The 57,671-nt window shown below is 33.5% G+C and carries 50 protein-coding genes, 2 tRNA genes, 1 pseudogene and 1 other annotated feature (1 of these 54 cut by a window edge); of the genes and pseudogenes, 22 read left to right on the top strand and 31 right to left on the bottom strand.

Translation table 11 applies throughout. The features are described 5' to 3' along the window. Positions 1–59 precede the first annotated feature (59 nt). A complete protein-coding gene (locus AD60_RS01980) occupies positions 60–1,205 on the bottom strand; it encodes an RtcB family protein (protein WP_103876217.1) in 1,146 nt (381 codons plus the stop codon). Between the two features lie 226 nt (positions 1,206–1,431). Here AD60_RS01980 and fliD point away from each other — a divergent pair, with 226 nt between their 5' ends. Next, a complete protein-coding gene (gene fliD, locus AD60_RS01985; protein WP_103876218.1) occupies positions 1,432–2,940 on the top strand; it encodes a flagellar filament capping protein FliD in 1,509 nt (502 codons plus the stop codon). Between the two features lie 66 nt (positions 2,941–3,006). Here the strand turns inward: fliD and AD60_RS01990 are convergent, their stop codons facing one another. The 11 genes from AD60_RS01990 to AD60_RS02040 form a co-directional block, all read right to left on the bottom strand. Further along, the gene (locus tag AD60_RS01990; RefSeq protein WP_103876219.1) at positions 3,007–7,938 is read right to left on the bottom strand and encodes a DNA-directed RNA polymerase subunit beta'; all 4,932 of its coding nucleotides are present in this window, start codon (positions 7,936–7,938) and stop codon (positions 3,007–3,009) included. A gap of 73 nt (positions 7,939–8,011) precedes the next feature. Beyond that, the gene (locus AD60_RS01995) at positions 8,012–11,575 is read right to left on the bottom strand and encodes a DNA-directed RNA polymerase subunit beta (protein ID WP_103876220.1); all 3,564 of its coding nucleotides are present in this window, start codon (positions 11,573–11,575) and stop codon (positions 8,012–8,014) included. A gap of 149 nt (positions 11,576–11,724) precedes the next feature. After that, positions 11,725–12,111 carry a 50S ribosomal protein L7/L12 gene (gene rplL, locus AD60_RS02000; protein ID WP_103876221.1) on the bottom strand — a complete coding sequence of 129 codons (387 nt, stop codon included), beginning with the start codon at positions 12,109–12,111 and terminating at the stop codon, positions 11,725–11,727. A gap of 18 nt (positions 12,112–12,129) precedes the next feature. Continuing rightward, positions 12,130–12,666 (bottom strand): 50S ribosomal protein L10, encoded by a 537-nt coding sequence (gene rplJ, locus AD60_RS02005; protein WP_103927234.1) that lies wholly within the window; start codon positions 12,664–12,666, stop codon positions 12,130–12,132. Between the two features lie 12 nt (positions 12,667–12,678). Further along, positions 12,679–12,816, bottom strand: a sequence feature (ribosomal protein L10 leader region). Positions 12,817–12,839: 23 nt separating this feature from the next. Further along, a complete protein-coding gene (gene rplA / locus AD60_RS02010; RefSeq protein ID WP_103876223.1) occupies positions 12,840–13,550 on the bottom strand; it encodes a 50S ribosomal protein L1 in 711 nt (236 codons plus the stop codon). A gap of 17 nt (positions 13,551–13,567) precedes the next feature. After that, positions 13,568–13,993: a 50S ribosomal protein L11 gene (gene rplK, locus AD60_RS02015; RefSeq protein WP_103876224.1), complete on the bottom strand. Its 426-nt coding sequence runs from the start codon at positions 13,991–13,993 to the stop codon at positions 13,568–13,570. A gap of 51 nt (positions 13,994–14,044) precedes the next feature. Then, a complete protein-coding gene (locus AD60_RS02020) occupies positions 14,045–15,109 on the bottom strand; it encodes a transcription termination/antitermination NusG family protein (RefSeq protein ID WP_103927235.1) in 1,065 nt (354 codons plus the stop codon). Between the two features lie 58 nt (positions 15,110–15,167). Next, positions 15,168–15,386, bottom strand: a complete 219-nt coding sequence (secE, locus tag AD60_RS02025) for a preprotein translocase subunit SecE (protein ID WP_103876226.1) — start codon at positions 15,384–15,386, stop codon at positions 15,168–15,170. A gap of 34 nt (positions 15,387–15,420) precedes the next feature. After that, entirely contained in the window at positions 15,421–15,585 is a 165-nt protein-coding gene (rpmG, locus tag AD60_RS02030; protein ID WP_103876227.1) for a 50S ribosomal protein L33, read from the bottom strand. Between the two features lie 38 nt (positions 15,586–15,623). After that, positions 15,624–15,710: transfer RNA gene (locus tag AD60_RS02035), tRNA-Tyr, on the bottom strand. Positions 15,711–15,733: 23 nt separating this feature from the next. Then, positions 15,734–15,809: transfer RNA gene (locus AD60_RS02040), tRNA-Thr, on the bottom strand. Between the two features lie 301 nt (positions 15,810–16,110). Here AD60_RS02040 and AD60_RS02045 point away from each other — a divergent pair. The 7 genes from AD60_RS02045 (at position 16,111) to AD60_RS02075 (ending at position 26,326) form a co-directional block, all read left to right on the top strand. Continuing rightward, positions 16,111–18,603: an ATP-dependent Clp protease ATP-binding subunit gene (locus tag AD60_RS02045; RefSeq protein WP_103876228.1), complete on the top strand. Its 2,493-nt coding sequence runs from the start codon at positions 16,111–16,113 to the stop codon at positions 18,601–18,603. After that, the gene (radA, locus tag AD60_RS02050; protein ID WP_103876229.1) at positions 18,600–19,946 is read left to right on the top strand and encodes a DNA repair protein RadA; all 1,347 of its coding nucleotides are present in this window, start codon (positions 18,600–18,602) and stop codon (positions 19,944–19,946) included. Before AD60_RS02045 ends, radA begins: the two co-directional genes overlap by 4 nt. A gap of 4 nt (positions 19,947–19,950) precedes the next feature. Continuing rightward, positions 19,951–21,060 (top strand): DNA integrity scanning diadenylate cyclase DisA, encoded by a 1,110-nt coding sequence (gene disA, locus AD60_RS02055; RefSeq protein WP_103876230.1) that lies wholly within the window; start codon positions 19,951–19,953, stop codon positions 21,058–21,060. A 66-nt stretch (positions 21,061–21,126) separates the two neighbouring features. Further along, positions 21,127–21,579 (top strand): SsrA-binding protein SmpB, encoded by a 453-nt coding sequence (smpB, locus tag AD60_RS02060; RefSeq protein ID WP_103876231.1) that lies wholly within the window; start codon positions 21,127–21,129, stop codon positions 21,577–21,579. Continuing rightward, complete coding sequence (locus AD60_RS02065) at positions 21,536–22,498, top strand: ABC transporter ATP-binding protein (RefSeq protein ID WP_233186789.1); 963 nt, start codon at positions 21,536–21,538, stop codon at positions 22,496–22,498. The genes smpB and AD60_RS02065 overlap by 44 nt, the downstream gene beginning before the upstream one ends. Before the next feature lie 16 nt (positions 22,499–22,514). Next, positions 22,515–24,344 (top strand): ribosomal protection-like ABC-F family protein, encoded by a 1,830-nt coding sequence (abc-f, locus tag AD60_RS02070; protein ID WP_342351796.1) that lies wholly within the window; start codon positions 22,515–22,517, stop codon positions 24,342–24,344. 2 nt (positions 24,345–24,346) lie between these two features. After that, positions 24,347–26,326 (top strand): glycoside hydrolase family 13 protein, encoded by a 1,980-nt coding sequence (locus tag AD60_RS02075; protein WP_103927236.1) that lies wholly within the window; start codon positions 24,347–24,349, stop codon positions 26,324–26,326. 30 nt (positions 26,327–26,356) lie between these two features. Here AD60_RS02075 and AD60_RS02080 read toward each other — a convergent pair whose 3' ends face one another. From AD60_RS02080 to AD60_RS02105, 6 genes and pseudogenes are all read right to left on the bottom strand, one after another. Further along, complete coding sequence (locus tag AD60_RS02080; RefSeq protein WP_103927237.1) at positions 26,357–26,839, bottom strand: molybdenum cofactor biosynthesis protein B; 483 nt, start codon at positions 26,837–26,839, stop codon at positions 26,357–26,359. An 11-nt stretch (positions 26,840–26,850) separates the two neighbouring features. Further along, complete coding sequence (locus tag AD60_RS02085) at positions 26,851–27,300, bottom strand: MOSC domain-containing protein (RefSeq protein WP_199177819.1); 450 nt, start codon at positions 27,298–27,300, stop codon at positions 26,851–26,853. After that, positions 27,278–27,610, bottom strand: a pseudogene (gene moaC / locus AD60_RS02090) (cyclic pyranopterin monophosphate synthase MoaC); the annotation flags it as partial. The pseudogene moaC and the gene AD60_RS02085, both read right to left, overlap by 23 nt. Positions 27,611–27,810: 200 nt before the next feature. Beyond that, positions 27,811–28,293: a HesA/MoeB/ThiF family protein gene (locus tag AD60_RS02095; protein WP_158248355.1), complete on the bottom strand. Its 483-nt coding sequence runs from the start codon at positions 28,291–28,293 to the stop codon at positions 27,811–27,813. A 12-nt stretch (positions 28,294–28,305) separates the two neighbouring features. Further along, entirely contained in the window at positions 28,306–28,713 is a 408-nt protein-coding gene (locus AD60_RS02100; RefSeq protein WP_233186791.1) for a MoaD family protein, read from the bottom strand. 44 nt (positions 28,714–28,757) lie between these two features. Then, entirely contained in the window at positions 28,758–30,569 is a 1,812-nt protein-coding gene (locus tag AD60_RS02105) for a hypothetical protein (protein ID WP_103927239.1), read from the bottom strand. Between the two features lie 201 nt (positions 30,570–30,770). On the opposite strand from AD60_RS02105, the gene AD60_RS02110 reads away from it, so the two are divergent. Further along, on the top strand, positions 30,771–31,235 hold the full coding sequence (locus tag AD60_RS02110; protein ID WP_103927240.1) for a chemotaxis protein CheW: 465 nt from the start codon (positions 30,771–30,773) through the stop codon (positions 31,233–31,235). 72 nt (positions 31,236–31,307) lie between these two features. On the opposite strand, the gene AD60_RS02115 is transcribed toward AD60_RS02110, so the two are convergent. Genes AD60_RS02115 through AD60_RS02145 form a run of 7 tightly spaced genes read right to left on the bottom strand, consistent with a single transcriptional unit; the run spans position 31,308 to position 36,579 of the window. Then, the gene (locus AD60_RS02115; RefSeq protein WP_103876238.1) at positions 31,308–31,676 is read right to left on the bottom strand and encodes a cupin domain-containing protein; all 369 of its coding nucleotides are present in this window, start codon (positions 31,674–31,676) and stop codon (positions 31,308–31,310) included. A 24-nt stretch (positions 31,677–31,700) separates the two neighbouring features. Then, entirely contained in the window at positions 31,701–31,967 is a 267-nt protein-coding gene (locus AD60_RS02120; protein ID WP_103876239.1) for a carbon storage regulator, read from the bottom strand. Between the two features lie 2 nt (positions 31,968–31,969). After that, positions 31,970–32,443, bottom strand: a complete 474-nt coding sequence (fliW, locus tag AD60_RS02125) for a flagellar assembly protein FliW (protein ID WP_103927241.1) — start codon at positions 32,441–32,443, stop codon at positions 31,970–31,972. Between the two features lie 17 nt (positions 32,444–32,460). Then, the gene (gene flgL, locus AD60_RS02130; protein WP_103927242.1) at positions 32,461–33,357 is read right to left on the bottom strand and encodes a flagellar hook-associated protein FlgL; all 897 of its coding nucleotides are present in this window, start codon (positions 33,355–33,357) and stop codon (positions 32,461–32,463) included. A gap of 42 nt (positions 33,358–33,399) precedes the next feature. Then, a complete protein-coding gene (gene flgK / locus AD60_RS02135; RefSeq protein ID WP_233186798.1) occupies positions 33,400–35,799 on the bottom strand; it encodes a flagellar hook-associated protein FlgK in 2,400 nt (799 codons plus the stop codon). A 10-nt stretch (positions 35,800–35,809) separates the two neighbouring features. Then, entirely contained in the window at positions 35,810–36,304 is a 495-nt protein-coding gene (locus tag AD60_RS02140; protein WP_103876243.1) for a hypothetical protein, read from the bottom strand. A gap of 5 nt (positions 36,305–36,309) precedes the next feature. Continuing rightward, positions 36,310–36,579 carry a flagellar biosynthesis anti-sigma factor FlgM gene (locus AD60_RS02145; protein WP_103876244.1) on the bottom strand — a complete coding sequence of 90 codons (270 nt, stop codon included), beginning with the start codon at positions 36,577–36,579 and terminating at the stop codon, positions 36,310–36,312. A 260-nt stretch (positions 36,580–36,839) separates the two neighbouring features. Here AD60_RS02145 and AD60_RS02150 point away from each other — a divergent pair, with 260 nt between their 5' ends. The 12 genes from AD60_RS02150 to AD60_RS02205 all read left to right on the top strand — a co-directional run bounded on the left by AD60_RS02150 (position 36,840) and on the right by AD60_RS02205 (position 52,363). Next, on the top strand, positions 36,840–37,490 hold the full coding sequence (locus tag AD60_RS02150) for a peroxiredoxin (protein WP_103876245.1): 651 nt from the start codon (positions 36,840–36,842) through the stop codon (positions 37,488–37,490). A 119-nt stretch (positions 37,491–37,609) separates the two neighbouring features. Further along, positions 37,610–38,683: a Xaa-Pro peptidase family protein gene (locus tag AD60_RS02155; protein WP_103927244.1), complete on the top strand. Its 1,074-nt coding sequence runs from the start codon at positions 37,610–37,612 to the stop codon at positions 38,681–38,683. Between the two features lie 220 nt (positions 38,684–38,903). After that, the gene (locus AD60_RS02160) at positions 38,904–39,485 is read left to right on the top strand and encodes a cyclodeaminase/cyclohydrolase family protein (RefSeq protein ID WP_103876247.1); all 582 of its coding nucleotides are present in this window, start codon (positions 38,904–38,906) and stop codon (positions 39,483–39,485) included. Next, positions 39,485–40,621: a tRNA guanosine(34) transglycosylase Tgt gene (gene tgt / locus AD60_RS02165; RefSeq protein ID WP_103876248.1), complete on the top strand. Its 1,137-nt coding sequence runs from the start codon at positions 39,485–39,487 to the stop codon at positions 40,619–40,621. Before AD60_RS02160 ends, tgt begins: the two co-directional genes overlap by 1 nt. A 31-nt stretch (positions 40,622–40,652) precedes the next feature. Further along, complete coding sequence (locus tag AD60_RS02170) at positions 40,653–41,009, top strand: hypothetical protein (RefSeq protein ID WP_103876249.1); 357 nt, start codon at positions 40,653–40,655, stop codon at positions 41,007–41,009. 84 nt (positions 41,010–41,093) lie between these two features. Next, entirely contained in the window at positions 41,094–41,480 is a 387-nt protein-coding gene (locus AD60_RS02175; protein ID WP_103876250.1) for a VanZ family protein, read from the top strand. Positions 41,481–41,520: 40 nt separating this feature from the next. Beyond that, a complete protein-coding gene (locus AD60_RS02180) occupies positions 41,521–43,311 on the top strand; it encodes a tetratricopeptide repeat protein (RefSeq protein WP_103927245.1) in 1,791 nt (596 codons plus the stop codon). 36 nt (positions 43,312–43,347) lie between these two features. Continuing rightward, entirely contained in the window at positions 43,348–46,083 is a 2,736-nt protein-coding gene (locus tag AD60_RS02185) for a hypothetical protein (protein ID WP_103927246.1), read from the top strand. Positions 46,084–46,120: 37 nt separating this feature from the next. Then, positions 46,121–49,288, top strand: coding sequence for a hypothetical protein (locus AD60_RS02190; protein WP_103927247.1), 3,168 nt, complete (start codon positions 46,121–46,123; stop codon positions 49,286–49,288). An 88-nt stretch (positions 49,289–49,376) separates the two neighbouring features. Continuing rightward, positions 49,377–50,645 carry a hypothetical protein gene (locus tag AD60_RS02195; RefSeq protein ID WP_103927248.1) on the top strand — a complete coding sequence of 423 codons (1,269 nt, stop codon included), beginning with the start codon at positions 49,377–49,379 and terminating at the stop codon, positions 50,643–50,645. 114 nt (positions 50,646–50,759) lie between these two features. After that, on the top strand, positions 50,760–51,920 hold the full coding sequence (gene rlmD, locus AD60_RS02200; RefSeq protein WP_103927249.1) for a 23S rRNA (uracil(1939)-C(5))-methyltransferase RlmD: 1,161 nt from the start codon (positions 50,760–50,762) through the stop codon (positions 51,918–51,920). A gap of 206 nt (positions 51,921–52,126) precedes the next feature. Continuing rightward, a complete protein-coding gene (locus AD60_RS02205) occupies positions 52,127–52,363 on the top strand; it encodes a hypothetical protein (RefSeq protein WP_199177820.1) in 237 nt (78 codons plus the stop codon). 23 nt (positions 52,364–52,386) lie between these two features. Here AD60_RS02205 and AD60_RS02210 read toward each other — a convergent pair whose 3' ends face one another. The 4 genes from AD60_RS02210 to AD60_RS02235 form a co-directional block, all read right to left on the bottom strand. Beyond that, the gene (locus AD60_RS02210; protein WP_146048828.1) at positions 52,387–53,628 is read right to left on the bottom strand and encodes a hypothetical protein; all 1,242 of its coding nucleotides are present in this window, start codon (positions 53,626–53,628) and stop codon (positions 52,387–52,389) included. 139 nt (positions 53,629–53,767) lie between these two features. Beyond that, positions 53,768–54,142 carry a hypothetical protein gene (locus AD60_RS02215; protein WP_103876261.1) on the bottom strand — a complete coding sequence of 125 codons (375 nt, stop codon included), beginning with the start codon at positions 54,140–54,142 and terminating at the stop codon, positions 53,768–53,770. A 128-nt stretch (positions 54,143–54,270) separates the two neighbouring features. After that, entirely contained in the window at positions 54,271–55,293 is a 1,023-nt protein-coding gene (gene namA, locus AD60_RS02220; protein ID WP_103876262.1) for an NADPH dehydrogenase NamA, read from the bottom strand. 1,209 nt (positions 55,294–56,502) lie between these two features. Continuing rightward, positions 56,503–57,006 carry a hypothetical protein gene (locus AD60_RS02235; protein WP_103876265.1) on the bottom strand — a complete coding sequence of 168 codons (504 nt, stop codon included), beginning with the start codon at positions 57,004–57,006 and terminating at the stop codon, positions 56,503–56,505. Positions 57,007–57,060: 54 nt separating this feature from the next. Here AD60_RS02235 and AD60_RS02240 point away from each other — a divergent pair, with 54 nt between their 5' ends. After that, complete coding sequence (locus AD60_RS02240; protein WP_103064580.1) at positions 57,061–57,261, top strand: DUF6440 family protein; 201 nt, start codon at positions 57,061–57,063, stop codon at positions 57,259–57,261. A 71-nt stretch (positions 57,262–57,332) separates the two neighbouring features. On the opposite strand, the gene AD60_RS10670 is transcribed toward AD60_RS02240, so the two are convergent. Beyond that, positions 57,333–57,488, bottom strand: coding sequence for a helix-turn-helix domain-containing protein (locus AD60_RS10670; RefSeq protein ID WP_103876266.1), 156 nt, complete (start codon positions 57,486–57,488; stop codon positions 57,333–57,335). A 36-nt stretch (positions 57,489–57,524) separates the two neighbouring features. Continuing rightward, positions 57,525–57,671: the 3' portion of an ACR3 family arsenite efflux transporter gene (gene arsB / locus AD60_RS02250; protein ID WP_103876267.1), read on the bottom strand. The gene runs 918 nt beyond the window's last position; only the last 147 of its 1,065 coding nucleotides appear in the window; the start codon falls outside the window, past its right edge — the gene reads right to left on this strand; its stop codon occupies positions 57,525–57,527.

Here is a 57,671-nt window from a genome sequence, read left to right on the forward strand (position 1 = left end):
TTACCTCCGTTTATCAGATATTTTTTGCTGTTCTTAATTATTATAGCATAGATTTATTGTTAAGGGGCTTTAAAATTATATAAAGGAGTTATTCTTTTTATAATTTCTACGGTATCTTGTATGTTTTCTTCTATTTCTTTTAGAGACTTATACACCATTGGGGCTTCATCTATCGTTTGAGCATTAACAGAAGTAGAATAAATGCCATTCATCGCATTTTTGTACTCTTCAATTGTTATTCTTTTCTTAGCTTGTTTTCTACTCATTACCCTTCCCGCACCATGTGGGGCTGAGAAGTTCCAATCAGGATTTCCTTTACCAACACATATCAAACTACCATCTTTCATATTTATAGGGATTATTAATTTTTCACCAAGTTTGGCAGAAACGGCACCTTTTCTCAAGATCATCTTTTCCAGGTCTATATAGTTATGGATGGTAGTGAACCCTTTACTAACGTTCAATTGCATTTGTTGAATGATTATATCAGTTATAGCTTTTCTGTTGAGTGATGCATAATTTTGTGTTATCTTCATATCCCAAAGGTAATCGTTGAACTCTTCCTTTTCCAAATACGCTAAGTGTTTAGGGATGTCTATATTTTTGATTGATCTATTTTTCTTCTTTTTTCTCTTTGAGAGTGGTTGACCCGTTAACATAGAATAAGCCAAATTCTGATAGTATTCAGCAACCTGTTTCCCTAAATACCTACTTCCAGAATGTACAACAATATACAAATTATTTGATTCATCTCTGTCTACCTCAATGAAATGATTTCCTCCGCCTAAGGTACCTATGCTCAGTATCGCTCGTTCTAAATCTATGAATTCTCTACATTTTAATTCTAATATCTGACTTTTTTCGACGTATGGGTGAGGCTTTTTACGAATATTGAAACCAGATGGGATTTCTTTCCTTATTACTTCATCAAGTTTTTCAAAGTTTATCTGTTTTTCCTCAATTTTAACTACTTCTACTCCACAGCCTATGTCAACTCCAACTAAATTAGGAACTATTTTATCTTTTATGGTCATCGTTGTTCCAATTACACATCCTACCCCCGTATGTGCATCAGGCATTATTCTAATCTTAAGTCCTTTAACGAACTCTTGGTCACACAATTCTTTAATTTGCCTTATCGCTTCTTCTTCCAACTCATTTGTAAAAACCTTTGCCTCGTTAAATTGTCCTTTGATTATCATCATGTGTATCATCCCTTCACACGGTTCAACTCTTTTTATATCGTAACCTTTATTACTAAACTTCCTAATTAAATAATATCACAAAAAATGTAAAACACCTTTAGGATACAACAACCTCAATGTAGAACTAATCAAATGAACCAATTGTACGACTTATTTAGTGGTTAAAGTTTTCTTAAGATAAGTCGATAATAAATAGGTGAGAAAGAATTTAAAGGAAGTGAAGACAATGGCTACTAATCCCTATGTTGGTACCTTCCAATTAACCGGCGCGGTTTCGGGAATGGATACCCAAGCAATGGTCCAAAAATTAATGGAGATTGAGCAACAACCTTTAAATAGAGCTCAAGAAAAATTTGATACTCTTACTTACAAACAAAAACTTTGGATGGAAGTAGACAATAAGTTGGAGGATTTTTATGATTATCTGATCACTTTCAAATTGAAGAGTAATTTGATCCCAAAAAGTGCCACCTCTTCTGACGAAAGTGTATTAACTGCTACAGCTCCTGCAGATGCTGATAATTCAACTTTTTACTTGAAAGTTAATTCTTTGGCTTCTCCTACCGTTCTTTTGGGGGATAATATTGATCCAACAATTAAAAAAAGTTCAAAGATAGTAGATGTTATAGGCACAGCAGGTGATTCTACTTTTACCATCACAAAAGGAGAAGATTCAGATACTATAACCGTTTCAGACAGTGAAACAATTCAAAACCTTATAGACAAAATAAATGCTTCAACCTTAGGAGTACAAGCAAAATTTGATGATGCAAACGGTAAATTTTTCCTAGTTAACAAAGAAAATGGGAACGTTGATATTAGCGTATCTGCCATTTCGGGTTCTAATGGTGAAACCTTAATTTCAAAACTGAATTTAAACGGAACAGCTGCTCTGGGCGATGATAATACAGTTAGAACCTTAGGGAGTTTGGGACAGGTTGAATTGTCTTTTGACGGAAGTACATCAATCACCACTTATGACAACTTAACAGAAAACACGTTGAACGTTTTCGGTACAACAATCGATTTGAAATCGACTTCGAGTAGTTACGTAAAAGTTTCTATAGAACAAGATATAGATAAGAGTGTTGAAAGTATAAAAGAATTTGTCGATAAGTACAATGAAACGATTACTTATGTGTACGATTTATTACATGAAGGCCAAGTTACCGATAAGTCTCCAGAAGAAATGACAGAAGAAGACTATATGAAAGGGATGCTAAAAGGAGATAATAACTTAGAGAAAATCTTTTATAATTTAAGAAATATGGTTTACTCACCTGTAAATATAGAACAGTCTGGTTCTCAATATAATACCCTTTTCGATATCGGCATAACCTCAGGAGATTTTGGAGTCGGTTATGAGAATACAATGAAAGGATTATTGAGCGTAAATGAGGATAAACTTAGAGAGGTTTTGAATACAAATGCTGAAGATGTATGGAAATTGTTCGCAACAAACGATACGACTAATAAAGAATATGGATATGCGCAAGCTATTCAGAATTATCTGTATGAAGCAACTAAGTTCAATGGCTATATCGATCGAATTGCCGGTACCAACGGCACCATAGGTAACGAGATGAGACGACTCGCCAAGGAAATGACCAACCTATTAGACAGGCTTCAAAGAAAAGAAGCACAATATTATGCACAGTTTTCAGCTATGGAACAAGCTATTCAACAAATGACCGCACAAGGAATGTATATGCTAAGCGCTTTTTCTAACCAATAGATAAAACAAAAGCCGGTACTGTTTTTTAAAAACAGTACCGGTTATTTTTATTGAGCCATTTTTATTTTACCCAACAGATTTTTCTTGTGCAACTTCAGCTTCTTTTTCAGGTTGAACAACTTCGTAGTTTTGTTCTGCGTACAATTTCAACCCTGTTCCTGCTGGAATAGGTTGTCCTACTATTACATTTTCTTTTAATCCTTTCAATTTATCTACTTTACCTTCTATAGCTGCCTCTGTTAGTATTTGTACAGTTTGCTGGAATGAAGCCGCAGAAAGCCATCCTTCTTTTTCTAAAGAAGCCTTCGTGATTCTTAACAACCTACGTTCATATTTTATCGTATCTTTAGGATTTATAAGATATTTTTTGGATGTACCTACTAGATGAGCTTTCCCATCTTCGGTTGTGATTTCTTTATATTCTTCGTATACTTCAACCTCTTTAATGTTTGTTTCGATAATTTGGTTTAAAATTTCTTCGGTGATTTCTGTTCCCTGTTCATAGATCTTATCTTCTTCCTCTTCTTCATCTTCGGAAGGGATTATAACCCTCTTTGCCAACTTTTTACCGATAACTAATTCTCTATTTTCACTGATATAGGAGTTTTCTTCCAATATTTCCTCGTTAATTTTCTGCACTTTACCATAACTGACTAAATCTCCGGGCATGAAATCGGTATCTCCACCGTCTATTATTTCCACCTTGTTGATCATCTGTCTAATTATTATCTCAAAGTGTTTATCATGGATGTCCACACCTTGCTCAGCATATATTTTCTTTATTTCACTGAGCAAATAACTTGCCAAAGCGCTTACTCCCAAATCTTTGAGTATTTTTCTGGGTCTTATATTTCCCGTCGTTAACCTTTGACCGGGTAATACTTTATCTCCTACTTCTACAACTGCTTTCGTCCTATAGTCAGCCTCATAACTTTCTAATTCACCATCTGAATTTTCTATTATTATCTTTAATCTTTTTCCTCTTTTGTTCTCAATATCTCTCTCGATAGCTCTTACTATACCTTTTATCGTTGAGAATTCACCTTCAGGCCCTTTGGTCTTTTTTCTTGCTTCAAACAATTCTTCAGCTCTTGGAAGACCTTGGGTTATATCCGAAGTGGTAGCTATACCTCCCGTATGGAAAGTCCTCATAGTTAGCTGCGTACCAGGTTCACCTATAGATTGTGCAGCAATTATTCCTACAGCTTCTCCTATATTGACTAATTTGTAGTTTGAAAGGTCTATCCCATAACATTTTGCACAAATTCCATTTTCAGACTCACATGTAAGAGGAGATCTAATGAAAATATATGGTCTAACAGCAACCTTTTTTATTCCGTGTTTTTCTAGAACTTTGGAAACTTTTAAGTCAATTTTTTCTTGATATTTAAGTAAAGTCACAGTTTTTCCATCAACTTCGACTTTAAGATCTTCCCCAGCGTAAACGTAATCTACTGCATTATATTCTTTCACATTCAGAGATTGTATACCGTGCAGGAGTGCTTCTTCTATGGCTTCTTCTGTAACTTCTTCACCTTTTCTGATTAATACCTTACCTTCTATTTGTACATCTTGTAATGATTCTAAGTATGAATCCTTTAACATATCTTCAATTTTTATCGTTTTTTCCTTCGATACAGGAATTTCTTTTACATAATTTGCCAAGAATTGGGCGTCTTTTTCTTTTAAGATTATCCCTTTTTCATATTTTTTATCTGATTGAGGATTATAAATTATTTCCTTTGTTTCAGGATCCAAAACATCTTTAGCCAAAACTCTACCAAATAAGAAGTCTGATAAGTTCTCAATTTTTGAATCGTCGGCCCAAAGTTCTCTTGCTTCAATACCTTTGTCTGTCCCACAATCATCTTCTGTGATTGTCATACTTTGCGCAACGTCTACGAGTCTTCTAGTTAAGTAACCAGCTGTTGATGTCCTTAAAGCTGTATCAGCTGATCCTTTTCTCGAACCGTGTGTTGAGGTGAAAAATTCTAATTCTGATAATCCGTTTTTAAAGTTTGAAGTGATAGGAACTTCAATTATTTTACCGGATGGATCAGCCATCAATCCTCTCATACCGGCTAATTGTTTCAATTGATCTATGTTACCTCTGGCTCCTGATTCAATCATCATCCAAATTGGATTGAAGGTGTATTTTCGATATGTTTTCGCTGTTTCTAATGTAACTTTGGCAGTAGCGTTTTCCCAAATTTTAATTATTTCCTTGTACCTTTCATTATCCGTAAGATAACCTTCTTCATAAAGTGATTCGATTTTGAGAACTTCGTTCTTAGATTCTTCTATAAGTTCTTCCCTTTTCGGAGAAACTAATACATCACGAATAGATATCGTTAATCCGGATAATGTTGCATAATGAAAACCAAAATCTTTAATACTATCTAAAAGATCCGCAGTTCTATCTATTCCATGTTTTTCAAAAGTGTTAAATATCAACTCTTTTAGGCTTTTTTTATCCATTTTTTGTGAATAATTCCTTAAATCTTCTGGTACTTCTTCGTTAAAAATTATTTTTCCGATAGTTGTTTTAAGGATACTACCGTCTTTATATCTAAACGCAATTGGTTCGTGAAGGGATAAATCAGATTTTTCCCATATCAATTCTCCATCTTGAAGATAAATATCAGAATCCACTATTTTTTTGTACTCGTAAGCATATGTGGCTTCTAAATCTTCAGAGAATATGTGTCTAACATATCCATTCTCTCCAAATTCAGAAACCTTAGTAGGTACCTTAAGATTTTCGAATTCCTCATCTTTATGTAAGGTTAAATAATATGCACCTGCAATTATATCTTTTCCAGGCATAGACAAAGGTTTACCGTTAGCCGGTGAGATAATATTATACCTTGATAACATTAAAAACTTTGACTCCGCTTGGGCTATACTAGAAAGGGGAATGTGTACAGCCATTTGATCACCGTCAAAATCTGCATTAAACGGAGGGCAAACCAACGGATGTAACCTTATCGCATCACCTTCTATTAGTTTTGGAATGAAGGCTTGAATTGATATTCTGTGTAAGGTAGGCGCTCTATTTAAGAGAACAGGATGCCCTTTTATAACCTCTTCTAAAACTTCCCAGGCTTCAGGCATTTCTTTTTCTATTATAGTTTTCTTGAATTTTCTGGCACTTTTACTTGCCACATTTGAATCTTTCAACAATTCGGCTAGAACAAAAGGTTTAAACAGTTCTAAAGCCATCTTTTTTGGTAATCCACATTCATGTATCTTAAGATCAGGTCCGACTGCGATTACAGCTCTACCAGAGTAGTCAACCCTCTTACCCAAAAGGTTTCTTCTAAATCTACCTTTTTTACCTTTCAATAAATCTGTTAGTGATCTTAAAGGTCTTCTATTTCTATCGGTCATTGGTTTACCAACACGTCCATTATAGAAAAGTGAATCCACAGCTTGTTGAAGTATCCTTTTTTCATTCCTTACGATAATTTCCGGCGCTTCCATTTCTAAAAGCTTTTTTAAACGATTGTTCCTATTTATTACCTTTCTATATAAGTCATTTAAATCGGTCGCAGCAAACCTTCCACCATCAATTTGTATCAAAGGCCTTAGATCTGGTGGTATAACGGGTATGATATTTGAAATTACCCATTCAGGTTGATTACCAGATTTGATAAAATCCTTAACTAGTTTCAATCTTCTCAATATTTTTACGCTTTTTTGACTTTTCCGATCCAATTTTTCTAATTCGGATTCTAATCGTGCTTTTAATACTTCAAGATCGATCTTTCTCAACAATTTTTGAATGGCTTCTGCACCATAACCATTTTCAAATTCTTCGTATCTGTTTATTTGAAATATCTTTTCTGTCCCATCTTCTTCCTTTGCAACTAAATCTTTTACCCCAAATTCTTGAAGCTCGTTTAACACATCTTGAGTAATCTTTGTGCCTCTTTCAAATTTCTTTTTGGGAAACTCAATTTCTGAAACCAATTCCTTGCCAATTACTCTTTCTCTTTCTTCTTTAATCTTTGAATTTAGTATCTTCATTACTTCTTCGTAGGCTCTTGCTTCATCTTCTAGTAAGATATCACCTATTCTTTTACCTATCCTCTTTGCAAATCTTTTATCAATATCTGTGATAACTACAATCGGCGTATCACGCTCAATATCTCTTTCAACTTCTATGGAACCCGGATAGTACTCTAAGAACAAGGAATATTCCTTCTGGGTAAGATAATCCTCTTCAAACAAAAATCTATCTGCTAATGGTGTCCCTTTCTCAACTTTCTGTCCCTCTTCCACCATTATTGATGAGCCTTCAAATACGGGATACTTCCTTTCAACTCCCGTATCATCTCTGATTATTATCCAGTTCAATTCTCTTTCGGTGTGTGTTAATTCAGACTTTATTTCTACCGTTCCATCTATATCGGCTATGGGCATACCCTTAACTGAAACTATTTTTACAGCAGGTTCCACTCTTAAATCTAAATATTCAGAGAATATTTCATACTCCCTTTGATACAATATTTCTCCGGGTAGATATCCCAAATCTTCATTTTCAGGTCCGGGAAGCGTTAAATAAGCCCTTTCAATAACTCTTTTTGACCCATAATAAATGATATTTTCTAAATCTTTCACACCAATGTTTAGTATGATAGAAAGAATAGATGGGGAAGACTTTAAATACCAAATGTGAGAAATAGGTGTCGCCAACTCTATATGACCTATCTTTCTTCTCCTAGCTTCTTTGGATTCTACCTTTACTCCACATCTTTCACATACTGTTCCTTCATATTTTTTCCCCTTATACTTGCCACAAGCACATTCATAATCTTTTACCGGACCGAATATTTTTTCGCAGAATAAACCATCCTTTTCAGGTTTACCTGTTCTGTGATTTAAAGTTTCGGGTTTTTTAACTTCACCATTTGATGCTTCCAATATACTTTGAGGAGAAGCTATACCTATTTTTATTTTAGCAATTTTTCTTTGAAAGGAAGAAACGTTTGCCAATTGAAATCCCTCCTTGAGGGTATATTTTTATTATACTCACCGTCAACGTTGAAACTTAGATTCAAGTTATTAATTAGAGTCTATCAACATCTAACTCATTTCCATCTTCATCGTAAAGCTTAATATCTAACATCAAGCCTTGCAATTCTTTTATTAAAACTTTAAAACTTTCAGGAATCCCTGGTTCGGGAAGATTTTCTCCCTTTAATATCGCTTTGTAAACTTCATTCCTACCTTTAATATCATCGGATTTATAAGTTAACATTTCGTTTAGGGTGTGAGCAGCTCCATGAGCCTCTAGAGCCCATACCTCCATCTCTCCAAATCTTTGTCCACCAAAATGAGCTTTACCACCTAATGGTTGTTGGTGAATTAAAGAATATGGACCGGTTGATCTTGCATGAATTTTATCTTTTGCTATATGGGATAATTTTAACATATACATGGAACCTACCGCCACAGGAAAATCAAATGGCTCACCTGTTCTACCATCTCTAAGGACAATTTTACCGTTAGGATGATCGGGGTCATCGCCCAAATATAAATCCTGTTCTTTCCTTACTTTGCATAACTCATCCATGATTTCAGATTCAGTTGCGCCATCAAAAATAGGTGTGGCGTAGTAGTCGTTTGTTAACATCGAAAGCCACCCTAAATGAAGTTCCAAAACTTGACCAATATTCATCCTTGAAGGAACTCCCAAAGGTGAAAGTAACATTTGCAAAGGAGTACCATCTGGTAGAAATGGCATATCTTCTTTATTCAAAATGGTAGAAATAACGCCTTTGTTTCCATGCCTACCCGCTAATTTATCTCCAACTTGTAGTGTCTTTTTTGTTGCTATGAAAACTTTGACATATTTATTTACACCAATTTCCAAAGAAGGAATATCTTTCCGGTCAAAGATCTGAACGTCTATAACCCTTCCCTCTATTCCGTGAGGGACCGTTAAAGATGTATCTTTAATGTCTCTACCTTTATCACCGAATACTGATTTAATGAGTTTTTCTTCAGGAGTAGTGTCTGATTCCCCCCTAGGCGTCACTTTTCCTACGAGGATATCTCCAGAAGACACGTAAGAACCAATTTTAACTATCCCTTCTTCATCCAAATTCCTTAAAAGTTCTTTTTTTACATTTGGAATATCTGCAGTTATTTCTTCTGGCCCTAATTGAGTATCCATAGCTTTCGTTTCAAAAACTTCTATGTGTATCGATGTAAAAGTATCGTTTTCTAACAATTCTTGACTTACCACTATTGCGTCTTCAAAGTTGTATCCTTCCCATGGAAGAAACCCAACGAAAACATTGCGCCCAAGAGCCAACTCTCCCATATCCATGGACGGGCCATCAGCTATGGGTTCTCCTTTTTCTACTATATCTCCAACATTAACGATAGGAACTTGGTTTATACACGTGTCTTGATTCGATCTGACATATTTTAATAAAGCATATTCATCTTTCAAAGGTTCACCCTTTGAATCTTTTAAGATGTTATTCTCTTCATCCAATCTAGTGATTACGATTTTTCTTCCATCTACATAATCAACAATACCTTTATGTTTTGCCATAATCAAATAGCCTGAGTCTCTCGCTGCTAACCATTCTACTCCTGTACCAACAAAAGGAGCTTGAGGTCTAAGAAGAGGAACGGCCTGCCTTTGCATATTTGACCCCATTAAAGCTCTGTTCGCATCATCGTGTTCTAAAAATGGAATAAGAGCAGCTGATACAGAGGCGATCTGTTTTGGGGTGACTGATATATATTCAATCTCATCTTTATGGAACAAACTCACTTTTCCTAAATATCTAGCTTCAATGTACTCTTCTACTAAAGAACCATCTTCACCAATTTCTGCAGAAGCAGGGGCAATTCTATAAAGTTCTTCTTCGTCAGCACTCAAATATACTATATTGTTTAAATCTACTTTTGCATGCTTTACTCTGTAATAAGGAGTTTTCAAAAATCCAAACTCATCAACTTTAGCTAAAATTGCCATAGAAGTGATTAAACCAATATTCGCACCTTCAGGGGTCTCGATAGGACACATCCTCCCATAATGAGAATGGTGGACATCCCTTACTTCAAATTTAGCATGTTCTCTTTTTAAACCTCCAGGACCTATTGCTGATAGCCTTCTCTTATGAGTTAGCTCAGCTAAAGGATTCACTTGATCTAAGAATTGCGATAATTGACTAGATGCAAAGAATTGGTGAAAGGCAGTCATTATTGATCTGGAATTTATCAGGGATTGAGGACTTATTTTATCAATCGATTGAACACCAGCAACTTTTTCAGGAGCATGCTGAATCATTTTAGAAAAAGCTCTTTCAAATTCAATTTGCATTAGTTCTCCAACTGATCTCACTCTTTTGTTACCCAAGTGATCTCTTGTGTCAAGCCCTTCAACATTTTCTTTTAGATGCAACAAATACCTTGCAGCCAAGATAATGTCTAACTTGTCAACAGCAAACGTTTTAACAGGATATTTTATCTTATCTTCAATATCTTCAGAAATATCTTTTTTTTCAACCTCTCGGAGATAATCAATATAAGGTTTTCTCAATTTTACCTGAATTTTCTGTCTTCCAATCTGTGAAAAATCAAATTTATCAGGATTGAAGTACATATCTTCTATTTCTTCTTTAGCCTTTTGAGCTCTAGGAATTTCGGCGGGTTTTAATTTCGAAAAAATTTCTTTGTAAGCTTCCATAGAAGTTAAATTTTCTTCTTTTTCGTATCTTTTTTTCATCTTTTCCAGTGTTATTTCTGCAACTAAATGTGCTACTGTTACAGTCTTAATTTCATATTTTTTCAACAATTCCAAGACTTCATGTAATTTCATACCGTATATCGTTTTTCTTGGAGGATCCATATTATCTAATTCTTGGAACGATAAATCAGACAATACAGTACAATTACTATAATTAGACATATCAACTTCGTCTTCTAAATCGATTTCTTTTGGGAATAAACGTAATATATCCAAATCATTCTCGTATCCCAATGCCCTTAAAAAAAGAAAAAAATTGAATTTTCTTTTTCTGTCTATTCTTACTTGAAGAACCTCTTTACCTGGATTGGGGTTGTAAAGCAACTCCAACCAAGCACCTTTAATGGGTAAAAAATGGGCTATAAACATTTCTTTAGAGGTATCTGTCTCTTCTTCTTTTATAAAATACAACCCTGGTGATCTAACGAGTTGGTTAACTATTACCCTTTCTGCTCCATTAACAACAAATATACCTCTATCAGTCATATAAGGTATGTTACACAAAAATATGTCGTCTTTTTCTATAATTTCACCGGTTGCTGAATCAGTTATTCTAACTTTTAAATAAGCCTTTCCCGCATAAGTCAATCCTTTGTCCCTACTTTCACTCTCACTAAAAGAAGGGTCTTCAAACTTCACATCTACAAAATCAATCAAAAATTCTTTTTTTTTCTTTCCACTTGTTTTAACAGGTATCTTTATAGGCATATATCTTTTTACGCTTTCCATAATCTTGTTATTTAAAAAATCTTTGAAAGAGTCTTTTTGAATTTTTACTAAATCCTCGTAAATTTCTGAATTCTCAAGAACTTTACCAAAAAACTTTCTTTCTCTCTTCCCTACTTTTCTTACAACCGTATTCAAAGGAACCACCTCGGTATTTAGTCAAAATAAAATCGATTAAAAACAAGAGAAAAATCGCATTAGACAAAAAGTCCAATGCGAACACAATTATAACTTTTTTTCTTGAAGAAGAGGTTAAAAAAAGACTTCAACTTAATTTCGAATTCGACTTATTTTAGTTCTACTTCGGCTCCTGCTTCTTCAAGTTTTTTCTTTATTTCTTCTGCTTCTTCTTTTGGAGCACCTTCTTTTATTACTGCATCAGGAGTTCCAGCTTTTTCAACAAGATCTTTAGCTTCTTTAAGACCTAGATTTGTGATTTCTCTTACTACTTTTATTACGCCAATCTTTTTGTCTCCGAAACTTTTCAAAACAACATCAAAATCTGTTTTTTCTGCTTCCTGTTGCACTGGAGAAACGCCTGCTGCACCTGGTGCAGCTGCCATTACAGGGGCTGCTGCAGAAACTCCAAATTCATCTTCGAGCGCTTTTACTAATTCAGCTAGTTCTCCTACGGTCATGTTTTTAATTTCGTTTATAAGTTCCTCTTTTGTCATTTTCCTACACCTCCAAACTTATTTTTTTTCCTTAATAGCGTTAAACACGATTACTAATTTCCTCAAATTATCAGATAAAGCATTTACCAAACCAGAAATAGGATTATTAAGAGATCTAACAACAGTGGCGTAAAGTTCTTGCTTCGACGGTAGTTTTGCATACTCTTCAGCTTGAAGTGAATCAAAAATCTTTCCTTCCAAAACCCCACCTTTAATAAAAGGTTTATTATTGTGAGAATTGGAAAATTTCTTTACTGCTTTTAACACTTCAATGGGGTCTGCTTCCTCAGCTTGTATAACCCCCGTACTTCCTTCAAAAAATTTTTCAAATTCTTCCAATTTCTTATCTGCTAACTTAACAGCCATCTTTAATAAAGAAGTTCGATAGACGGTATAGACAACATCCTTTCCAAAGTTTTTATATAGCTCTAATCTGAACTCGTTAGTCTCTGTCACTGACATCCCGGTAAAATCAACAAACAAAATAGCAGGAGAGGACTCCAAGGCATGAATAAAGTTGTCTATTAAAAACTTTTTGCGTTCTTTAGTTAACAAAAGATAACACCTCCTTAAATAAAAAAACCGCAACGAGTAGCGGCTAAAAGAAACAAAACTTATTCCTTTTTCCGCGTACCTCGGTAGGTGAGATTTCACCTCTTTAACCAATTAAAGACCTACTTTCTTTGGCACGCCATCTATTATTTTAATTAGATTAAAATTCCTTAAAGTTAGGCAACGGATGTTAAAGATAATGTACTTAAATCGATATTGATCCCTGGTCCCATTGTTGCAGCGATCGCAGCTTTTCTAATAAATTTCCCCTTTGAATTTTCAGGTTTCATCTTCATTAATTGTTCAAGAGCAGAAATTAAATTTTCTTGTAAATCCATTTTATCGAAAGAAACCTTCCCTATAGGGATGTGTATGTTTCCTGTTCTGTCATTTCTAACTTCCACCTTACCAGCTTTAAACTCTTTAACCGCTTGCGCCACGTCATCGGTTACTGTTCCTGCTTTTGGAGAAGGCATAAGACCTCGTGGACCTAATACTTTACCAAGTCTTCCTATCTTTCTCATTACTTCAGGAGAAGCAATTGCTACATCAAAATCAGTCCAGCCTTCATTGTTTATTTTATCTATTAGGTCATCCGAACCAACAAAATCAGCACCTGCTTGCTTAGCCTGCTCGGCCTTTTCTCCTTCTGCAAAAACTAAAACTTTTACATTTTTACCCGTCCCTTTGGGCAAAGAAATCGTACCTCTAACGTTTTGATCTCCCTTTTTAGGATCTATTCCCAAAAGAATATGTAACTCCACCGTACCATCAAATTTTGTGTACGAAGTCTTTTTAACTAAATCCAAGGCTTCTTCAATACTGTAATTTTTCTTTTTGTCAACAAGTTTTGCCACTTCTCTATACTTTTTCCCATGTTTTGGCATATACCTCTCCTCCCTTCTTAATCTTCAATTTCTATTCCCATACTTCTAGCGGTTCCCGCAATAATCTTTGTTGCTGCATCTAAATCCTTAGCGTTCAGATCTTTCATCTTAATTTCAGCAATCTCACGAAGCTGTTTCCTCTTAATTTTGGCAACAACTTCTTTGCCTGGTTCCTTAGCAGCGGATTTAAGACCTGCGGCTTTTTTTACCAAAAAAGAAGCGGGAGGAGTTTTTACTATAAACGTAAAAGACCTATCTTCAAAAACAGATATTTCTACCGGCAACAATGTTCCTGCCTGATCCGCAGTTGCTGCGTTGAACTTCTTACAAAATTCCATCAAATTTACACCATATTGCCCCAGTGCTGGCCCTACAGGTGGAGCAGGTGTCGCTTTGCCGGCTTCCAATTGTAATTTTACAACCCTCAAAAGCTTTTTTGCCATAAACTCTTAACCTCCTTGTGGTAAATTGGGAAAATCCCTCCCACATTTTGTTTAATCAATGATCTTTTCAATTTCTCCTAAAGATAGTGTCACTGTAGTTTCACGTCCAAACATAGTTACTACAACTTGCACTTCTTGTTTTTCCAAATCATAATCTTTAATTTTACCTGTAAAATATTCAAAAGGACCATTTATAATCTTGACATGCTCTCCTACTTCGAAATCGGTTCTAATCTCTTTAACTTGCCTTTTTTGATAAGCTTCTTCACCCATTAATCTAAGAACAGCCCTTACCTCATTTTTATTCAATTTTACGGGCTTCCCACCTATGTTTAAAATAGTAGATACATAAGGTAAATTGTTAACCAATTCTTCAGTTTCTTTTGTATACATCATTTCAACAAAAACATAACCTGGAAATAAATTTTTCTTTTTTGTTTTTATAATCTTTATCTCCTTGTGAAAAGGAGTCTCTCTAATATCGATCCTTCCCGAAAATTTTGCTTTGTACTCTTTAGGCTCACATAATTTATCGCCTATTTGTACTTTACTTCCCACTTTAAATTTCTCATGAATAAAGGTTTCTCGAGGCAATAAATAGATATCGTTTTCTTTCGATTCATTTTCAATAACTACTCTTTTAATTTTTTCAACAGAGACAATTTCTCCATCAACATCACTCTTATACTCAAGGTTTTTAGTAAATGGAGTCTCTGATCGTACTTTTTTTCCAGCCTTTAATCCGGCTAATAAACCAGCACTTTCTGGTATTAGAAAAGTCTTTGAATACTTTTTCCCTTCTGTCTCAACTAAGATTTTTCTGAAATTTTTTATATCTACCATCTTTCCCGTTGTTTTTGCAAATATTTCTGGCTCTCTTGCTAAAATATCTCCCTTCTTTACATCCTTACCTTTTTTAACAAATATCTGAGCTTCTTTTTCAATATAGATTTTCTGTACTCTTCTATTACTATAATTCAGTTCATCAACTTCAGGTATTATTATTTTTCCAAAATACTTTTCATACCCTAAATTCTTCATCCTCTCTTCGAGAGTTTCTTTGACTTTATTTTCCATTCCAGAATAAACTTGCAGGACATACCATTCTTTTCGCATCTTATATTATTCTCACCACGTCTCATTTAACAAATTTTATGTATCTCAAATCAAAAAATTATCTAGAAGGTACTCCACTTCCTCTTAAGAAAACAGGATAAACCAACCAAGAGAACAGTTGCAAAAGTCCAAAATCTATAGCAAAGAGATATACAGTAAAAATTGCTATAACAATCAACACAACCAATGTAGAATTCAACAACTCTTTTCTCGTAGGCCAATTGATTTTCTTTGCCTCTTGCCAAACGGAAGTTAAAAAAATCCAAAATTTAGACATTTCTAAACACTCCCATTATAAAAAGTATATACACTTAAATTTTTGCTTCCACATGAAGAGTATGTTTCCTACAATAAGGACAGTATTTTTTTAGTTCAATTTTTTCTTTGTAATTCCTATTTTTCTTTTTATAGTAATTTCTATTATTACATTCTGTACATTTCAAAGAAAACTTTATAATTTGAGTCTTAGCTGCCAATGTAATCACCTCTCTCTAAAATAAATTAAAATATAAAATGGTGGTGAGGGAAGGATTCGAACCTTCGAAGGCAGTCTGCCAGCGGATTTACAGTCCGCCCCCTTTGGCCACTCGGGCACCTCACCTTAAAATCAAAAAAAAGAAGCTGTGGAGCCGATGAAGGGACTTGAACCCCCAACCTGCTGATTACAAGTCAGCCGCTCTGCCAGTTGAGCTACATCGGCAACCAGTTATTTACCAACTGAAGTTGATTATATCAAACCAAAAAAACGTTGTCAATGGATTTTAAGTTAAAAATATATTAAATTGTACTTTAACATGATAGCCTCCCGTAATCAAAAAATACAATAACAAAGAATTTATCTTTACATATTTTGTTTTTAACAATATTAATGGTAAAATAATAACGAAATGAGAATATAAAAAACGGCATGTAATGATATTTCAATATAAAAAAAGATAGAGCGACGCGAACTTAGTGGTAGTTTCTGTTGCTTAGGTGTACGGTGAAGGAGGAGATTAGACATGTTTGATAATTTCACAGAAAGAGCCGCAAAAGTTTTTATTGAGGCTCAAAATGAAGCAAAACAGATGGGACATCCCTATGTTGGAACAGAACACATTTTATTGGGGCTGTTAAAAGTTGGAGGAGGTCATTTAGATACCGTATTTGAGGAATTTAATTTGTACTATAATTCTATTAAGATGGAAATAATAAATGTTGTTGGTACGAATTCCACACAGGGAATAATAGGTTCTCCACAACCAACTCCCAGAGCAAAAAGAATATTAGAGTTGGCATATGATGAATCTGAGCTTATGGGTTTCAATAAGATAGATGCCGAACATCTTCTTTTAGGTATCTGTAGAGAAGCAGAGGGGATAGCTTCTCATATATTGAAACGTTCCGGAATAAATCTAACTTTGATGAGAAAAGAATTAACAGATATGATGATAAAAGGCAGATCAACCGGAAAAATGGAGATTGCTAAAACCGAAGAGTTAGAGGAAAGAAAACGTCAAAAACAAAATGCACTTAAACAACTCGAAGAATATGGAACTGATTTAACCGCACAAGCCGAGAATCATAAATTGGATCCTATAATCGGAAGGGAAATAGAAATAAATCGAATAATGGAAATATTGGCAAGACGAAAAAAGAACAATCCTGTTTTGATAGGGGAGGCAGGTGTAGGAAAAAGCGCTATAGTCGAAGGTTTGGCTCAAAGAATTGTTGAAGGCCAAGTGCCAGAAATACTAAAAAATAAAAGTATTTTTTCCTTGGATATTACCTCGATAGTAGCGGGAACAAAATATCGTGGAGAATTTGAGAAACGAATGAAAAAATTGATGCAGATATTACAAAAGACTGAAGATATTATTCTTTTTATCGATGAATTGCATATGATTGTAGAGGCTGGTGCGGCTGAAGGTTCTTCCATGGACGCTGCCAATGTCTTAAAACCGGCTTTAGCAAATGGAGAAATTACGGTAATAGGCTCCACCACAGCGAATGAGTACAGAAAATTCATCGAAAAGGATTCTGCTCTTGAAAGACGATTCCAAAAGATATATGTAACTGAACCAACTATCGAAGAGACTATAAATATATTATCTGGAATCAAATTCAAATACGAGGAACATCACAAAGTCAAATATAACCAAGCTGCAATTCAATCAGCTGTTCAACTCTCGGTAAGGTATATTACAGATAGACACCTGCCAGATAAAGCAATAGATGTTATTGATGAAGCTGGAGCTAAAGCACGTTTAAGAGCTCTAACACTTCCACATAAACTAAAAATTCAGTCTGAAAAGATTGCAGATTTTGAAAGTAAAAGAAATGATTCCAATATTAAAGAAAACATTGAAGAAAAGATAAAAAACATGAAAGAAAAATACGAAGAAGAATACTCGAAATGGAGAACTGAAGCTGAAAATAGAATAATTCAAATAAATGAAGAGAATATAGCAGAAATAATATCCAATTGGACCGGTATTCCTTTAAGACAGCTACGTACAGAAGAGATGGAGAAATTATTGAATTTAGAAGCGGTATTACACGAGCGAGTAGTAGGGCAGAATGAAGCTATAAAATCAGTTGCAAAAGCTATAAGAAGGGCACGAAGTGGATTAAAAGATCCAAGAAGGCCCACAGGCGTATTTATGTTTTTAGGACCAACTGGTGTTGGAAAAACTGAACTAGCAAAAACTTTGGCAGCTTATCTCTTTGGAAACGAAACGCACTTAGTGAGAATTGATATGAGTGAATACATGGAAAAATTCAGCGTCTCAAGACTTGTGGGTGCCCCTCCAGGATATGTCGGTTACGACGAAGGTGGGCAATTGACTGAAATTGTAAGAAGAAGGCCTTATTCAGTAATTTTACTGGACGAAATTGAAAAAGCACATGTAGATGTATTCAATATTCTGTTGCAAATAATGGATGAAGGAAGATTGACAGATTCTCAAGGAAGAACGGTTGACTTTAGAAACACAATAATTATTATGACCTCTAACCTTGGTTCTGAACAGATTAACAAAACTAAAAGAAACTTGGGTTTTGTGGAAGAAGGCACGGTAGAAAGCGAATACAAAGATATCAAACAGGAAGTAATGTCTGCCGTGAAGAAAGCGTTCAAACCTGAATTTATAAACAGATTAGATGATGTTATTGTATTTCACCCGCTTACGAAAAATCAACTTAAAGATATTATATCCATTCAACTAAGCGACCTGAAAAGTAGATTAGAAGAAAGAAATCTTGTATTATCTGTTAAAGAAAGCACTATTGATTTCTTACTGGAAAAAGGATATGATGCTGTTTTTGGAGCAAGACCGTTAAAGAGAGCCATACAAAGGTATATCGAAGATCCTTTGTCTGAAGAGTTATTAAAAGGAAAATATGAAGAGGGAGACAAAATATTAGTAACTCATCAAAAAGGTAAAGAAAATCTTTCTTTCAGAAGAAGTCCGAAAAGCAAAAAAACAATTGAAAAGAAAGTGGTCAATAGTTGAGAAAATCTGAAAGACATTATGTATGTAGTAATTGTGGTTATGAATCGGATAAATGGTTCGCAAAATGCCCTATGTGTAATGAATTAGAGTCCGCGGTAGAATATAATACCGCGGATATTACTATTAATACTGGAAACCTTAAAGTTCCCGATATAGTCTTTCTTGATGAAGAGCTTCCTCCAGCAAAAAAAATCCCAACCAATTTTCTAGAAATTGATAATGTATTAAACGGTGGGCTGGTGGAAGGTGCTGTTTACTTGCTGAGTGGAGATCCTGGTATTGGAAAAAGCACCTTTTTGGCACAAATCGCAAAGTCTATCCAGGCAGCCGAAGGATTCATATTCTACGTTTCAGGTGAGGAGTCCACAGAACAAGTTATTCAAAGATTTAATCGGCTAGAAATAAAAAATAAAAATATAGGATTAATATTTGAAAATAATGTGGACGTTATACTTAATGCTATAGAAAAGTCTAACATGACACCTTCTGTTATTTTTATAGATTCTGTTCAGACCTTAAAAATAGACAGTATTGATTCTTCACCGGGTAGTATTCTCCAGGTTAGGGAAAGTACTAGAAAGATGGTGGAATACGCTAAGAAAAAGAATATTCCTATAGTCCTCGTGGGGCATGTAAACAAAGAAGGAGCTATTGCCGGTCCTAAGGTGTTAGAACATATGGTAGATTGTGTTCTTCAAATGGAATTGGAAGGCGGATCTGGACTAAGACTTTTGAAAGTAACCAAAAATCGTTATGGCCCTACAGACGAAGTTGTTTTATTTGAAATAACCCAAAAAGGTTTAAAACCAATTGATAATATAAATTCTTTTTTCTTGTCTGATTATTCAAATGAGTCAGGAAACACTTTAACCATAGTGAAAGTTGGTCAAAAATTGCTCCCTATAGAAATACAGGCTTTAGTAAGCAACCCGGTGTATGGGTCCCCCAGAAGGGTTACTTCAGGTATCCCTTTAGATAGGCTTTTAATGATAATTGCAGTACTTTCCAAGAAATTGAAACTTCCTTTGGAAAGTAAAGATATATTTGTCAGCAGTGCAGGAGGACTAAGGATAAATGACAGTTCAATGGATGTTGCCATTGCTTTATCTTTAATCTCTTCTATATTCGATACTCCACTTTCTTCTTCGACAATAGCCTTTGGAGAAATAGGTTTAGATGGAAGAATAAGAGGTATTCCTCTTTTAGAAAAAAGATTGGAGCTTTCACAGAAAATTGGTTTTAATAATATAGTTATTCCAAAAAATCTTTCCCCTAGAAAAAATTCTATTTTAGTTGCAGAAAGTGTAAAAGATTTGATAAAATTGTTTAAAAAAGGGGGATGAAATTTTGAACGAAAAATTAGAAAGAATTTTTGAATTGTTGGCTCCGGGGAAGCCTATTAGAAAAGGTATAGACAGAATAATGGAAGCAAACTTGGGAGCTTTGTTGTTTTTTTGTTCACAACCTGAAAAGCATCTTAAAGAAGGACTAATACAGTTGGGTTTTAGACTTGATGCAGATTTTTTACCGGAAAAAATTTATGAACTCTCAAAAATGGATGGAGCTATTGTTTTAAATAGTGATGGAACTCAAATTCTTGCAGCGAACACACAACTTAATCCCGATAAAAACATCCCTAGTTCGGAAACCGGCATGAGACACAAAACTGCTGAAAAAGTGTCTATTCAAACGGGAGATTTAACAGTTGCCGTTTCTAAAAGAAGAAATATTGTTTCAGTGTATTATAATAAAATGAAATACGAACTTCTTCCTGAAAATGTTTTATTCGCTCGATTAAATCAAGAAATTACCATTGCTCAAAGATACAGACAAAGCTTTATGAACCTTCTAGACTATCTGAACATCGAAGAGACAAGGGGAAATGTAAGTCTCTCTGACGTTGTTGAGATACTTTCCAAAGGTTTATTAACGATAAAAATTGTACAAAGAGCTGAAAAATATTTATTAGAATTGGGAGAAATCGCTGGAAGTGCAAAATTAGAATACGAAGAAATCTTAAGGACAGTTCCGAAGTATGTTGGCGCTGTTATAATGGATTACAGTTCAGAAAACTTAAAGTATCAACGAGCCGAAGATGCCACAAGCATATTCAAAGAATTAGACTTTAACGACTTAGTAGATCCCTTCAAAATAGCAAGAACTTTAGGTTATATTGATGTTTCATCTGAAGATGATTTGGAAGAAACAGCTTTAACATCACGAGGTTATAGAATCCTTTATTCTACTAAGTTACCAACTTCTGCGGTAAAAAAAGTTGTGGAGAGCTTTAAAAACCTTCAAGAGTTAATGAACGCCACATTTGAAGAATTAACAGATATAAGCGGGATCGGCAAAAGAAGAGCGGAAATAATCTTAGGAACGTTGAATAAAAAGAAAAGAGAAAAGGAGGAATTAGAAGAGGAAACTGCACAAATAATAAGTAAAGAAAAGAAGTAATAATACTTTTTATAGTTTTTCAATTTAATATTGTAAAAAACATTATAATTTTAGAGGTGAAGAAATATAACAACTCTGGCAAGAAACAAAAAAGCTACTCACGATTATGAAATAATAGAAACCTTCGAATCAGGGATTTCTTTATTGGGTACAGAAGTAAAATCCAGCAAAGCAGGAAAAATCAATTTCAAAGATAGTTTCTGTAAAATAGAAAAAGGTGAATTGATTTTATACAACGTTCACATCAGCCCTTATTCAGGGGCATCTATATTTAATCATGATCCAGAAAGACCAAGGAAACTTTTACTTCATAAAAAAGAAATAAGGCGTTTGCAATCTAAAGTTAAACAGGAAGGTTTGACGATAATTCCTCTCGAATTCTATGTTAACAAGAAAGGGCTAATAAAAGTTAAAATCGCTTTGGCTAAAGGGTTAAAAAAATACGATAAGCGTGAAAAGATTGCAGAAAAAGAGTATGAAAGGAGAATTAGAAAACAACAAAAATATGAAAATATCTGAAAAAGTTCCACAAGCAATATCAATTAGGGGTTTAACAAAAAGGTTCGGGAAAACGGTTGCAGTTGATAATGTTGATTTAAAGATTAAAGAAGGAGAGATTTTTGGACTTATAGGTCCCAATGGTGCAGGCAAATCCACCATTATGAAGACTATTTCCACACTTTTAAACCCCTCACTAGGAAAGGTAGAAATACTTGGAAAAGATCTTTCGAAAAATAAGTCAAGCCTTAGAAAGGTGATCTCTTTAGTTTCTGATTATTCTGTATTGGAAAATGATTTAACTCCATATGAAAATCTGAAATTGTTTTCTTTAGCTTCAAATATCGAAGATAGTGATAAAAAAATTAACGAATTTTTACATAGTTTCGGCTTAGAAAAATATAAAAACAAATTAACCAAAAATCTCTCTTCTGGTAACAAACAGAAGTTGAATATTGCAAGGGCATTATTGAAATCCCCAAAGATACTTTTGTTGGATGAACCTACGAATGCCATAGATGTAGAATCCTCAAGGTTTATAAGGCGTTATATACTGAATGAAAACATCAAAAATGGAACTACAATAGTAATAACATCCCATTATCTGTGGGAAGTTGAACAATTAGCTACAAGTGTGGGAATAATTATAGATGGAAAAATTGTTATAAAAGATAATATAGAAAATATTTACAAAAGATTCGATTCGATAATTAATATTTACGAACTAACTTTTGATGAAAAAGACCATGAAAAAATATTAAACTATTTAAAAGATCTCTCTGATGTTTTAGCAATAAAACCCGTATCCAAAGAAAAATTAATCATTGATTCAAAAAATAGTTCATTTACATTGGATAATTTCAACGTCTCGATAAGAAAATTACGTCCAACTTTGGAAGACATATATTCTTATATAATATCCACCCCAAATCAACCATAGAAATCGAATACTTAAGGTGATAAGTTTGCTTTTAAGACTTGAAAATGTATCCCATAATTTTGGTGAATTTTACCTTTTTTACGATGTCGACTTGGTTATAAATCAGAATGATAGGATAGCTTTAATCGGTAAAAACGGTGCTGGAAAAACAACTTTATTGAATATCATTTCAGAAAATATTGAGCCTATCGAAGGACGGGTGCTCAAAAAAAATGATTTAACTATATCTCTTTTAAAGCAATATAGATTAGATTTAAATAAAACAGATCCTACTTTGTATGACTTTTTAAAAGAAAGCGTCTCAAAAATTACACCTGAGCACATAGTCGATAAGAACGTTAGGAGTTTGCTAGTGGGACTTGGTTTCGAAGAAGACGAATGGAACAGAAATGTTTCTGGTTTAAGTGGTGGTGAATTAACTAGATTATCCCTCGGAAAAACCCTTTCTGAAAAAACCGATTTATTACTTCTTGATGAACCTACCAACCATCTAGATCTCTTTTCTATCGATTGGTTAATCAACTATCTGAAAAATTACAAAGGTGCCATGGTTATCGTATCCCACGACAGGACGTTTTTAAAACAGTTGTGTAACAAATATTGGGAAATAAACAATTCAAAGATTTGGGAATTCAGAGGAACCTATAAAGAGTACATCCAATCACGGAAAATATATATAAATTCAATGAATTCAAGAAAACAGAACCTACAGAAAGAGATCGAAAGACTCGAAAAAATGATAGAGCGTTATAGAAGTTGGGGAACAGAAAAAATGGTTAGACAGGCCGTAATCCGCGAAAGAAAATTAGAAGAGTTAAAAAATGAACTCCAAGAGATTCAAAACATAGAAGAAGAAAAAGGTATAACCATAAAAGTCCCGCAACCCACAAAAACTGGTTACAAGATAGTAGAGGTTAAAGATCTTTCTTTTTCCTACAACGAAGAACAAAAATTACTAGAAAACATCTCTTTTGAACTCTACGAAGATGATAAATTAGCTATATTAGGAAAAAATGGTTGTGGAAAGAGCACTTTACTAAAATTACTGATTGGTGAATTAGAAAATCATAAAGGAAGTGTTGAATGGGGGCACAATATCAAAATCGGATACTTAGATCAAGTTATATCTAATCTCTCTCAAGAATCTGATGTATTGAATGAAACGTGGGAATTGATAAAAGATTGGAAAGACTTCGAAGTAAGAAAGTATCTTGGGAGATTTGGATTCTATTCTAATGAAGTGTTCAAAAAAGTAAGTGAACTCTCTGGTGGAGAACTTACAAGGTTAGCAATCGCTAAAATTTTACTTGAGAAGCCAAACGTATTGATATTAGATGAGCCCACCAACCACTTGGATATTTTAACAATTGAAAGTATGGAGCAAGCACTTAAAGAGTACACAGGAGCCATCATCTTTGTCTCACATGACCAATCTTTTATCGAGAATATAGCCAACAAATTTCTTTTGATAGACAGAGGGAAATCCAAAATCGCCAATAATATTGAACCTCTTTTAGAAGAAATAAAAAACACCTCTTTCAAAATAAAAAAAGAAAAAAAAGTAAACAAAGAATACGTACAAAATAAAAAAGTTAAAAACAGAATAAAAACTTTAAATACTGAAATATCCCGAATCAGGACAGAATCCGAATTACTATTTGAAAAGTTAGATTCACTTGAAGCTAAACTTTTTGAGTATGGGGACGATTATAATAAGGTATTAGAATTAATTGAAGAAAAAAACAAATTAGAAAAGGAACTTACAAAACTACAAAAACTGGAAAGTAAATATGTAGAAGAATTAAACCAACATACTAAAATCTCAAATAATAATTTTGGAGGATAATCATGAAAGGCATATATTCAGATCAAACTAACGTTTATCTTTACCCAGAGGAACCGAGTATAGATGATGATGTAACGATTAAGCTCAGGATCCCAAAATATTTAGGTAAAAGCATTGGAAGTGTTATGTTTACTCCTGAAAAAAATTCAAAAAAGTATCAACACAAACCAATGCAAATATCAAAAGAAACTACTTACTTTTATTTTTTTGAAAGTACTTTCAAAATGCCAGATAGAATGGTTAGATACCATTTCGAAATAGATTTAATAGAAAAAGACAAAAAATTGTTCTATGACGCTATGGGTCTTGTGGAAAATCGTGCAATTCATGACTTTATACTCATTGCAGATTTTAAAACCCCAAAATGGTCCTATGGTTCTGTATATTATCAAATATTTGTTGACCGATTCAAAAATGGAGATGAAACAAACGATCCAGTATCTCACGAATACCATTACGATGGTCAAGAAGTTTTAAAAAAAGATTGGAACTCACTGCCCGATCCTAAAAATGGTCATAGAGAGTTTTATGGTGGAGATTTACAAGGTGTTTTAGAAAAGATTGATTATTTAAAAGAGTTAGGAGTGGAAACGGTTTACCTAAACCCTATCTTTGTTTCCCCAAGTCCACACAAATATGATACTCAAGATTACGAACACGTTGATCCCCATTTTGGTGTTATAGAAGAAGATTCAGAAGATCTAAACGAAAAGTACAAAGTTAGAACTACCTCTATCAAGAACCTTGAAAAAAGCGATGAAATTCTAAAAAGTCTTATTCAAAAAGCCCATGAAAAAAATATAAAAGTCATTTTAGATGGGGTTTTCAACCATTGCGGGTCTTTTCATAAATGGCTAGACGAAATGGACCTGTATGGTGAAGGAAGTCTACATAAAGAAGATTCTCCCTACAAAAGTTATTTTTACTGGAAAAACTCTCAAAAAGGTTATGAAGGATGGTGGGGTTTTCACACTCTTCCAAAATTGAATTATGGAAATATAAGTTTATGGAAATACATTGCAGATATCGGTAAAAAATGGGTAAGTGAACCTTTCAATGCAGACGGGTGGAGACTCGATGTTGCAGATGATTTGGGTAAATCTTTTGAAATGAACACAGCTTTTTGGAGATTCTTCTACAAGGTCGTAAAAAAATCAAACCCTGAATCGATAATATTTGCTGAAATTTATAAATCACCTCTCGCTTGGTTAGAAAGAAAATGCTGGGATTCTATAATGAATTATATAACCTGTATGGATCCTGTTAGTTATTTTCTTACGGGTATGGAAAAACACAACGAACATCATAAACCTGAGCTCTTAAAAAATTCTGAATATTTCGTTAACTCTGTGAGATGGGCTTTATCTCAATTACCCATGAATAGTAAATTTATTGCTTTAAACCAACTAAGCAACCATGATCATTCTAGATGGATGACAAGAACCACACAAAAAGTTGGGAGATTGGGACCAAAAACTCATGAAGAGGCTTCCATTGGAAAAGATTTAGATGTTTTCAAAATAGGATTAGTCACAATGTTTACTCTTCCTGGATCCCCAGGATTATTCTACGGTGATGAAATAGGAATGGAAGGTTGGACAGATCCAGATAATAGAAGACCTTACCCTTGGGGAAAAGAAAGTGAAGAAAATAAAATGTTATTTAATTTCACCAAAGAATTAATCAAAATATACAAAGATCATCCAGCTTTAAGAAAAGGTTCTTTTGATTTTCTTGATTGGGACGGTGGATACGTATCTTACGCCTCGTGGAATGAAAGTGAAAATATAGTCACCGTTATAAATAGAGAAGAAAAAGAGATCGATATTGAACTACCATTATGGTTACTCGATAAAAAAGAAGGCAAAATAGCTCTTTTATTCGCTACAAAAGATTTCAATTTAGACGATAATTCTTATAATGATGGCAAAAAACCTCTGAAAATCCCAGAAAAAATAGCCCTTGTATTTAAAATTAATTGATTCGCTTTAGTTATATATACGGCTTTTTTTCTAATGTTCTGTGATGTCGCCTTTCAAAATATTAATGCCATGAGGAATAAGAGCTTTAACAGCTTCAAAACATTCTTTAACCGCCTTAGTACTACCTGGAAAATTGATGATTAGAGTAAATTTTCTAATACCACAAACTCCTCTAGAAAGATATGCCATTGGGGCATTTACCCCCGTGGCATATCTGATTTTTTCTGGAATTCCCGGCACCTCTTTTTCAATAACGTTTTTCGTAGCTTCGGGTATAACGTCTCTTAGAGCAAAACCCGTTCCTCCTGTTGTGAGTATTAAGTCTGCAATATTATTGTCCGCTATTTCTTTTAATTTTTGTTCTATTTCTTCTTTTTCATCTGGTATTATAAGGTAAAGAGTTTTAATCCAACCTTCTTCTTCAACCATCTTCATTAGTAATTCACCACTTTTGTCTTGCCTTAAACCCTTTGATCCTTTATCACTTACAGTTATTATTGCTACTTTAATCATTACTTTTCTCCCTACTCTGGTACAATTGTTAATTCATCACCGGGAACAACGATTCCACCTTCTAAAACTTTGGCGAAGATCCCCTCTGTGAGCATTATATTATCAGGATTGAATTCTCCTGCTTTCCCTATTTCGGTAATTTCGAGTAAGACACTCTCACCTACTCTAAATTTGGTTCCCACAGGATATTTATACAATTCTATCCCTTTTATGGTTATTTTCTGTGCGAAGTTGCAATACCCATCTTTTAAATTTAAATTCCTTTCTTTTACTATCTTTTCAAGGCTTTCTATACCCAACAAACTAACTTGTCTATGACTCCTTCCTGCATGATAATCACCCTCTACACCAAAGTTAGTTATATTGTTTATTTTATCTTGTTCTTTTTTGAGCATCTCTCTTTTTTCACATTTACAAACTTTGACAACTTTACCTTCTCTACTCATCGTTTTCTCTAACATAAGTTCCTCTTCTACCTCCCGTCTTTTTCATTAATTTTATATTTTTAATAACCATATCTTTATCCACGGCCTTACACATATCGTATACCGTTAAAGCTGCTATTGAAACACCAGTAAATGCTTCCATTTCAACCCCAGTTTTACCTGTTGTTCTCACCGTTGCGTAGATACCTAATGTTGTAGCATTTTCAAATTCAAATTTTATATCTACACCCTTTCTCAGCAAAGGGTGACACATTGGGATTAACTCAGCTGTTTTCTTAACACCCATTATTCCAGCCACTCTTGCGGTGTCTAAAAAGGATCCTTTATTTTAATTCTTATGTTAAAAAAAAGTCAATTCGATTTATTTGAAATTAGAAGCGTTTAGGGGAGATTATTTTCAATAAGAAGACAATTCCTTGTAAATGAGTGTTTTTTTGTTATCTTGAAGAGCAAGGATTAATAGAGGAATGAAAGTTCTTATTTTTCATTGAAGGTTAATTATTTCAACGGAATAATCCTTTAAATCTATGAGTAGTAACTTGTTGTCGAGGGTATCTTTTTTCCGATTATTACTTTAATTGTCTCGATTACTTGAAGAGATGCCATAATCGATACCACAGGTGAGATAATAGAGATCTTTTCTTTTGTTTTGTCTACCTCTCCAAATATATCCTTTAAAGTCAAAGTTTTACCTGGTATTATGGTTGTTAATTGACCATACCATTGATTAACCCCTGCGTGTATATAAGGAACCTTGGATTCCCAAGCAAGTTTTTCAAGAATATATCTTGTTTCGAAATTATCAAGAGCGTCTAATATAACGTCCACATCTTTTGGTATCTTACTTTCTTTCGAAATTTTTTCTACCTTTGTTTCTATTATCGTTGGCAAGTTAAAAGATTCAAGAGTTTTTTTAGCTTGATCGACTTTGTATTCGCCGATGCTATCCATGCCATATAATACTTGACGGTTTAAATTAGAAAGCTCAACCTTATCATAATCCACCAAATATATTTTTTTTTACACCAACCCTTTGTAACTCCAACGCCTGATGGGTTCCAAGACCTCCAGTTCCACAAATAAACAACAGCTTGTTTTAACTTTAGAGCCTCTTCTTCTGTGAACAACATTTTTTGTCTTTCCACGTAATCCATATCCTCCTCCAGAAGGTGGAAAAATTGTTATTTCATCTTTATTTTCTACCAACGTATCGAGTCCTTGTAAATGGCAAATATTTCTTCCATTTAATAATATAATCGTACCGCTTTTAAGTTCTCCATCTTTTAGTAGTTTTCTATTAAAATAATTAGCGAATTCTTGATCCAATAATTTTATTATTTCTTTAACGGATTTCGATCCTGATAATTGGTAATCGACTTCATCCTTTTTCAAGTCAAACTTTATAAGCGAAAAGAATTTTATTTTCAAATCTTTTCACCCCTTTCATTGTTAAATTTACGAAAAATTCAACATCAAAAAATGATATTTTTAGCGGTGAAAATATTTACAACAATTTCTTCATCAGCTAGTTGAAGCTTGTCTGTAATATTATATCTCGTTATTCCTTTTGAAGAGTAAGAAATATAGAGATATCCATCATTACAATCCATACTTAAAATTGGAAGATCTGAATTAATCGTTCTATTCAAACCAAAATTTGACACTTCAACAATAGTCAAATGAGAGCCTACAGAATAAAATATATATTTTTCATTCAGCATAATTATATCGGGAGAATAATCAAAACTAAAATAATCGATAATGTTAAAATTAAAGTCTGTTCGAAAGACTCCTTTTTCCGTTAAAAGGATAAATCCATCAGAAGTGGAAAGAATTTGATCAATATAATCTTTGGAATAAAATTTAAAGCTACTTTTTCCAGTCAAAAAGTTAAACTCTGTTATCTTATCTCCCACCGCTATATACGCAAGGTTATCAATAACTTCTATATCTTGAGCCATTCCTATAAACACCTTTGTTCCATCAAAGAAAGAGTATATATTCTCTTGGGCAATAACGAATATACCTTCTTGTGTTTCTTTTATACCTATGATGTTTTCAGGAAAACTTTTGGTGGTTGTATTCTTGGCATCATAAAAATTGACTATATTTCCACTGAGTTCGTAAAAGCCTTTCTTGCTTTTTATCAAACTTCCAGTATATCTTTTCTCCCATAATTTCTCTTTTTGTTTATCTAGATAAACTATCTTTCCTCCCTCATCAATTAACACCCCTGACTCTAATACAACAAAATCATCAATAGAGCCAACTGTATTAATATACTTAAGTAATTTTTTAGTATTTAGGTCATAAATATACAGACCATCTTCGTTATTTGTTAAGTATATATACCCATCATTTACCAAAATATTTGGTCTAAAAAATTGCCCGGTGATAATTTCTTGAGTTTCTAATGATTTCAAATTTCTTTTATATATACCATTATTAGTAGAAAAGTACAGGGAATCATCCAGTAATTGTATAGAATAAGCTTCGTAGTTCCATATACACAATGGTTTCAAATCATATTTTGGAGTATTGATCAAATCTTTCATTTTAAATATATGTATACCCAATAAATCATCATTCAACATAAAAAAATCATTATTATAACTAATCATTCTAGGTGATATCAACTGATCATAAAAGTTAAGCTCTTCAAGAGTTTGATTTTCGTTGATTTGATAGACCTTCATTCCTAAACCTGGACCAATTATAAATAAATACTTTTCAAACATTTCAACTTGGGTTACCATACCTGGTAAACGAATATGCTCTTTTAATCTTATATATACTTTATCTTTCAGATCAAAGCTTATCAAGCCATTTTCACCATCAGCAACAAATAATAATTCTCCATTCGTCGTAACAGATAAAGAATCCCCAAAAGTGGAGTAAGAATTTAATAAGGCAACTCTTTGCGGATCCGAAAAATCATAAATTTTCAATCCCCCTCTATCAACAAGATAAAGATAATCTCCATAAATTTGAGCATCGTTAACATAACTACCAGTCGTGACTGTAGCAATTATTTCTTTCTTTCCACCATCAAAAACATAAAATCCTTCATAACCTGCTACTATTACTCCATGTTTTGCATCTACTACTGAGGTAAGAATTTGCTCTTGAGCAAATGAATTAGTGACATCTTTCCCTTGAGTAGTAGTTCCCTGAACCGCTCTTTCTTTTGCAATCCTGATGTAAAATATTACAATTGAAAGCATTATCAAAATCAAAACAATTAAGATAGCTAAAACAGTATAATTCTTACTGATTTTGTGCACGGGTTACACCCCAATGTAATAAAATTTTGAATAATTATAATTATAATTAAAATTATAACATATTTCTTTTTTTACACTTCTATTTAGCATAGAAACAACTTTTATTCTAAATACTTTTATGATATAATCTTTTAAAACTTACTGAATTAAAATTAAACATTTTTAGAAATAAAATTTTAATTTTAAAAAGGGGGAGTAAAAATGCCATCTGAGTTAAAAATAGTCACATTCAACATTGGTAAAGAAAGGTTTGGTCTCGATATTATGAATGTGGATGCCGTAATTGAGTATCAAGAGACCACTAAATTACCAAATGCCTCTGACTATTTTGAAGGTGTAATAAATTATCGAAATGAAGAAGTTTTACCTATCATCAATCTGAGAAGAAAATTTAAATTGCCCGACTTTGAAGACAAATCTCTTGCCAAAGTAATAGTGTTGAAAATCGATCAAAGACGTGTTGGAATAATGGTTGACGATGTGAAAAACGTTAGAAGTATCGACCCAAATTTAATAAACGAAAAACCTAATATAGGTGGAATGCGTGGAGCTGATTTCATAAGTGGAATAGCTCGTTTAGAAGATGGTATGTTAGTAATATTAGATATAGATAAACTGTTAACTGAAGAAGAAAAGATTGCTATAGACGAAGTTATAAGCAATTAGAGTTGTTTCTATAAAGCAAACAAAAAGTGGCGATATATTTATTTTATATTACGCCACTTTTTTATGAAAAATTCATTCTTCATCCGCAGAGGTTGGAATGACACAAATAAATTCTAGCTCTTCATCCCCTGCGTTCTTTAATTGGTGCTCTATACCTCCGGGAACGAAAATAAAACTTCCAGCTTCTACTATATTATATTTTTCTCCATCATAAACCTCTGCTTTACCTTTAACTATAAATATTTCATGTTCCCATCTATGAGAATGCCGTGGAGAATACCCACCTGGTTTAACGGTAAATAACCTCATAACAAAATTAGGAGCTCCATAGTTACTTTTCCCTATTAATATCCTTTTTTCAACATCTTTAGTCATTTCATTATTTATTATTAAAGGTTTAACTTCCTTTGCTTTACCTATTATTGCTCTTTTTTGGTCCATATTCAATTTTCTCCTCCCTAATGCCTAAGTATTTTGTTTTTTATCTTTTTTTACTAGTTTTGGGATAGTGGTTTTTATTTTTCCCAACCTGTTAACATCGCTTTCCAATGCGGCTTTATTCTGCTTTACGATTTCTTCATACATTTCTTCACGATAAATTTTTATATCTTTAGGTGCCTCAAAACCGATTTTTATACTTCCATTATTTTGTTCAAGCATAATAAGCTTTATTTTTCTATTTCCTGCTTGTATTACGATGGATTGGCCTATTTTTCTAGATAATATCAACAAATCTATTCACCATCTTTTTGAGCAGATAGTATAACCTTACTTCTTTCCAATTCTTCCTTCAAAAGATGTCTAATTTTGTATTCATCGCTTTCAATTAAACATTGTACACCTTTATGATTTTTTTGCGAAATAATAATTGGGGCAGCTAAATTTATAGTTATTTCATCTTCTTTTTCTGGTATAGTTAATATACTTAATATTATAGCTTCTTCTGGCTTATCTAATTCCAAGTATTCTGTTAAATCTTGGGGAAGGGTAAACTGATAATCGTTTCTTATAAGCTGAGGAAAAGTAACTGGAAAAGCTACATTTTTTTCTTCTAGTGAAGCTAACCACATGATGGGATAAGTATCTTCAGGTTCTAGTAAAACAAACTGTTTAAGATCTTCAAAGCCAGGAATCCCATACTCAAAAATTATCGTTCTCTCAGTATCTATTTTAACACTTCCTAACTTCGTTTCATACTCTTTTATCATTTTTTTGGAAAACCTCCTTATAGAAAATCTGCCAAAGTTGGAGGAATAATATTACCAGCTGCTTTTAAAGCAGCTTGTAAGACATTTTGCTGAGTTGCCAATTCCATTATAACTTGTGCGATATCAGCGTCAGCTTCATTGGATAAAAATTCTGTTGAAAAAGTATTAAAGACCTCCATTCTATTTGAAGTCATTTCTAAAACTCGTTGAGTAGCACCAACTTCAGCTAAATTCTTTAACGATTTACCTTGTATTTCTTCGATATTTCCTAACTCATTTTGAATTGAAGTATTATCTCCCGATTGTATGGCATCTGACAATCTTTTGACTATACCAAAAACAGAGGCACCACTATCAGTTACAAAAACATCATAAACTGTTTTACCGTATTCTATATCTTGTCCTCCAATGGATATCTTTTGCCTAATATTTGCTTGTGGAGGTACTATTATTTTAAAATTACCTTCGCCATCTATTTCCACGACTTTTTGATTGTTTTTGGCTCCTCCAAACACATAGTTTCCAGAAATTTCTGTATTTGCTATAGAAACTAGTTGTTCATTTATCTTGTTGAGTTCTTCTGTTATAGCGACTCTATCATCGTCACTTAATGTATCGTTTGCCCCTCTAACAGCAAGCTCTTTAATTCTAAGATATATTGAGCTCACTTCCTGTAATGCTGTATCATACATATTCACATAATTTTGGGCTGTTTCCACATTAGTTTTGTAACGTTCAACTTTTCTCAAACGACTATCTAAATTTGAAATTCTTGTAGCAACAGATGCATTATCTGATGGGTATCGAACTTTCTTTCCAGAAGTTAATTGAGAATTTAAATCACTATATTTCCTTAAAACATTTTGGATATCGATAAGTGTTCTACTACTTAAAAGATTCTCAGTGATTCTCATGTTTTTCCCTCCTCACCGATCAAACAAGTACTGTATGGCATATTATCGTACACCTAAGTTGTTAATAACCGTCTCCATCATTTGATTTACCGCTGTAATAACTCTGGCAGAAGCATTAAAAGCCTGCTGATACTTGACAAGGTTAGTCATCTCTTCATCGATAGAAACCCCCATCACTCTTTCTTTTTCAAGACTGATTTCACTATTCAACATTTCACTGTTTAGCCTCATTTTATCAGCGGTTTCACCCTTAACTCCTATATCGGTAACAATATTTCCCAAAAAGTTTGAAAAACCAACCCTTCCATTATCTAATACAGAATCACTATACAATTTTGATATCTCATCCCATACACTAACGTTTCCCGCCCCGGTTGGAGAATAATTAGTATCATAATAATAACCCAAGTCGGTTGCAAGTAAAGATGGATTCTCTTTTAAATTAGACGATACAGAAATTTGATTGACTATCCCTAACCCTTGATCTATTCTCAAAAGATCCGCCTTAGAAAACTTTTCATCTATTTGTTCTGGACTTGTATCTTGAGATATCAGAGTAACTATATTATTAGAACCATCTTCAATAAATCCTAATGCATTGAACAATTTCTCAGGACCCTTTATAGTAACGTTCTTTAAGTCAAAATTGATTAAATTTCCAGCTCTCAAAACAAATGAACCATGTGGAGTAACAGAAGCGGTAACCCCGGTGTTTGTTGCGTTGATTTTGTCAGCCAAATCATAAATAGTGTCTTTAAGAGGGTTGATCTCTATTTTTCTTCCATTTATACTCATTTCTATTATTTTATTTGAACCTAATAAATTATTCAAAGTAGGTTGGGATGTATCTAAGGCATCCAGTGTAACTTTTTGTGCTTCCATTTGTGAAAGAGAACCGTCTACGTCATTTAAAACGATGGTATCCAAGTCTGCATTTGGAATTTCCGTGGTGGGAAGTATGTATATAAATCCATCAATTTCTTCTGCTTTCAAGTAACCTCCAGAATCACTGTTTATATTTAATACTAATTCAGTAGCATCGGAAAACTCTATAGTATAAGTCTCACCGGACATTTCAAATTCAAGTTTACCAGGTATAACTTTTGCAGAATCTATTTTGTATGCCTCAATTTCTTTAGTAGGGAAACCGTATTCCTTAAGAAAATTTCCTTTTATATCAACTAGTAATTTATCTTGAAAACCAGAAGGATCATCAAAATAAATAGCTTTATTTGTTGAATCATATTTTATTAAGGTATTATCGGCATATTTAGAAGGAGAAGTTGCATAATAATCTACTGAGTAAATATCGAAATTATTTAAATCAATCGAAGGATCAGTATAATAAATTCTATGACTCGTGACGTATTGATTTGTGTCTGGATGAAATACGTCTGAATTTCCTGCTATCCTGAAAAGTCTTGAATCTTCAAAACCTCTTTGGGTACTTATATCACTGAAAAAGTTGGCTCCTGTTATAGTTCCTGTTGAATCCCACCCCTCCTTATAAATAAGATTAGTTGTATCAACTAAATACAAACCAAACTCATCGAGTTGTCGTTGATAAGAAGGGATGATTTCATCTCTCAATTCAAAAAGGGCTGACATTTTCCCATCGTTAAAAGTCAGTGGATTATTACCTACATAGGCGTAATATTCATCTTTTGTTCCTTCAATGGTTAAAGATTTTATCTCTTGATAACTACTTCCATTTAAAACTACTTTATCCCCCATACTCAAAGAAATTTGACCATTTGAATGACTTGTTATTCTTATATTGGAAAGTTCTGAGAGTTTATCCAACAATCTATCCCTTTCATCAAGCAAATCATTAGGAGAACCACTTATTGAGCTCGATGTTAATATCTTTTGATTTAAATCGGCAATCCTTTTCAAATAACCGTTTATTTCGCCTATTCTGATTTTTATTTCACTGTTTATATCACTTTTTAATTCTTCTAACCTATAGTTAATATCCTTCATAGTGTTTACTAACTCTTCTGCTCGAGATACAACCTGAGTTTTAGCAGCTTCGTTTGATGGATCAGTTTTCAACTCCTCGATTGATGCCCAGAAAGAATCATACATATTTCTCAAACCTGTTTCACCGGGCTCGCCAAATAATTGCTCAATATAATGCACATTAGAATATATATTTTCCCAATAATTCAAACGAGAAGAAGTTTCCCGAAATTGCAAATCTAAAAATTCGTCCCTCACTCGTTGAATATCGCTTACCGTAGAACCAGTTCCAAAAGATAAAGCTGCCCCTCCACTTCCGATCGTTGTTAAATTAATAGGGTTGGTAGTCACAATAACAGGACTCTGCCTGGAAAAGCCCTGAGTATTAGAATTAGAAATATTATGGGCAACAACGCTCATTGCGATTTTATTTGTATAAACCCCTAGCAAACCAGTGTTCAATAGGCCATTCAAAGTCATTGCGCACACGCTAACCCCTCCAACTTCTTGAAGTCAAATCTTTGTTCATTCTACTACCCTTTTGAGAGTAAGTTTTGCTGTTTGTAATCGATTCAGGATTCAAAATTTGATAAATAAAATTGTTCAGATTAGATTGAAATGAAATAATGTTGCTTAAAAGATCGATTTCACCTACTAATTCCTTTAAATTTTTAACAAGCTCTGAAAAAAGAAGGGCGATTTCATAGTCCCTCTTTGAAAAATAATTAATAATCGATTCTAATTTGTTCTCTATATTTTCTTCTAAACATAGGGTAGATATTAACTGTGCTCTTAAGTTCTCTACTTTTTTAAAGTTACTCGATAATTTTTCAATCGTCAAAAGGGTTGAATTAATCTCTTCGACCGATACTTTTTTTACTAAGCCTTCTCTTAGGTTATAAAAAGAGTTTTTTAACTCTATTAAACTGGCGTTCTCTTCATTTAATACATTTTTTATCGCTTCTAAATTATTAATGACGGTCACCCACTTTACTCAAACATTTTATTTACAATTTGGTCTACATTGATATTGTAAGAGCCGTTTTCAATAGATTCCTTCAGTTTCGATACAAGCTCTCGCCGAATTTCTGGTATCTTATTTGATAGTTCTATATACTTCTTTGATTCTCCTGTAATCTTATTAGCACTTTCTAGGCTTTTTGATTTTATCTGCCTCTTGAAAAAATCCTTATCAAGCTTTTTTTGATTTATTTTATCTAAATTCTTACCGCCAGCAGGATTGATATTGTTGATATCCATAATTTAGTCCCTCCTTTCAACAATTTGAACTCCATATTTATTATCGTCCACAATTATTATAACATTAGAATTTTGAAGCAAAATTATTATTTTCCAAAAACTTTTATACCTTGATAGCAATAATAAAGAAATATATACTTAAAAATTGCATTTAATTTTTTACTTGACTTTTCTACTTTTTCGATATATAATTTTTTTAGACAAACCTAAAAAATAGATATTTCAAAAATAAAAAATTATCAAATAGGAGGTAGGTAAATATGGAAGGAAGAATTCCTTTAATTGGAGAAAAGTTTCCTGAGATGAAAGTATTAACAACGGACGGTGTAAAAGAACTACCGAAAGATTACAAAGGAAAATGGTTGGTACTCTTCAGCCATCCAGGGGATTTTACACCCGTATGTACAACAGAATTTGTTGAATTTGCAAAAAAGCATGAAGATTTCAAAAAGATAAACACTGAACTTTTAGGGCTTTCAGTTGATGCTGTTTATTCACACATCAAATGGATGGAATGGATCAAAGATAACCTTGGTGTGGAAATTACTTTCCCAATAATAGCTGATACAATGGGAAGGGTAGCCTCAAGATTGGGAATGGTAGACCCAGAAAAAGGTTCTGCAACTGTTAGAGCGGTTTTCATTTTAGATCCTGAAGGAACTATTAGACTAATCATGTACTATCCTTCAGAAGTAGGAAGATACATCAATGAAATATACAGAGCTGTAAGGGCTCTACAATTGTCAGACAAAAACAAGGTAGTAACCCCAGCCAATTGGCCTGACAACTCAATACTTGGAAGTAAGGTAATAATTCCACCAGCATCAACTTATGCTGAAGCAATGAAGAGAAAAACATCAGCCGAAGAAGGATACGATTGGTGGCTAAAGATTAAGGAAGTTAAAGAATAACATTAACCCCAGCAAGTAGGAAGTTGAGAAGTTATTATCTGCTTCCTACTTTTTTATGATACAATTATGAATATAAATCGAATAAAATTAGACACTTTCCAGGGGAGGCATATTGAAGATTGCGTAAAGATAGGATAGAAAAACTTCTCAATAAGATGGTAAAAAATAATTTTCATCAAGCAATAATATCCTCACCACCTTCTCTTTACTATTTTTTACAAGAGTGGTTTGAACCCGGAGAAAGGTTGTTGGCATTATATGTAAATACTTCTGGCGAGGTTAAGTTGCTAGTCAATGAATTGTTCACGGTAAATACCGTTGATGAAGTAAATTTGATTAAATATTCTGATTCTGAAGATCCTATTAAGATGTTATCTTCTCTCATTGAAAAAGATAAACCATTAGGTATAGATGAAAGATGGGATGCTGGCTTTCTTTTGGATTTAATGGAAAATACTAAAGATTTATCCTTAAAACATCTTTCCCCAATAATCAGTGAATTAAGGATGGTAAAAGAAGCTGAAGAAATATCGTTAATGAGGTCCTCCTCTTTATTAAATGACACTGCTATGGAAAAGGTTATAGATCTTGTATCGGAGATGCTTCCAGAAAAATACTTAGCCAAAGCCATCAAAAATATCTTCGAAAAAGAAGGGGCCGATGGTGTTTCTTTTGAGCCTATAGTTGGATACGGCCAGAATACTTCTAATCCTCATCATATGCCCACTAATGCAAAGTTAAAAGATGGGGATGTTGTATTGATAGATATGGGTTGCATAAAAAATCATTATTGTTCAGATATGACAAGGACCGTCTTTTTTGGCAAACCTATTGAACCCATCAAAAACATCTATCAAATAGTATTAGAAGCCAATTTGAAAGCTATTGAAAAAATAAAGCCTGGTCTTAAGGCTTCTGAGATTGATTCCACTACGCGTAGTTATATAGAAAGCAAAGGATATGGCAAGTACTTCACCCATCGAACTGGACATGGTGTAGGGATAGAGGTTCATGAAAAACCTTACATATCTTCAAATAGCGAAGAAATTCTAATACCTGGTATGATCTTTTCAATAGAACCAGGAGTTTATTTACCAGGTGTTGGCGGGGTAAGGATAGAAGACCTGGTTTTGGTGACTGATGATGGTTGTGAAGTATTAAACAAGTATCCAAAAGATTTTTTGGTAATTTAATTACTTCCTATGCTTTGGATCAATTCTTCATAACTTATAGAGTAGGAGTCTTCTTACATCTATTTAAATAAAACCCTCCTCTTTATGCCGCACTCCCCCAGAAGATTATGGAAGAACTTCGTTAATCTCATTTTAATTTTCTTTCACACTAATTAACCCTAAAAGTATGGTATAATAAAAGTATAGATACTTTAATCATTTTGTGATGGGAGGTGGATGAATGTATAAAGATATGACTTTTGAGGAAATTTTAAATAAAATTTCATCCACAGATCCAGCTTCTGCTGGAGAAACTGTAACAGCTTTAGTAGGCGCTTTAGCGTCTGCACTGGGTTACATGGTGGCAAATTATACAATCTCCAATGGAAATGACAAAGATTATGAAAATACTCTAGAAGTAGCCTTAGAAAATCTTATAGATATCAAAGAAAAATTAATGGAATACGCCGAGGAAGCTTCTAAATATGCAGAAAGAATCAAGAATGTCAAGGAAGGAAAAGATAAGGACAATTTTTTAACAGCTGCCGCTTTTTTTTCTTTCAACGTAGCTAAATCTTGTTATAACATCCTAAAAAATTGCTTTACCCTTTACAAATATGGTAGCCCCGTCTTAAAACCCGAATCAAAAATTACTTGTTATTTAGCTTGGGCCGCTTTGAATTCGGCTATTATTTCTGTTGAAGCTAATTTAGAAAAAATAAAAGAGGCAGAAGTAAGAAAAAACCTTTTAAATGATATAATAGAGTTTAAAAATGAAGCAGATTCCTTGCTAAAAGAGTTGAAGGAGGAAATAAAAGGTTAATGGATGATTCGCCTATAAAATTCGAATTAATTCATACTGACAAATACACCGGGGCTAGGCGAGGACGTATTATCACAAAACACGGCACCATTGAAACACCGGTTTTTATGCCAGTTGGTACGAATGCAACGGTAAAAACTCTTACAAACTCATTATTAAATGATATCAATAGTGAGATAATATTAGCCAATGCTTTTCATCTTTACTTAAGACCCGGGTTAGAAATTCTTGAGCATTTTAAAGGTCTTCATAACTTCATGAACTGGGAAAAACCAATTTTGACAGATAGCGGAGGGTTTCAGGTATTTTCCTTACCAAATACTAAATTAACTGATGAAAAAGTAATTTTCAAATCTCCGCTGGATGGTTCTCAAATAGAGTTAACACCAGAAAAATCTCTGGATATACAAAAAGTAATTGGGTCGGACATTGCAATGGTTCTAGATGTATGTATAAACTCCTTATCTGGTTACGATGCTGTAAAAGATAGCGTGCAAAAAACTTTTAATTGGGCTTTAAGATCCAAACGATATCATAATAATAATCATAATAATGGGCAGGCATTATTCGGTATAGTTCAGGGAGGACTCTTTGAAGATTTAAGAGAACTCAGTTTATCCCAGATAACCTCTTTGGATTTTGACGGTTATGCATTGGGTGGATTAGCCGTAGGAGAAAAATACCAAGATTCTGAAAAGATTTTAAAAGCTTTTGGCAATAAATTGCCCGAAAACAAACCAAGGTACATAATGGGAATAGGTTCTCCCACGATGATGTTTCTATCTGTGGAAAACGGTATGGATATGTTCGATTGCGTCTTACCAACAAGAATGGGAAGGCACGGAACGGCACTAACATGGAAAGGAAAACTCAACTTAAAATCCTCACAGGTTAAATTTGACCAAAAACCTATTGATGAAGAATGCGATTGTTATACTTGTAAAAATCACTCTCGTGGTTATATACACCATCTTTTCAAAAAAGATGAGGTACTCGGGAAAGTCCTTTTAAGCATTCATAATTTGCGATTCAACATATCGCTGGTAGAGAAAATGAGAGAAGCTATAGAAAATGACAATTTTAAATTTCTTAAAGACGAATTCTTTAAAAGTTCTACATATTCTTTAACTAATTAAAAATTAAAACACCAAAAAGGAGGGATCCCCCGTGAAATCGTTTATAAAGTACTACAATGAAATCAAGCCATCTTACCAGAACAAATTAGACCTCACTAAAAAATTTCAAGAGATCCCCGATCTCTTTTCAGAAAGTGTAAGTAAGTTACTAGAAAACATTTACGGAGAAGATAAAGTAGATAGAAAACTTATAGAAAGTTATATAGGATTTGTTCCAGATAAAGAGCCTTATTTTAAATTAAAAAAAGAACTGATAAATTTTTTAGGTGAAGATTGGACTGATAGTGATCTTCCAAGTATTTTAGAAAAAATGGCTAAAGCTGCCTATGCCAGATATAAACATATAATTGAAGATCATGATAGAACTGAAACATTTAGAATGGAATGAAAAATAGAGTTAACCAAAACTTGTCAAACCTGGGGCAGCCTCCCCAGGTTTATATGTTATAAATAAAAAGAGAAAGGTAGTCAAATGGTTGATAAAAAATATAAAGATATAAAAAAAATAAAAAATGTGTTTTGGAAAGTTTTGTTCTTTTTATATATAGTTTTTATTATATACCTTTCTATTTCTAAACCTATAATAAATTATATTAATTTCAAAGGGGAAGACAAAATAGTTCATTTTATCTCATACTTTTTGGGAGCCGATTTGTTCTTTATGGCATTCTTCAAAAAAAGTAAAAGAACTTATTTCATACTTTTTTTGATTTTTTTCCTTTTAGTTCCCGTATTAACTGAATATGCTCAAAAATTCAGTATTTATCATACATATAGCAATTTAGATATGGTTGCAAGTTATTTAGGAGCAGTTTGTGGTTTTATTTTTTTTGGTTTCAAATATAAAGCTTTCAATTAATTTGTTTAGATGTAGAGAAAAATGAAGAGGTGCGTTTCTTTTGAAAGAAGTAAAATATGCTATAGTTTACCTGAATATTGATCCCAATTATGCAAAGTTGAATAATCTTCCTGTAAAATTACCTATTTTAGCGGAAGATTTTCAAAAAGTAAGAAAAACCAATAAAATACCTTTGGATGTAATTATTAGAGGTTTAGAAGCTCAAATTGATATAGATAAAAACAACCGATATTACTTATCTTACTTGGTTTATTATTATTATGAAGCTTTTAAAAAATCCCTCAACGATACAGATTTTGAAAAAGCGAAGGAATTTTTAGATAAGGCAGGTAAAATTTATCCTGATTATAGATTGCATTTTTATACTGGATTATACTACAAAAAATTAGGAAATCTTGAACTCGCAGAATTACATTTAAAACAATCAATAAAAGAAAAGCCAAATTTTGCATATGGTTATTATGAACTTGGTAACCTCATGTATGAAAGAAACATCTATGATGAGGCGATAGAATATTACTCTAAATCTGTCGAACTTGAAAAGGACTTTACGTTAGGGTTTCTGAAAATGGCGGATGTATACATGGAAAATGGCAGATTCGAAGAAGCTATACCACTTCTACAAAAATGCATAGAGATCGATAAAAAATTTGTTCCTGCCTATGAAAGATTGGGTGTTGCTTTGAATATACATCAACGCTATAAAGATGCACACAAAGTCCACCAAAAAGCCTTAGAAATAGATAGCGATAGATATGAAATTTATTATAACGATGCTCATTCATTGGCTAGATTAGGAAACCACAATGAGGCAATAAAAGCCTTAGAAAAAGCCGCTTCCTTGAATGAAACAGATTATATACTTCACGAATTAGCTTTGGAATATAAAAACATGGGAAGATACTTACAAGCAATTGAAACAGAGGAAAAAGCTTTAAAATCAGCTTCAGAAGAAAATAAAGACCTTATTGTTTTAACTTTATTAAAACTCTATGTAATAATAGAAAATGAAGAACAAGTGGAAAAATATTTTGAAATTTTAAATTTGAATCCTGACTTTCACGCAGTTGCTGTTAATTTCAAAGTATTGTTCGAATTATCTCAAGGTAGAGTTGAAAGAGTGAAAGAAATATTGTTAAAAGAACCCATATCAAATTTTACCCTACTATTAGATAAATTAGACAGGTTAGATCTTTACGTTTCCAAACTGGAAGAATTTGCAGACAAAAATATTTCCGATTCAATATTTGAAAGTATAGACGAATTGGGAAATATCGACCCTTTTTCTTTGTCGGAACGTCTAGCAACCAACGGAATAAAGCGCCCTTTCGTTAGCTGGTTGAAAGAGAGCTCGATAGAACCAAAGTTATATCCAGATGGTGTTGAATTACTCACGAACAGTCTACTTCTTTCTGGCTTTAATTACGGCCTATCGGAAAGAGTAGCAACAGCTATATCACAGTTTCTTTGGAAAGATGGAGATGGGTTAGCTTTCGGTAGATTACTTTTAAGATTCTACCAAGATAGAATCTTAGGAGAATCCTTATCTTTAGAACCTTTTATTCAAGAAAATGTAGAAGAAATCAAAGACATGTCTTTTACTTTTGCTCAAATATTTGCTAATTTCGAAGAACATTTGATGGATTTTGACTCGATAGTAGAGTTTAAAATAAATAATTTTAAAGATGCTTTAAAAGTTTTTTTGTCCATGTTTAGAATACAAAGTATGGCTGAAGAAATAACTTCAGTCAAATTCAAAGATCATAACACAAAAATTTTATCTTTATTCATAAATAATATTAACTCGATTTCTAACTCTTTTTTGCAGTAAATTTCCTACCAAAAATAACTTTTTAGAGGTGCTGCCATGAAAAATTATTCGTTAATATTTCTTGTAATTTTATTTTCCGCTATTTCTTTTGCTTTGAATATAAATATTCTCTCTCCACAAGAGGATGCCCAAAACGTAGACATAAGAACTTCTTTTAGATGGCAAACCATAGATGCGGAAGAAAAAGAGCTCAGATATAGAATATACATATCTGAAGATCAAGATATAGATGAAAAAGATTTGAAATTGGAAAATATTTTTTCAAACTTTTATACCGGAGACGTCTTAAAGCCTGAAACAACTTATTACTGGAAAGTAGAAGGAGTTGATCAGGATGGAAACGTGTACTTCAGCAAAACGGCTAAATTTACCACAAGAAGTTTGCGTCCTGGAGATGCATATATTATCATATTTGAAGAGTTTGATAAAATTCTTCCTTTAAAGGATAACTTCCTCGGCATATCTAAAAACAAGGTTGAATTAATGAATACCAATAAAGTTATAGTTAAAACGGTTGATTTTGAACAAAATATTGAAAATGGATTTTTGACAAGTGAAACTGTTTTTCTAGTAACCCATAGTGGAACTTATATCTTCAACTATTCTTTAGAAAAAAAGGCACAATTGAACGTCAGGATTAAAGGTTTAGCAGGAGAAAATATATTTTACAGTAATGATGAAATCTTTTCTATAAACAATGATTTTCAAATACAAAAACAAATTGATTTCAACAACATTCAAAAAGCCTTAGTAAAAGAAGGTTATATCTATCTATTAATCGAGAATAATTTTATTAAATTGAATAGTAATTTTGAAACTGTTGAAAGTTTCAATTTTAACGACAAAACTTTCGATTTTGACTATCTTGAAATTCAAAATATGACTTTATTCCCTATATTGACTAATAATAATATTACACTCTTAGACACTAACCTGCAAAAAATATCGCAACTTGACTTTCAAATAGAAACTCAAAGATATCAAAGAAAAATATACACTTATTACGACAAAGTAGTTTTATTATCCGGTTCAAAAAATCTTCACTTTTATGATTCTGAATTAAATTTGATCAATACTTTTACCTATGATGAAAATTTCAATTATTTTGTTCCTGTTAACAAAGATAGATTCATATTAGTAGGAGAAAGTATTAAGTCCTTCGATTTGAAAGGAAGTTTAGTTTGGAATTACTCCACAATCAATAAATTCCAAATAATTGATGAACCCTTAGTATATGACAAAGGTTTATTGGTAGGGGTAAAAGACTTTCTAACTCGATTTTTAATACTTTACGATGATTTCGATTCTGAATATTATTTCACGAGATACATTAAGGAGAAAATGCCTTTAACCCAAACGATCGAAGAAGAAGAAGAAGAAGAGGAGGAGGAGGAGGAGGAGAAGGAAGAAATAGCGACACATCCATCAACAATAACCATCCAAGCCACGCCAATTACATCTGAGGCAACGGAGATAACGCCAGAACCCACTCAAACCATAACACCAGAACCAGTAGAAGAAGCTATTACAGAACCTTCTACTCCTGTAACTATAACCGTTGAACCTACTCCACTAACGTCACAGGCAACGGAGATAACACCAGAACCCACTCAAACCATAATACCAGTGCCAATAGAAGAGGCTATTACAGAACCCTCTACTCCTATAGATATACCCGTTGAACCTACTTCACTAACGTCTGAGGCGACAGAACTAACCAAAATATTCTTTAAAGATTTCGATGAATACATCTATGGAAGTTTGTACGATGGAGAAAACTTTTACCTTTACGGCTATGAAGGCAAAGCAGAAAATTGGGATGCAAAAACATGGAAAATTGACCCATATGGAAATATTTTAAACGAAAAGTCGTTACATGCAAATAATACAGACTTTTTTAGAGATGCCATACTCACTAAAGATTCTACCGATAACACTAAGAATATAATCTACGTTGGCGATACCCTCTCTTACGGCTTAAACGGTAATGTTTACATTGTTTCTATAAGTGAAGATGGTAGCGTTAATTATCAGATAGATTATGGAGATATCGGTAGAGATAGCGGTATAAGTATTAAAAACATAGACGAAGATAGTTACGCAGTAACGGGAAATTTGTTCATTAACAAAAAATTATCAGATATTTTCGTTTCAAAGTATTTAAACGACGGAACGAGAATCTGGACCAACAACTTTGGTGGCAACGACGTAGAAATTGCTTTAGATATTAAAAACTCTCAAGATCAAGGTTTTATGGTCTTTGGTGCCACAAGATCTTTTGGTGTAGGTGGTTTTGATGTATACGTTTTAAAAATTGACTACTATGGAAATATGAAATGGTCAAACGTATACGGGGATTCCAACGACAACATTCCCGTAGGGGTTATCAAAGAGGGTAGAAAACACTATGTATTATTTGAAACTTCATCAACACCTATGAGTTACGGAATTTTAGAGGTAGACGAATTAAATGGATTTGGAGATTCTTTTGAATTTTCATTAGAAGGGTCGAACAAATTTTTAGGCTTTACTAAAATAGATGAAAAATACCTAGCATATGGTTATAGTATAGAAAATGGGAAAAAAGTCGGAATAATTTACGAAATAAATTTAGAAGAAGAAAAAGTCGAAAAATTAAACACGTACACACTCGATTCTGATTTTGAGATAATTAGTATATCAAAGCCCGAAAATCAAAACTCTATCTATATCTTTGGAAACACAACCATCAATGGTATCAACAATATCGTATTAATTATGGATATATTATAATTTTTCCCGTGTTGTTTATTCAAAGGTGCTGATTAATATGAAAATATTAGAACCGGTTTTTAAGCCTCTCTTAATAAAACCATATCATCAATATAGAGAAAAGTTACTTAATTCTATGATCAATAATAAAAGTAAAAATTACATTATAATAAAAGCTCCTTCGGGATATGGTAAGAGCATTACTTTTAGTATGTATTTTAATACATTGAATGAACAAAAAGTATGGATTAGCTGCCCACAGAATTATTTTGATTTTGACACGTTCCTCAATCATCTAATCTATATATTGTTCAAAACAATAAATCTGAAAATATTTGAAGATGATTCACAAAATACTATTTCTTTTTTTACTGAAGAAGAAAAGGTTGTTGAACTATTAAACGGTTTTTCAAGTTATACGAAAGAAATATTTATATTTGTTGATTCCTTCGAAAATGTTGTTTTTGAAGGGAAAAATGAAAATCTTCTTAAATTGTTATTAAATTTCATACCCCAAAACGTTCATTTTCTTTTTACTACTAACCAAGAATTTCCGATTCATTTAACAAAATTTGCTATGGATAATAATGTTTACACTATTCAAGAAGATGAACTAAAATTTTCTTTTGATGAATTTAAAAATTATATCAGCACAAAAAAAATTAACTTATCAGAAGAAAAGTTGTTAGAGTTATACCAATTAACCGATGGAATACCAACCTATATTAATATTTTAACCACATACATAGAGACAACAGACCTAAAAAACTTTGATGAGCTTATAGATTCAGCAAAAAGAATAGATGAATATATAAACTTATTAACTGAAGTCTTATCAGAAGATTTAAGAGAGTATTTGAAAGTTTTCAGTTTAATGACTGAAATAGAACCAAAGATTTGTAAAGCATATTTCAACCTCAAAAACGATAAAAAAGTTCACGAGTCTTTTGAAAAGTTGTACGATTTAAACATGTTAGAAAAAAAGGATCCGCATTATTACTATATGAACGAAATATTCCGTCGAACGATCTCTAAAGGCATTGGAGAAAGAGAAAAAAACGAGATATGCCAGACGCTTTTTAGCATATATGAAAAAGAGCACGATTACCATGGGCAATTTCATTGCTTACTGAATATGAAAGATTTAAAAAAAGCCTATAACTTCTTTCTCAATCATTCTGAGTTATTGATAAAAGATTTTTCAATCATAAAAAAATGGTTAGATTCAGTACCTACCTCTTTTTTCACCAATAACATTGAATTGTACTATTATCGTGGTGTTATAGAAGAGAAATATTCCATGTTTGATGAAGCTCTTGCAGATTATAGAATGGTAAAAGATAACATTCATAAAATTTCCAACAAAAGTATTCTTGAGAATATAGACACACAAATAATAGGAATCTACTGGCATCAAGAAAAATATGAAAAGGTCATCGAAATGGGAAATGAATTGCTGAAAAGTATACCAAATGAAAATTACCAAAGCTTAACTTCCTTGTACAACCTATTGGGAACCAGTTATTCTAACCTTTCAAAATTAGGTGAAGGGAAAATATATTTGAACAAAGCTATGGAATTATGCGAACGGTTTAATTATACAGAAATGAAGCCATGGCTTCTTAACAACCTTGCTTACAATATTTTTCTAATCGAAGGAAATCTAGAAAGTTCGGAAAACTACTTCATTAAATCCTTAAAAAGTTTTGAGGATTTAAAAGATATATATGGGAAAGCACTTTTAAATGGGAATCTTACCGATTTTTATATTGAAACACAAAAATATGACAAAGCTAAAGAGCATCTCGAAGCCTTTGAAAACATATACTTGGAAACTAAAAACATCGCTTACCTTCCTGTCTTAAAAATCTTGCAAGCCAAGCTAGAAGTAGAAAAAAATGAATTACAACCCGCCCAAAAAAGTTTAAAGGAAGCTGAAAATTATTATTCAAGATCAAAATTTCTTCAAGCAAATTATTACTTCGTCCAATCCCAATATCTTTTAAAAAAAGGTGAACTTAAAGAATCTTTTTCAACAGTTGAAAAGGCAATAAAAATTGGCAAAACTATTTTCAACAAATATCAGATATTGAACTTTGAACTACAAGAAGTTCGATTATTGATACATTTAAAACAATTTGAAAAAGCCCTGCCATACATTGAAAAAATTATTCATGTAGCCAAAGAAGGGAAAGCAAAATTAATATTAACTCAAGCGTTACTCTTAAAATTGTTTTTAAGTAAATCATTCAATTTGTCTTCTTATAATGAAGATTTAAAAACATTTAACAAGTTATTATCAGATAACAATTACCAATTTATTCTCCAAAAATATCCCGAAATAACGAGCTTAATTGAAGATCTCATTGAAATTAATTTGGGACTTAAAATACCTTCCTTAGATACTTCATTTAAATTGAGATTCGAAGATGCCCAAGAAATCTCATATCTTGAATCAAAAAAAGCTTTATACCCTAAAATCTATCTCTTTGGTGAATTTAGATTGGTATGTGGTGATAAGGTTTTGACAATGAGAAAGGTTAGAAATCAAAAAGCGTTAGAACTTTTTAAATTTTTAACTTTGAATTATGATCAATGGATTATTCAAGATGTAATAATTGAAAACTTCTGGCCAAATTTACCTTTTGAAAAAAGTCGTCAAAGCTTATACGTAGCACTTCACGACATACGAAAGAGATTTCAAGAGTTTGGTTTGGTTGAGGAATACATACTTCAAAAAAATAAAAATTACAAATTCAATGTAAACAAGGTTTATTACTTGGATTACGAAGACTTTATCCTTCATTTTGAAGAAGGAAATAAATCGTTTAAAAACAAACAATACTTAAAAGCTAAAGAACATTATTTAAAGGCTAAGAAACTCTATTCCTATGGCCTTTTACCTTCTAATATTTACGACGATTGGGCAATCCCTAAGATAGAAGATGCTGAAAAATCTTATCTGTCAATACTAGCTATTTTGTATTCTTTAGAAAAAGAGAAAGACATTGAAATGGCAGAAAATTATTTAGACGAATACTTACGAATTGAGCCTTTCGCCGACGAAATGAACATTGAGTATATCAATCTTCTACTGAAAAAAGGTGAAAGAAAAAAGGCTTTGGATTATTACAAATATATCAACGAGTTGTACAAAAAAGAGTTAGGAACAGCTTTTAATTCAAAAGAAATAAGTTACTTTGTCAAAGAATTTCAAATTTATTAATCCTCTCCAAAAAAGTTGTTTTAGATTTTTTTTAGATCTCTTTACTAAAATCTAATAAACAACTTTTTATAAAAGGAGAGGATTTTAAATGAAGAAATTAAGCGTGTTCTTTATGATCTTAGCGATCGGTTTGCTCTTTGTAAGTTGCGCAAATCTACCTATCGGTGGGGATGGCACCGGAAATGACATAACCAATGATGTAATAATAAACACATTCATCGGCACCGCTCGAGAAAGCATAGAGTTTTTAGCTTATAAAGATGGGAAAGATGGAACCTGGGAAAAATTAAGTTCAACTAACGGCGTGTACACTTTTACTCCTGAATCAGCTGATGGGAATTTCAGCATCTATGCTGTCAACAAATCGTATGACCCTTGGAGTGAGAAATTTAACTATGACATTCAAGTAATGAATCTCAATACCACCGAAGGAAAAGAAGTACCAATAACCTTTGAGTACTGGCCAGATACTTTTGAAGCTACATTAAATTTGAATTTTGGAAATGAGTTTAGAGGGAAATACGTAGGCATCTTTTACGGTTTGGATCATGCGTTTCCATGGTTTAAATTGGAGGATGATTTAACATACCCAGATGATTTAACATACCCAGTACAAACGATTCCTGGCACCTATGATTTGGTAATTTTAGCAGGAGAACAAGGGGAAGATTTTTCAAAAATATATATAGAAAGAAATAGATCTATAACAGCTGGTACTGACAATAAAAATATTTCATTGTCTGACTTTACAGACTTCACAACATACTTTGCTACAACTACCATAAATGGTGCTTATGCATGGGGTAGTTTGTTAGTGGGTGGAACAACCCCGGTATTTACTTGGTTCACAGGTGATTCTCAGCTAAAAATCCCTCAATCTCTTGCAAGTTCAGATGACTTATATGCTTTAAGTTTAAGTCATCATAATTCAGAAAACTCAGTTAATAGATTATTTACAAAATTTACAGACTATCCGTCTGATATTGAAACTTTGAATACGCTACCTTCTACTAACTGGACAACACCTACTTTTTCTGACAATACATTCACATGGAATAAGTATGATCCCCAAATCAATGGTCATGAATTAAGATTTTATAATACCTCTTTAGCAAATAATGATTGGACGATAGTTTGGATGATAGTATTATCCTCTGGTTGGTTGGGAAGTGCAGATTCATATGAGTATGAAATACCAGATTTATCAGGTTTAGAAGGATGGAACGCTTCATGGCTTCCTGGTACTGGGGAAGTTGATTCATACGACGGTTTTGTAGCGGTTTCTGGAAACGAAGATGATTTGACAAAATATTTAGACCCAATGGCCGGCATGGAAGAAAGTATAATTAGTTATTAGCCCTCTTCTTAAAATAAGGTTAAAGTAAAAAACTAACCATTTCCCCCGAAAAGTGTTATAATTGAACTGTTCGGGGGTATTTTTTATTTTAATTATCGAAAAGGGAGTCATAAAATGCAGAAATGTTCAGCCTTTGAAAAATGTGGTGGATGTAGTAAATTGAATATCAGTTACAACGAACAACTAAAAATAAAAGAAAAAAGCGTTCTTTCATTGTTTGATCAATATCAAATAAAATCTAATAATTATCATGGTATTACTCCTTCTGTGGATATATATGGATACAGAAACAAAATGGAATACTCTTTTGGTAACGAATACAAAGATGGCCCTCTTGTTTTGGGATTAAGAGGAAAAGGTAAGAAATTCGACGTCTATTACACAAAAGATTGTAAACTGGTTGATGATGATTTCAACAATATTGTTATGAAGACAAGAGAATTCTTCTTAAAAAAGAACATACCTTTTAGAAATTACAAAAACCACTCTGGTTTTCTTAGAAATTTGGGCATCAGAAAAGGGTTAAAAACTGGGGAAATACTTTTAAACTTGGTAACTTCCTTAGATAATAATTATTATCAAGAAATAGAAACATGGAAAGAAGAAATGCTGAATACTAACTTAAAAGGAAATATCGTTTCCATAATTCAAAGCAAGACTGAATCTAAAGCCAACGTTGTCAAAGCAGATGAAATGGAAATATTATACGGTAGAGATTATTTTTACGAAAAAATTTTAGATTTAACTTTCAAAATTGGTCCTTTCTCTTTCTTTCAGACAAACACAAAAGGAACAGAGGTTTTATACCAAACTGCGTTATCTTATGCAGAAAATTCAGATGTTGTATACGACTTTTATTCTGGAACGGGTACAATATCCCTATTACTCGCAAATAAAGCGAAAAAAGTCTATGGAATAGAAATTGTAAAAGAAGCGGTAGAGGCAGCCAAGCAAAACGCCATATTAAATAATATCAACAATGTAGAATTTATAAATGAAGATGTAAAAGAAATTGTTAAACAACAAAGCAGAGTCGAAAAACCTGATTATATAGTATTGGACCCACCAAGGGCTGGATTACACCCAAACCTTATAAAATTCATAAAAACCCAGCAATTTAATAAAATTATCTATATCTCATGCAACCCTAAAACCCTAATACCCAATTTAAAAGAATTATCCGATCTCTACACAATCTCAGATTTTCATCTGGTAGATATGTTTCCTCACACTGACCACGTTGAGTCAGTAGCATTGATGACAAGGATGTATTAACTATCTAATACAACTCCTTAGTCAGATTTCACTTAATTCCAAGCTGCTTTCTCACCTTACAATAATAAGCTATACATGGACCCCATGGCGTGTAAGTCTTTGTAAATCCAAAAATTGAGAACCACCTTTCACCACCTTTTTTAAGTTTCACCCCCATACATATTATACGAGGAGAGTTTGACATGCTTATAGAAGATAACGCAGTAATGCTGTTTCAAGGTGACAGTGTGACCGACGCAGGCCGAGATTACAACAACGTTGCTGACCTTGACCTGGGTTATTCTATGATAACTGCATCGTGGATATCAGCTGCACATCCTGCAAAAAACATTAGGTTTATAAACAAAGGAGTAAGCGGTAACAGGGTAAAAGATTTAAAGAAACGCTGGGAAAGGGACTGTAAAGTATATATGAACACAATTGGACCTTATGGGGCGGTCTAAAGACTGCCCCATAATAATTTTGGCTACATGTTTTTCATGGCATTATATACTATAACGCAGAAATCCGAGAATGTCAGCAAATCGTAGGGTTTGAATTCTCCATCTTTTATATCCATTACCTCTAACGCGGTTACTATCGCTATGCTGTTTTTAACTTCTTTATCAAGGTCATTGATATCTTTTACTGGTAATGTAAAGTCTATATCCGAATCTACAAGTTTATCATAACCGGCGGCTCTCGAAAGCCAGAGGGCAATCTGGGCTCTTGTAACGGCATCTGATGGTTTTACATCCTCTTTTATCACACCTTTTTTCATTAATGCCTTCAAGGCGATTCCTTCAGGCGTGGTTTCTACAGCCCCCTCCTCCGTTCTGGGCTCTGGCATCTGATAATAATTTGGGGTAAATGCCTTAGTAAGTATTAATGCAGCCTGGCCTACCATCACATTTTCACTAACCTCCGGTACCGGCTGAGGGATAATACCCGTATCAATGAAAATCTTTAAGATCCTCTCATTCTTATCTCCGATTACTGCAGTATAAGGGTCGAACTTTCCTCCTGCCATAGGCAAGGTCGATTCGCCATATCCTACAAACTCACCCGTCTTGGCATCTATCCCAAAGCCGTTGATATCAGAGAGCTGATAAACAGGAATCGGTTCCCCCACCGGATTTCCTGAATACCGATCTCTCGGTAAGACAAAGGAGAGCTGAAGTTTTTGATACTGAGACAGCTTTACCTCGGCTTCTTCAATGGTAATAATTCCAGTAGTATCGATTTTCTCGATGTCACTGTAATTAATATTAAATCGAACTACCTTACCCTCGTTATCAACATTGACATTAACCGTATTAACGGGGTATAAGACTCCCTCCTGATACATGATGAAATTTACTGTGTAGTTGTAACCTTTCCCGGACACCTCCAGCATGTTTTCAAAAGGAAGACTTACCTTGGATAAATAATCCTTTGCAGTTTCCACTGCCTTTTCTATTCCTATACCATTATCGGCATCAGGGAAAGTCGGCTGATTTAGCCATTCGCCATAATTAATGCTTATTATCTTCCCTGCCTCCACCTCAATTACTGAGTTAAAATCGATGTTTCTATCTTTATCACCATGATTAGCAAAAATATTATATACCTTTATATTTTGATCGTTATAGTTTTCATTTATATTGATGTTTAGAGTGAATTTTTCCGGGTCATTGCCCATGCTCTTCAGATATTCTTCCACAAAAGCCTTTGCTTTCTTTTCATTCATCTTCCCCAGGGGAGAGATCTTATTCACATTGGTTATCTTATACTCTTCCCTCTTACCCATCTCAAAAGTCTGACCGTTGTAGTTTACGGGTTCTCCCGTTCTGGCATTAATCCCCATTGGCAGAGGATATAAGCCAACGTTATGCGTATCTCTTTATGAAGTTTACAGCTGTCTCTTTGAGCTCATCCCTGGTGTAGTTTGGCACATTGCTGTCTTTGCTGCCGACATAATAGTTTTTGTAGTACCCATAGTTTACAAGCTCACCTGTGGAAGCATCCACTATGGCATTGACACTGACTTCTTGATCCCTATAGTGAATATTCCATGCCTGACGTGGTGCGTCGTATCTCTGACCCAGGTTGGCACTAAACTTTGCCGAATCGATACCTGAGATCTCGGATACTAGGTCTTTAGCTTTCTGGGAAGAATACGTTGGCTCTGACGCAAAAACGGACAGTGCCAATATGCTTATGAACATAACATTCACAAGCGCAAGTAATAAAATCTTTTTCATTGTCTACCCCTCCTCGTATTTGTATCCATCATATTTTTGTACAATATCACAATATTTGTATGAAACCCCATACAAATTTCTCCTTTTTCTTATGTATCCTTCAAAATTACTTATAAGAGTTGCTACCTTTATCTATATCTCCCCCTGTAATACTGCTCTGCTATTATATCTCCATCCTTAAGCTCATGTGCCGCATATACAGGCCAATATGGCTGCCTTAGAAGAACCCTACCCAGTGCCACCATATCCGCCCTTCCGTTTCCTATTATTTCTTCCGCCATGTCCGGACTGGATATCAAACCTACAGCTACAGACGGTACCCCTGTTTCCCTTTTTACAGTGTCTGCGTAAATGATCTGATAGCCAGGATATAAATCTATCCTTGGTGATAAAAGTCCACCAGAACTGCAATCCACAATATCCACAAGGTCTTTCACGAGTTTTACTATCTCTACCGTTTCATTTATATCAAGCCCTCCGTCTACAAAGTCCGTGGCAGACACTCTCATAAAAATTGGCATATTATCGGGTATGTTTTTCTTTATCTCAATTAGTACTTCACGCAAAAATCTCACTCTATTTTCTCTTTTTCCACCGTACTCATCCGTTCTTTTGTTGGAAAGTGGCGATAAAAATTCATGAATAAGGTAACCATGTGCTGCATGTACCTCCACAGTATCGTATCCAGCTTTTACCGCTCTCATGGCAGCCTGGCCAAAAGCCTTTACAATATCCTTAATCTCTTCCTTAGTTAGCTCCGCTGGCACAGGATACTCTTCGCTCCAATCCATAGCTGACGGGGCCACAATCGTCTCGCCTCTAACCTCGCATTTCCTACCTGCATGGGCCAACTGAACCCCTATACTGCATCCTATTGAATGCACAAAATCCACCATTCTTTTCAGAGGCTCAACCTGACTGTCATCCCAGAGGCCTAAGTCTTTGGCAGTAATCCTGCCGCGCCTCTCAACGGCAGTAGCCTCCTGCATAATAAGACCGACGCCTCCCATCGCCCTAGTACTATAATGTACAAAGTGCCAGTCGGTTAACTTTCCGTCATCACTGGCGGAATACATGCACATAGGCGACATCATGATACGATTTTTAAATTCAAGTCCCTTTACCTTAAACGGTGTAAAAAGTTTACTCATGAAAAGCACCTCCAGATATATTGTACTTTTATTTGCCTCTATTGTTAAATGATGCGGATGATAAATAAAAGAAGTGCAGCAAAACACCGTTTAAGTGTTAGCAGCACTCCAGACTTTTTTGGATAAAAAATGAAAAAAGTTTCAAAAATTTTAAAGGGAATACGGGATTTACCCATCCCAATGGATAAGGAAATGATGGGAGAGAAGCTACATGAGCTATTATAACCAGAACCAACACAATCACAAACATATACCACTTAGAATGAAACCGCCGCAGCACTTTTTTAAACTGGGGACTAACTTTGGTAAACCTCATGACAAAACCTGCAAACACCATCCATGCCATAACGGCTATAAGTATCCAGTGAAATATCGAAGCAAACTGCCCGAACATCATAGCATGGACCGCAACGGCTATAAATGCTGCTATATTACCGATATAATGTACATAATGTCACTTGTCACGCATATTATTAAGCCATTTCCATTGCGCCTTAGGAGCAATAATCTGCTGTATAAGATGCAACAGAACATAAAGGTTTGCTAAGAAAAACAACGCTCCAGCTGCACTACCCAATGTCAGACCCAGTGATACATTAGCTGGTATTTCCTGATCGACGTCTACACCTCCTTCCTATGGTATTTTATACCTTCTTTAGAAACTACGAAACTTTCTTCAAAACATATTTTTATCCTTATCTGAAATGAGCGAGGCATTCATATCCCTTACCTTTTGGCTATCCACCACACCATATGGCAAGATGCTGTAACAAAACTATCCTAACTAAGTATATCCCATTTGTAGGCAAGATAGCAAAGTATTAGACTTGTGAATAATCTTTTATAATTTTATTCTACCATTATCGATTATATTATAGCATAAATTAACCCAGTATAGAACAGGTGTTAGAACATAATTAATTGTCATCGAAATAGTGTAATGGTTAGATAGTATTTATGTCTTTGAAAAAGATTTGCTTTTTATTATTTATATATACAGCTGTCACTGTAAAAGATCCTGCACTGGATCCTCCATATCGAATGCCTCCATTTTTTCCTTGTCTCCTTTCAAAAAGAGTCAAGGATATGATATCATTTGTTTGTAGAATTGTGCAAACAAATACTTTTAAAAAAGAGATTTTTGTTTTCATCGAGTTTGAGGGGGGGTTACCCCTAATCAATGAATTGTGTGATTCAGAATTTTAAGATTTAGAGAAGTTCCCTGACAGAGATGAGTGATTTATATTCTATGGGATTAAGCCCTTTTACCGTTTTTTCAATAGCCTTATCAACGGTTTCTATTTCTTTTTCCAAGGCTTTTATTACGTTTAAGGAGGAAGAGATAGCGATATTCAAAGGTTCATAAGCCATTTTGTCTAATCTGTACGAATTATTGGCTGCTTGTTTAAGAAGAGTTGCAACCTTCACGGGATCTTTGAACCTGTTTTTACTTTTTTCAATAACGAACTTAGTTAAATCACCAATGGGTTTGTAAACTATCTCATCCAAAGAGTAGAACTCAGTCAAAACAGCACAAGATGTAGCACCATATATATCGGAAAAGGGCTTATCCCTATTATTCACAGCCAATTCACTGAATTTCAGATAAATGTTGGAAAGCATCCAATTCTTTTCAGAAGCGAGTGTATGAACTAAATGGAACCTATGGCGTGTAAGCCTTTGTAAAGCCAAAAACTGAGAACTACCTTTCACCACCACCTTTTTTAAGTTTCATATCCATACATATTATACTAGGAAGATTTTTATATGTTTAAAAAACAGAAGAAACAGGAACGGTTTGTCATTAAGGAAGAACAATCATTAGGATTAGGTGCTATTTATATCGTTGTTGATACTCAAACTGGAGTTAATTATTTAATGAACACTGGTATTGGGCCAAAGGGTATTACACCGTTATTAGATTCAGATGGTAAAGTAATTGTTGACAAGTTAGGAATAAAGCAATGACGCATATGGAGACAGTCTGTCTGCTCCCACTTCTGGCGACGAAAGTTCGAGTCAAGTCAGCGGCACTGGTGTCAAGGCTTGAGGAATAGAAGGGCAGTAAATGACTCGTTAAGTTTGTTTATTTGCTTGTTTGTTGGATATATACAAAACTTGTATGTTTTTAACATCCAAATTCCCTTCATATAATTGTATACTATAATTATACCACAACTTAAAACAGTTTTCATTTCTCCAATAAATTGGAAAATGTTCCTGATGGATTTTCATAAAGCAAACTTTGATTTAAGCTTGAACCATTCTTTTGTACTATTTGCAATCTTTACGAGCATCAACATAACCGGCACCTCAGTTAGAACACCAACTATTGTAGCAAGGGCGGCAGGACTTTGTGTACCGAAAAGAGAGATTGC

The organism is Petrotoga sp. SL27, assembly GCF_002924605.1.
Taxonomy (GTDB): domain Bacteria; phylum Thermotogota; class Thermotogae; order Petrotogales; family Petrotogaceae; genus Petrotoga; species Petrotoga sibirica.

Coding starts and splice junctions, on each gene's coding strand:
- AD60_RS01980 (WP_103876217.1), bottom strand. CDS start 1,205: ATGATGATAATCAAAGGACAATTTAACGAGGCAAAGGTTTTTACAAAT.
- fliD (WP_103876218.1), top strand. CDS start 1,432: ATGGCTACTAATCCCTATGTTGGTACCTTCCAATTAACCGGCGCGGTT.
- rplL (WP_103876221.1), bottom strand. CDS start 12,111: ATGACAAAAGAGGAACTTATAAACGAAATTAAAAACATGACCGTAGGA.
- rplA (WP_103876223.1), bottom strand. CDS start 13,550: ATGCCAAAACATGGGAAAAAGTATAGAGAAGTGGCAAAACTTGTTGAC.
- rplK (WP_103876224.1), bottom strand. CDS start 13,993: ATGGCAAAAAAGCTTTTGAGGGTTGTAAAATTACAATTGGAAGCCGGC.
- AD60_RS02020 (WP_103927235.1), bottom strand. CDS start 15,109: ATGCGAAAAGAATGGTATGTCCTGCAAGTTTATTCTGGAATGGAAAAT.
- secE (WP_103876226.1), bottom strand. CDS start 15,386: ATGTCTAAATTTTGGATTTTTTTAACTTCCGTTTGGCAAGAGGCAAAG.
- AD60_RS02045 (WP_103876228.1), top strand. CDS start 16,111: ATGTTTGATAATTTCACAGAAAGAGCCGCAAAAGTTTTTATTGAGGCT.
- AD60_RS02065 (WP_233186789.1), top strand. CDS start 21,536: ATGAAAGGAGAATTAGAAAACAACAAAAATATGAAAATATCTGAAAAA.
- AD60_RS02075 (WP_103927236.1), top strand. CDS start 24,347: ATGAAAGGCATATATTCAGATCAAACTAACGTTTATCTTTACCCAGAG.
- AD60_RS02080 (WP_103927237.1), bottom strand. CDS start 26,839: ATGATTAAAGTAGCAATAATAACTGTAAGTGATAAAGGATCAAAGGGT.
- AD60_RS02085 (WP_199177819.1), bottom strand. CDS start 27,300: ATGTTAGAGAAAACGATGAGTAGAGAAGGTAAAGTTGTCAAAGTTTGT.
- AD60_RS02110 (WP_103927240.1), top strand. CDS start 30,771: ATGCCATCTGAGTTAAAAATAGTCACATTCAACATTGGTAAAGAAAGG.
- AD60_RS02115 (WP_103876238.1), bottom strand. CDS start 31,676: ATGGACCAAAAAAGAGCAATAATAGGTAAAGCAAAGGAAGTTAAACCT.
- fliW (WP_103927241.1), bottom strand. CDS start 32,443: ATGATAAAAGAGTATGAAACGAAGTTAGGAAGTGTTAAAATAGATACT.
- flgL (WP_103927242.1), bottom strand. CDS start 33,357: ATGAGAATCACTGAGAATCTTTTAAGTAGTAGAACACTTATCGATATC.
- flgK (WP_233186798.1), bottom strand. CDS start 35,799: ATGACTTTGAATGGCCTATTGAACACTGGTTTGCTAGGGGTTTATACA.
- AD60_RS02145 (WP_103876244.1), bottom strand. CDS start 36,579: ATGGATATCAACAATATCAATCCTGCTGGCGGTAAGAATTTAGATAAA.
- AD60_RS02150 (WP_103876245.1), top strand. CDS start 36,840: ATGGAAGGAAGAATTCCTTTAATTGGAGAAAAGTTTCCTGAGATGAAA.
- AD60_RS02160 (WP_103876247.1), top strand. CDS start 38,904: ATGTATAAAGATATGACTTTTGAGGAAATTTTAAATAAAATTTCATCC.
- tgt (WP_103876248.1), top strand. CDS start 39,485: ATGGATGATTCGCCTATAAAATTCGAATTAATTCATACTGACAAATAC.
- AD60_RS02175 (WP_103876250.1), top strand. CDS start 41,094: ATGGTTGATAAAAAATATAAAGATATAAAAAAAATAAAAAATGTGTTT.
- AD60_RS02185 (WP_103927246.1), top strand. CDS start 43,348: ATGAAAAATTATTCGTTAATATTTCTTGTAATTTTATTTTCCGCTATT.
- AD60_RS02190 (WP_103927247.1), top strand. CDS start 46,121: ATGAAAATATTAGAACCGGTTTTTAAGCCTCTCTTAATAAAACCATAT.
- AD60_RS02195 (WP_103927248.1), top strand. CDS start 49,377: ATGAAGAAATTAAGCGTGTTCTTTATGATCTTAGCGATCGGTTTGCTC.
- rlmD (WP_103927249.1), top strand. CDS start 50,760: ATGCAGAAATGTTCAGCCTTTGAAAAATGTGGTGGATGTAGTAAATTG.
- AD60_RS02205 (WP_199177820.1), top strand. CDS start 52,127: ATGCTGTTTCAAGGTGACAGTGTGACCGACGCAGGCCGAGATTACAAC.
- AD60_RS02210 (WP_146048828.1), bottom strand. CDS start 53,628: ATGAATGAAAAGAAAGCAAAGGCTTTTGTGGAAGAATATCTGAAGAGC.
- AD60_RS02215 (WP_103876261.1), bottom strand. CDS start 54,142: ATGAAAAAGATTTTATTACTTGCGCTTGTGAATGTTATGTTCATAAGC.
- namA (WP_103876262.1), bottom strand. CDS start 55,293: ATGAGTAAACTTTTTACACCGTTTAAGGTAAAGGGACTTGAATTTAAA.
- AD60_RS02240 (WP_103064580.1), top strand. CDS start 57,061: ATGTTTAAAAAACAGAAGAAACAGGAACGGTTTGTCATTAAGGAAGAA.
- AD60_RS10670 (WP_103876266.1), bottom strand. CDS start 57,488: ATGAAAACTGTTTTAAGTTGTGGTATAATTATAGTATACAATTATATG.